Source organism: Halomonas gemina, from assembly GCF_023554995.1.
GTDB classification, from domain to species: domain Bacteria; phylum Pseudomonadota; class Gammaproteobacteria; order Pseudomonadales; family Halomonadaceae; genus Halomonas; species Halomonas gemina.
This window is the reverse complement of record NZ_JAMJPK010000010.1, coordinates 56,515-105,363: the sequence shown is the minus strand read 5'-3', so window position 1 is coordinate 105,363 and position 48,849 is coordinate 56,515. Positions and strand designations below refer to the sequence as shown.

The following is a 48,849-nucleotide window of genomic DNA, read 5'->3' as shown; positions in this document are numbered from 1 at the left end:
GAAGCGCTGCAAGGCGTTGAGCTAACCGGTACTAATGGCCCGTGAGGCTTGACCATATAACACCCAAGCGGTCTGCCGATGGCGACCGACAGCCGGATACGACGAGACGTAGCGTCAGCATGATTCATAAGTTTTTCGCCTGACGACCATAGCGTGCGGGAACCACCTGATCCCATGCCGAACTCAGCAGTGAAACCGCTCAGCGCCGATGGTAGTGTGGGGCCTCCCCATGCGAGAGTAGGTCATCGTCAGGCACTTATTCAGAAACCCCGGCCCTTGGTCGGGGTTTCGTCGTTGTTGGGGGCCTCCCCGTGGAGAGTCCCGGGATGCCGGCCACCGGACACCCGGCGCAATCATCGTCAGGCACCTATTCAGAAAAAACCCCGAGTTCACCAGAGCTCGGGGTTTTTCATGTGCGTCGGCTAAACGGATGCCGAGCCAGGGCCTCCCCATGGAGAGTCGGCGGTGATCAGCGCCACGTGATGGACCCTGGCGAGGGGCAGTCGAGGTTGTTCCCTGACCCTGGGCGGCCCTAGCGGCACAGGCTCTCGAGCGCCTCGACGAGGCTGTCCATCTCGTCATCGGTACCGATGGAGATCCGCAGGTGGTCGCGCAGTACGTCGGTATTGAAATGGCGTACCAGTACGCCGCGCTCGCGCAGGCCAACGAAGAGCTGGGCGGCATCAAGCTCCGGATGGCTGACCAGCACGAAGTTGGACTGCGAGGGTAGCACCTGAAAGCCCAGGGCCTCGAGTCGCCCCCGGGTGCGTTCGCGGGTGGTGATCACCGCCTCGCGACAGGCCTCGAAGTGCTCGCGGTCTGCCAGGGAGGCGATGCCCAGGGCGCTGGCCAGGCTGTCGACGGGGTAGGAGTTGAAGGAGTCCTTGACCCGCTCGAGCCCCTCGATCAGCTCGCGGGAGCCCACCGCATAGCCGAGCCGCAGGCCGGCCAGGCTGCGCGACTTGGAGAAGGTGCCGGTGACCAGCAGGTTGGGGAAGCGCTCGACCAGCGGGACGGCACTCTCGCCGCCGAAGTCCACGTAGGCCTCGTCGACCAGCACCACCGCGGCGGAGACCCGCTCGAGCAGTCCGGCGATGGCCTCGCGCCCGTGGCCATGGCCGGTGGGAGCATTGGGATTGGCGAAGATCACCCCGCCGGCATCCTGGCCGAAGGCATCGAGGTCGACGCGCCACTCGGCGTCCAGGGGGTGGGTGCGGCGCTCGACGCCATAGAGACGGCAGTAGACCGGATAGAAGCTGTAGGAAATGTTCGGCATCTCCAGCGGGCGTGGCTGGCGGAAGAAGGCCTGGAACGCCAGGGCGAGGACCTCGTCGGAGCCGTTGCCGACGAACACCTGCTCTGTCGTCACCCCGAGTTCCTCCGCCAGGGCCTCGCGCAGGGCGCGGGACTGCGGGTCCGGATAGAGTCGCAGGTGATCGGCGGAAAACTCGCGCAGCGCGGCCTCGACGCCGGGTGCCGGCGGGTAGGGGTTCTCGTTGGTGTTCAGCTTGATCAGGCGCTCGCGGGGCTGCTCGCCGGGGATATAGGGGGTCAGCTCGCGAACGGCGGGGCTCCAGAACTTGCTCATGGTCACTCGCTCGGGGGGATTGGACTTTGGTCATGGTGACCCGAGCGGCGTGACCGCGCAAGCCGCGGCCATGCTAGTCTCGGGGCCGCTATCGATCATTCGCTGCCTACGGACCCGTGCAATGACCGCCCAGATCCTCGCCACCCTGCTGCCCGTCTTCCTGATCGCCGGCTGCGGGACCCTCTACGGCCGCTTTCGCACCCCAGACATCCGTGGCCTGAACACCCTCAACATGGAGCTCTTCGTGCCCATGCTGGTGTTCGCCGTGCTCGCCGACCGCCAGGCGCCCCTGGCGGACTACGCGAGCCTGGCCCTGGCGGGGGCCGTGGTGGTGCTGGGCTCGGGGCTCGTGCTCTGGCCGGTGGCGAAGTGGCTGAGGCTCGAGACCAAGACCTTCCTGCCGCCGATGATGTTCAACAACTCCGGCAACATGGGGATCCCCCTGCTGGTGCTGGCCTTCGGCGAGAAGGCCCTGCCGGCGGCGGTGGTGCTGTTCATCATCGAGATGCTGCTGCACTTCTCGGTGGGGCTCTACATGCTCAGCCCGCATACGCCGCTGTGGCGGCTGCTGCGCATGCCCATCGTGCTGGCGAGCCTGGCGGGCCTCGCCGTCAACCTGGGCGGTGTGCCTCTGCCGGGCTGGTTCCTGGAGGCGCTGCACATGCTGGGCGGGGTCTGTATCCCGCTGATGCTCTTCGCCCTGGGCGTTAGGATGCTGGATATCGACTTTGGCGACTGGAAGACGGGGCTGCTCGGGGCGGTACTCTGTCCGCTCTCTGGACTGGTGCTTGCCGTGCCGCTGATCTGGTGGCTCGACCTGTCGGGCCTGCAGGCGGCGGCCCTGTGGGTGTTTGCCGCCCTGCCGCCGGCCGTGTTGAACTACCTGGTGGCCGAGCAGTATCGCCAGGAGCCCCATAAGGTGGCCTCGCTGGTGCTGATCGGTAACCTGGGCAGCCTGGTGGTCATGCCGCTGGTGCTGGCACTGATCTTCACCCATGTCTATCCGCTGGCCTGACGCATGGCGGGGAGGCTGTCCGCTGAGGACACGAGAGGTTATGCTGTCTATCAGGCTGCCGTGCTTAACGGCGTCATGCCCATTGGTTAGGAGGACACAAATGCAAATCAGGACCTTGCTGGCCGGCACAGCCCTGGCCGCCCTGTTGGCCGGCTGCGCCGCCGGACCCACCGACCAGGCCGCTGCCCCGGAGATGGAAGCGACAACGGCGACCTACCAGGGAACGCTGCCATGCCGCAACTGCGACGGTATCGACCTGAACGTGACCCTGAACGGCGAGGAGCAGAGTGCCGTCGAGGAACGCACCTTCGACCTCGAGGCCTCCTACCGGGAGCACCCGCAGAACCCGCCGGACGAGAACTACGCAGGCAACTGGGAGGTCCTCGAGGGGACCGAGCAGGATCCCACCGCCACCGTCTACGAGCTGACCCCCGATGGCGAAGGGCAGACCTACTACTTCCTGCGCGTCGATCAACAGACGCTGGAACTGATCGACCCCAACCTGCGTCGTTTCCAGAACAGCGAGATGCTGCAGCTCAAGCGCCTGTAAACGTCTGAATGCGCGGTAACGGGGCGGCCTCAGGGTCGCCCCTCGTCGTTGCGGGCATGCCATCTGCACGCGGCCCGTGGCGGGTAGAGTGATGGCCCTGACCGTGGGAGAGAGTGCCGCATGGCCAAAGCGAAGAGCGCCTTCGTCTGCACCGAGTGTGGTGCCGAGTACCGCAAGTGGCAGGGGCAGTGCAGCAGCTGCCAGGAGTGGAACACCTTGAGCGAGGTCCGTCTCTCGGCGGCGCGGCCCGTTGCCGCCGCGGGGGCCTCCGCGACCGCGCGCGGCGGCTATGCCGGCGGTCTGTCCCGCGAGGTGGTCGACCTGTCCAGCGTCGACCTCAGCGAGGTACCCAGGCTCTCTTCCACCTTCGCGGAGTTCGACCGGGTGCTGGGCGGTGGCCTGGTGCCGGGCTCGGCGGTGCTGCTCGGGGGGCATCCCGGGGCCGGCAAGTCGACCCTGCTGCTGCAGACCGCCTGCAAGCTGGCCCAGACCCGCCGGGTGGTCTATGTGACCGGTGAGGAGTCGCTCTCCCAGGTGGCGATGCGCGCCCACCGCCTGCAGCTGCCGGTGCAGGGCCTGAAGATGCTGGCCGAGACCAGCATCGAGACCATCCTCGCCGTGGCCGAGCGCGAGCGCCCCGAGATACTCGTCATCGACTCCATCCAGACCATGCACCTGGAGGATATCGCTTCGGCGCCGGGCGGCGTGGCCCAGGTGCGCGAGTCCGCCGCGGCCCTGACTCGCTTCGCCAAGCAGAGCAATACCGTGTTGATGCTGGTGGGTCACGTCACCAAGGACGGCACCCTGGCCGGCCCCAAGGTGCTGGAGCACATGATCGATGCCTCATTGCTGCTCGAGGGCGGGGCGGACTCGCGCTTCCGCACCCTGCGCGGCCAGAAGAACCGCTTCGGCGCGGTCAACGAGCTTGGCGTGTTCGCCATGCTCGAGCATGGCCTCAAGGAGGTGAAGAATCCCAGCGCCATCTTCCTCTCGCGCAACGAGGAGCAGAGTGCCGGCAGCCTGGTGATGGTGGTCTGGGAGGGTACCCGGCCGATCCTCGTCGAGGTCCAGGCACTGCTCGACGAGTCGGCGCTGGGCAACCCGCGCCGCGTCGCCGTGGGCCTCGACCAGAACCGCCTGGCCATGCTGCTGGCGGTGCTGCATCGCCATGGCGGGCTGTTCACCGGGGACCAGGACGTCTTCCTCAACGTGGTCGGCGGGGTCAAGGTGCTGGAAACCAGCGCCGACCTTGCGGTGCTGCTGGCGGTGGTCTCCAGCCTGCAGAACCGGCCGCTTCCCCGCGAGCTGGTGGTGTTCGGCGAGGTGGGGCTCTCCGGCGAGATCCGCCCGGTGCCCAGTGGCCAGGAGCGCATCGTCGAGGCGGCCAAGCACGGCTTCAAGCGTGCCATCGTGCCCCGCGGCAATGCCCCCAAGCGCTCGCCCGAGGGCATGGAGGTGGTCGCCGTGGACAAGCTCGCCGAGGCCCTGGACGCCCTCTAGGCCCCCCACTCTGATGTAGAATGCGGGTAGTGAATGCCAAGGAGAACGAGATGAGCGCCATCCGCCTGACCCAGTACAGCCACGGCGCCGGCTGCGGCTGCAAGATCGCCCCCGACGTGCTCGACAGTATTCTTGCCAAGGCCGGCCCCGGGGCCAGCCACTCGCGGCTGATCGTCGGCAACCAGGGGCGCGAGGATGCCGCCGTCTACGACCTGGACGACGGTCGCGGCATGATCGCCACCACCGACTTCTTCATGCCCATCGTGGATGATCCTTTCGACTTCGGCCGCATCGCGGCGATCAATGCCATCAGCGACGTCTATGCCATGGGCGGCAAGCCGGTGCTGGCACTCGGCATCCTCGGCTGGCCGCTGGAGACGCTCGGCGCCGAGGTCGCCGGCGACGTGGTGGCCGGTGCCCAGGCGGTGTGCCGCGAGCTCGGCGTGGCGCTTGCCGGCGGCCACTCCATCGACGCCCCCGAGCCGATCTTCGGCCTGGCGGTCAACGGCCTTGTCGACCTCGAGCATCTAAAGCTCAACAAGGGCGCCAAGCCCGGTGACCTGCTGTTCCTCACCAAGCCGCTGGGGGTGGGCCTGCTGACCACGGCCGAGAAGCAGGGGTTGATCGAGCCCGGCCACCAGGGCCTGGCGCGGGAGACCATGCTCAAGTCCAATGCCATCGGCATGGAGCTTGCCAAGGTCAAGGGCGTGCATGCCATGACTGACGTCACCGGCTTCGGCCTGGCCGGCCATCTCGCCGAGATCTGCACGGCCAGTGGCGTGGCCGCCCGGGTCAACTTCCGCCGCCTGCCGCGGCTCGCCGAGGCCGAGGCCTACCGCCGCCAGGGCGCGGTGCCCGGCGGCACCAAGCGCAACCGCGAGGCGCTGGGCGAGAGCCTGCCGGCGATGGACGAGGCCCACTGGCAGTGGCTCTGCGACCCGCAGACCTCCGGTGGGCTGCTGCTTTCGGTGCACCCCTCCTGGGAAGACGATGTGGAGCGCATCGGCCGCGACCATGGCATCAAGCTCGTGCCCTTCGGCGAAGTCGTCAAGGCCAGCGGGCCGGCGCTGATCGAGGTGCGTGGATGAGCCTGCCGCTGGTCGAGCCGGATCTCGCGCTGCTGCGGGAAGGGCGTGTGCTGATCGATGTCCGGGCGCCGGTGGAGTTCGCCCAGGGCGCCCTGCCCGGGGCGGTCAACCTGCCGCTGATGGATGACGAGGAGCGCCACCTCGTGGGGATCGCCTACAAGGCGCATGGCCAGGACGCGGCCATCGCCCTGGGTGAGCGGCTGGTCAGCGGCGGCCTCAAGGCGGCGCGGGTCGCCGCCTGGCAGCGGCTCCTTGTGGCGCATCCCGACGCCATCATCTACTGCTTTCGCGGCGGGCTGCGCTCCCAGGTTGCCCAGCAGTGGCTGGCGGATGCCGGCGCCCTGCGCCCGCGTATCCGCGGTGGCTGGAAGGCGATGCGCCAGGCCCTCTGCGCGCGCATCGACGCCGCGGCCGAGCAGCCGCTGATGGTGGTGGGCGGCCTCACCGGCTGTGCCAAGACGCCGTTGATCCTGGCGCTGGACAATGGCCTCGACCTGGAGGGCTGCGCGCGGCACAAGGGCTCGGCCTTCGGGCGCCACCCGTTACCGGCGCCCAGCCAGATCGACTTCGAACACGCCATGGGGCGGCGCCTGCTGGAGCTGCCCGGGCCGCTGGTGGTGGAAGACGAGTCGCGGCGCATCGGGGCGGCCAACATCCCGCTGCGCTTCTGGGAGGGCATGGTGCCGGCGCCGCGCATCCGCATCGAGATGCCGCTGGACTGGCGGCTGGCACAGATCCGCAAGGACTACATCGACGACCTGTGGGAGGTCCATCGTCGTCAGTTCGGCGACTGGCTGGGTTGGGCGCTGATGCGCAAGCAGCTCACCACTGCCCTGGGTCGGCTGAGGAAGCGTCTGGGCAGCGAGCGCCTGGCGCGCCTGCAGCGCCTCCAGGCGCTGGCCTTCCGCGAGCATGAGCGCGGCAACCGCCAGGCCCATGAGGCCTGGTTGGCCCCGCTGCTGACCGAATACTACGACCCGCTCTATCGCCACCAGCTGGAGAAGCACCCCGAGCGCCACTTCCTCCACGTGGGCGACTGGGAGAGCTGCCTGCAGGTCGCCAGGGAGTGGTCCGCCGAGGCGCGTCAGGCCGGCCGTCCGCAGCGTCAGCAGACGGCTTGAGCCGTCACGCCCGAGTGGTGCTGCCCAACCACTGGCTGAGCAGGCGGTCGAGCAGCGGAGCCAGCCGGTCGAAGCGCCTCGGGTCCTCGAGCATTGCCGCCCGGTCCTGGGCATGGGGGCTGGTCTCGCTGCCCTCGGGCGCCGGCTGATGGTCGAGCAGGGCGGTGACGCTTGCGGCGGTGGCCTCCAGATGGCAGAGCATCCCGACTACCCGGCCGCCGTCCCAGGTGAAGCCCTGCAGCGGGCTGGCCTCGCTGCGGCCCAGCGCCAGGGCATAGTCGGGCAGCGCGAATACCTCGCGGTGCCACATGAAGGCCTCGAAACTTTCGGGCAGGTCGACGGTGCTCAGCGGGGCGAGGTCCACGCGATGCCAGCCGGTCTCGGCGACGGTGCCGCGGGCCACCGCCGCCCCCAGCGCCTCGGCGATCAGCCGGGCGCCGAAGCCGACCCCCAGCAGCGGCTTGTTGGCGTCCAGCGCCTGGTGGATCAGCTTGCGCTCGCCCCTGAGCCAGGGACACTGGCCATCCTCGAGGCTGCCCTCGGGGCCGTCGAGCACGATCAGCGCATCGCCATCGGCCAGCCGCGGCGGCAGCTCCCCCGCGTCGAGGTGGAAGACGGTGTGACTGTGCCCCATGCTGGAAAGCCAGTCGGCGATGCGGGCCGGTCCCTGGTGGGGGCTGTGCTGGAGAAGGTGAACGTGCATGCGGGCCTCGCCTTGATGGGAATGCCGAGTGACGGACGGGACGGAGCGCAAGGGTACATGAAGCCGGAGCTGCGGGAACAGATACTGACCATCCTCGCCGAGATCCCGTCCGGCCGGGTGACCACCTACGGTCGCATCGCCGCGATGACCGATGGCGCCACCCCGCGCCTGGTGGCCCGGGCCCTGCGCGAGCTGCCCGCCGGCCACGGCCTGCCCTGGTTCCGGGTCATCACCGCCTCCCGCAAGCTGGCCGACCATTCCGGGGCCGAGGAGCAGCGCCGGCGGCTGGTCGCCGAGGGTGTGCTCTTCGATCCCCGTGGGCGTATAGCGAAAGAGCGCCTCTGGCCCTGAGACAACCCTGAACCCAAGGAGACTCCATGAGCGGCTTCTTCCAGCGCTTGCAGCAGCTCGACCCGCGACGCCAGCGGGCCTTCATGGCGGCGCTGTGCGAGCGCCTGCTGCCCAACTACCGCCTCTATGCCGATACCACCGGCCAGGGTGACCCGCATGGCATGAGGGTGATCCTGGACCTGGTCTGGGAGCAGCTGGCAGTGAAGGAGGCGCGCATCGACTTCGACCGCCAGGCCGAGAAGCTCGCCGAGCTGGAGCCCCCCGCCGAGGACGACAGCTTCGGGGCGCGGCGCGCCCTGGAGGCGGTGGTGGCCCTCTCGGCGCTGCTCGACACCCTGCGCGGCGAGGCCCCCGAGGCGGTGCTGGAGGTCAGCAGGACCTCACGCAGCGGGGTGCGCGCCTATATCGAGCTCACCGAGGGCGAGGAGGACGCTGCACGGCTGGGCGAGCTGGTCCGCGGCCATCCGCTGATGGCGGACGAGAACGACTTCCAGGACGCGGTGCTCGAGGCGGTGGAGGCGGGCCCGCTGGATCGCGAGGCGCTCAAGTCGCTGCGCCGGCTGGGGCGCAACGACGGCATCAGCAATCTGGGTCTCTCCCCGGAGTAGGGGGAGTGGCTCAGAAACGCCATCCCGCCGTGATCATCATGCCGGCAGTGCCGAAGACGATCAGGTCTGTCTCGACCCGCCTCCAGCGTGCCCCCAGCGTGGGCAGGAATGCCGGGGCCACGCCCAGATGATTGAACGGGATCTTGTCGCGATACTCCCCGCGGTAGCCGTGCAGCAGCCCGGCCGTGAGTTTTGCGCGGAAGCTGACATCGCCCGCTTGCCAGAAAGGGAACTCGCGGCCCGCATAAAGATAGTGGGACTCCTGGCTGAAGGAATTCCTGAAGCGGGCTCCTCCGGCGAACCACCGGTCGGGCGTGTGCCACTCCAGGCTAATCAGCCTCTGATCGTTGGTATGATCAGGGTCGTTGCTGAAGTGGGTCGTGTAGAGACCGGCCTGCAGCAGCACATGGTCTAATGTAAGCCGGGGTGGCCAATCAAGATGCTCCCACCAGCCTTCAACTGTCTCCGCCTGGGAGGCAGCCGGCTCCAGCAGTAGCGCCGCCGGTAGGAGGGCGGCGCCTAAGCGCGTTCGCAGTGACATCCAGGTTGCATCGAAGTCTCTCAGAGCCGCATCTCGATCCCCCGCTCGGCCATGTAGCGCTTGGCCTCGGGGATGGTGTACTCGCCGAAGTGGAAGATGCTGGCCGCCAGCACCGCGTCGGCACCGCCCTCGATGACGCCCTCGACCAGATGGTCGAGGGTGCCGACCCCGCCGGAGGCGATCACCGGCACGCTCACCGCGTCCGAGATGGCGCGGGTCATGCCCAGGTCGAAGCCGACCTTGGTGCCGTCGCGGTCCATGCTGGTCAGCAGCAGTTCGCCGGCACCGTAGGCCACCATCTTCTTCGCCCACTCCACGGCATCCAGCCCGGTGGGGCGGCGCCCGCCATGGGTGAAGATCTCCCAGCGGTCCGGCTCGCCTTCCGCGGAGACCTTCTTGGCGTCGATGGCCACCACGATGCACTGGCTGCCGAAGCGCTCGGCGGCCTCGTGCACGAAGTCGGGGTTGGTCACCGCGGCGGTGTTGATCGACACCTTGTCGGCGCCGGCGTTGAGCATGGTGCGGATGTCGTCGCAGGTGCGGATGCCGCCACCCACGGTGAGCGGAATGAACACCTCGCCGGCGATGCGCTCGACCATCTCCACCGTGGTGTCGCGGTTCTCGTGGCTCGCCGTGATGTCGAGGAAGGTGATCTCGTCGGCGCCCTGCTGGTTGTAGCGCTGGGCGATCTCCACCGGGTCACCGGCGTCGCGGATGCCGATGAAGTTGACGCCCTTGACCACGCGGCCGGCGTCGACGTCCAGGCACGGAATGATGCGCTTGGCGAGTCCCATGGATCAGCTCCCCTTCTGGCTGAGTTCGTCGCAGAGCCGCTGCGCCTCGGCCACGTCGAGGCTGCCCTCGTAGATGGCTCGCCCGGTGATGGCGCCCAGGATTCCGGGTTCGCCGGCCGTGACCAGGGCGCGCAGGTCGTCGAGGTCGGTCACCCCGCCGGAGGCGATCACCGGCAGGCCCCCCTCGCGGGCAAGCGCCGCGGTGGCCTCGACGTTGACGCCGGACATCATGCCGTCGCGGGCGATGTCGGTATAGACGATGCTGGAGACGCCGTCGTCGGCGAAGCGCTTGGCGAGCTCGGTGGCCTCCACCGTCGAGACCTCGGCCCAGCCGTCGGTGGCCACGAAGCCATCCCGGGCGTCCAGGCCAACGATCACGTGGCCGGGGAAGGCCCGGCACATCTCGCCGACGAAGGCCGGTTCCTTGACCGCCTTGGTGCCGATGATCACGTAGGAGACCCCGGCCTCGAGGTAATGCTCGATGGTCTCGGCGCTGCGGATGCCGCCGCCGATCTGGATCGGCAGGTCGGGCCAGGCGCGGGCGATGGCGGTGACCGCCTCACCGTTGACCGGCGTGCCCTCGAAGGCGCCGTTGAGGTCGACCAGGTGCAGGCGACGGGCGCCGGCCTCGACCCAGCGGGCGGCCATGGCCACCGGGTCGTCGCCGTAGGTGGTGGCGTCGTCCATGCGGCCCTGCTTGAGGCGGACGCACTTGCCGTCCTTGAGGTCGATGGCGGGAATTACCAGCATGTGGGGATCCTTTCGGCGCCGCTCAGGGCGTCCATTGAACGAAGTTTTCCAGCAGCTTGAGGCCGGCCCGGGAGCTCTTCTCCGGATGGAACTGCACGGCGAAGGTGGCATCGCGGCCGATGGCCACGTGGGCATTCACCCGCCCGTAGTCGGTGGTCCCGAACACCGTGGCGTCGTCGGCGGCGTCGACATAGTAGCTGTGCACGAAGTAGAAGTGCTCGTCCTGGTCGATGCCGGCCCACAGGGGGTGTTCGTGGTGCTGGTGCACCAGGTTCCAGCCCATGTGGGGCACCTTGAGACGGTTGTCCCGGTCATCGCGCATGTCGGTCGGGAACTTCCTCACCTCGCCGCGCAGGAAGCCCAGGCAGCTGATGCCGCCGTTCTCCTCACTGTGGTCGAGCAGCATCTGCTGGCCGACGCAGATGCCCAGCAGCGGCTTGGCCTGGCGGGCGAGCAATTCCTCGACCAGGCCACGCAGCTCGGTCTTCTCGAGCTCACCCATGCAATCGCGGATGGCGCCCTGGCCGGGCAGTACCAGGCGGGTGGCGCCGCGGATGCGACGGGCATCCCGCGTCACGATCACGTTCTCGTGGGTGACGTGTTCCAGTGCCTTGGCGACGGAATGCAGGTTGCCCATCCCGTAGTCGATGACGGCAATGGTCATGAAGCGCTCCTCGTGTGATCGTTCGGCGGCCTCAGAGGCTACCCTTGGTAGACGGCATCTGGCCGGCCATGCGCGGATCCGGCGCCACGGCCATGCGCAGCGCGCGGCCGAAGGCCTTGAAGATGGTCTCCGCCTGGTGGTGGGCGTTGAAGCCCTTCAGGTTGTCGATATGCAGGGTCACCCGGGCATGGTTGACGAAGCCCTGGAAGAACTCCCAGAACAGCTGGGTATCCAGGCGGCCGATGCTGGCGCGGGTGAACTCGACGTCCATGTAAAGCCCCGGGCGGCCGGAGAAGTCCACCACCACCCGCGACAGGGCCTCGTCCAGGGGCACGTAGGCATGGCCGTAGCGGTAGATGCCGCGCTTGTCGCCGATCGCCTGGTGGAAGGCCTGGCCCAGGGTGATGCCGAGGTCCTCGACGGTATGGTGGTCATCGATATGCAGGTCGCCCACCGCCTCGATGTCGAGGTCGATCAGGCCGTGGCGGGCCACCTGGTCGAGCATGTGGTCGAGGAAGGGCACGCCGGTCTCGCAGGCCAGGCGCCCCTCGCCGTCGAGATTGATGGTCACCGTGATCTGGGTTTCCCGGGTGTTCCGGGTGACCGTGGCGATACGCTCGGACATGTCGGGTCTCCAGCGCCGGGGCGCGTGTCGAGAGGGGCCGGTGACGGCCACCGGCCAGCAAGGCGGAAGGGCGCCGGGTGCTGTGTCTGGCGCCGCGAGCCTGCCATTATAGTGAATCGCCTGCCCCATCCGCTACAATGCGGGCCATTACAGTGGTGGCGACCCCGCCGCCCCGGCTCAAGGAGAACCACGCATGCCGGTGACCCTTCAACAGGTCGACCAGGCCACCTGGGAAGCGGATGCCCAGATACGCCTCGACCTCGCGCGCATCTACGCCGACGCTCCCGCCGAGCGCCTGCCGCTGCCCGTCGATGACTTCATACGTGACCACCTCGCGAGTGGCCACCTCTTCAGCTGTGCCCGCTTCAACGACCGGCTGCTGGGCGCCGTGGCGGTGAAAACCGACCAGGATGCCTGGTGGCTGTCGAACCTCTGCGTGCGCAGCACGACCCGGCGTCGCGGCGTCGGCTCACGGCTGCTGGCGCTGGTCAGCGAGACCGCCCATGCCGAGGGTCGCCGCCTCTTTGCCGACTCCTCCCAGCTGCCGGTGGCCGACCAGATGCTGCTTTCCCGGCTGGGCTACCGGCTCACCAAGGACGGCGACTACTTCGAGCTCGACCTGCTACCACGGGGAGGACAGCAATGAAGCGCCTGTTGCGGACCCTGCTCGCCGCCATCGGCGTGCTCGGCCTGGTGATGGTCGGCGCCGTGGTCTATGTCACCACCTTCTTCGACCCCAACGACCTCAAGCCGCGGCTGGTCGAGGTGGTGCGCGAATACAGCGGGCTGGAGCTGAGCCTGGATGGCGCCCTCTCCTGGTCCTTCTATCCCCGCCTGGGGGTGGGTGTGGAGAAGGCCGAGGCCCGCCTGCCCGACCAGGCGGACGACTCGACACCCTTCGCCGCCTTCTCCCACGCCGAGGTCAGCCTCGCCTTCACGCCGCTGCTGCGCGGCGAGATCGCCATCGACGGCCTGACCCTCGACGGCCTCTACCTCGACCTCAAGCGCGACGAGCAGGGAGAAGGCAACTGGGAGGTGCTGCTCGAGCGGTTGGGCGAGAGCAGCGAGGAGGCCGAGGCCGCCCTGGCCCCGGCCAGCGCCGGGCCCGACCCCGACATCGACACCGGCCTTACCGTCGCGCTCAACGTCGCCAGCGTGCAGGTCCGGGACGGTGAGGTGCGCTTCCGCGATGCCCTGGGCGACCGCGAATTGCTCTTCGAGAAGGTCCAGGTCAGCGGCAGTAACGTCAATCCCGGGCAGGCCTTCCCGGTCGCATCCTCCTTCCGGCTGACGGGCTACCAGGGCCTCGATGGGCGACGGCAGGAGCGGGAGGCACGCCTGGTCAGCGAGGTCGCCCTGAAGGGCCGGGTGGCGCTGGGCCTGGCGGAGGGCCGGCACGTGCTGGAGGGGCTGAGCCTGGAGACGGTCAACCGCCTCGCCGGTCTGGAGAGTGAACAGAAGGTCAACCTCAAGGGTGGCCAGCTGGTGGTGAACGCCGGCGAGGGCAGCCTGCAGCTGGAGGAGGGGCAACTCGACGCCAGCCTCAAGCATCCGCACCTGGGCGAGAAGGTGCTGCCGCTGTCGCTGGCCTTCACCCTCGACGCCGACCTCGACGAGCAGAGCGCTCGCCTGCGCGACCTGGCGCTCACCGGCCCCGACGGCCTGGAGCTCAAGGGCAACCTCAACCTCAGCAACCTCGCCGAGACGCCGGCCTACACCGGCCAGCTGCGCCTGGCGCCGCTCTCGCTGCGGCCCTGGCTGGCGCGGCTCGACATGATGCCGGCCATGGCCAACGGCGAGGCGCTCTCCGACGTGGCGTTGACCAGCCCCGTCAGCGGCGATCTCGAACGCTTCGAGTTCGCCGGCCTGACCCTGGTGCTGGATGGCAGCACCTTCACCGGCCGGCTTGCGGGGCAGTACGGTGGCGAGTTGCTCGCCGCCGACCTGCAGGGCGACCGGCTCGACCTGGACGGCTACCTGCCGCCTCCGGGGGTGGAGGACGACGGTGCCTCGCTGTGGCGCCTGCCGGGCATCCGCCGTGCCCATGCCGCCGAGTCGGAGGGGCTGGTGCCGACGCAGTGGCTGTCCGCGCTCACGCTCGATGCCCACCTGGCCCTCGGCGAGCTGCGCCTGGCGGGGCTGGACTTCCAGGACGTCGACCTGACCCTCGAGGGGCGCGACGGGCGCCATCGCCTGGTCGCCTTTGAGTCGCGCTTCCACGATGGCCACCTGGCCGCCGACGGCGTCCTCGACCTGCGCGAGACCCCGGCCCGCTGGCAGCTGGCGCCGAAGGTCGAGCGCGTGCGCCTGGAGTCGCTGCTCGAGGCCCTCGGCAACGAGCCCGCGCCCCTGAGCGGCCGCTTCAGCGGCGAAGGCGAGCTCACTACCCGCGGCAACACCCTGATGGAACTCAGGCGCCACCTGGGCGGCAGCCTCGCCACTCGCATCGAGGAGGGCGCGATCCCCGGCGTCAACATCTCCCGGGAGCTGTGTACCACGGCCGCCGCCCTGCAGGGTGAGCAGCTCGACCGCGAGTGGCGCGACGAGACCCGTTTCGAGCGCATCCGTGCCACCCTGAAGCTGGACGAGGGCAGCGCCAGGAGTGACGACCTGCTGGTCACGCTGCCCGGCATGGAGGTGGGCGGCAAGGGCGAGCTGGACCTGGTCAGCGAGCAGTTCGATCTGCGTGCCGCGGTTCGCCTGGTCAATGCCGAGAACGCCCCCTGCGAGGTCAACCGGCGCCTGGAGCGGGTACCGCTGCCGGTGCGCTGCGAGGGGCAGCTGGGCGGTGACCGTGCCGAATGGTGCCGCCTCGACCGCCAGGCCTTCCAGGGCACCCTGGCCGAGCTGCTGCGCGACGAGGCCTCGCAGCGTGCCGGCGAGGAGGTCGAGAAGCGCCTCGAGGGTGCCGCCGAGAAGATCGACGAGCGCATCGGCGAGGAGGCCGGCAAGGAACTTCGCGATGCCCTGAAGGGTCTATTCGATTGAGCAACACGTACCACCAGTCCCTGCGCCGACTTCCCCAGTCGGCGCTTTTTTGTTCGCAGTGAGAGCCCCATGACGGACATGCCGCCAGCCATCCTGCCGCCGGAGCGCTTCCAGCAGCGCCTGCTCGCCTGGTTCGACGCGCACGGTCGCCACGACCTGCCCTGGCAGCAGGAACGCAACCCCTACCGGGTGTGGGTCTCGGAGATCATGTTGCAGCAGACCCAGGTGGCCACGGTGATCCCCTACTTCGAGCGCTTCATGGCGCGCTTCCCCGACGTGGCGTCGCTGGCGGCGGCCGGCCAGGACGAGGTGCTGCACCTGTGGACCGGGCTGGGCTACTACGCTCGGGGGCGCAACCTCCACAAGGCCGCCCGGGTGGTGGTCGATGAGCATGGCGGGGAGTTTCCCGTCCACAGCCTCGACGAGATGGCGGCGCTGCCCGGCATCGGCCGCTCCACGGCCGGGGCGATCATCGCCCAGAGCACCGGGCGGCGCGCGGTGATCCTCGATGGCAACGTCAAGCGGGTCCTGACGCGCCTGCACGCCGTGGAGGGCTGGCCGGGACGGCCGGCGGTAGAGCGCCGGCTGTGGGCCCTGGCCGAGCACTACACGCCCGACGAGCGGCTGGTCGACTTCACCCAGGCGATGATGGACCTGGGCGCGACCCTCTGCCGGCGCGGCAGCCCCGACTGTGGTCGCTGCCCCTTCGAGGCGGTCTGCGTGGCCCACGCCCGCGGCGAGGAGAAACGCTTCCCCGAGTCCAAGCCGAGGAAGGCCCTGCCCACGCGCACCACCGTCATGCTGCTCCTGCAGGACGGGGAGGGGCGCGTGCTGCTCGAGCAGCGCCCCTCCAGCGGCCTGTGGGGCGGGCTCTGGAGCCTGCCCCAGTTCGACGATGCCGAGGCGCTGCAGGCCTGGCTGGACGCCCGGGCGCCGGGCAGCGAGCTCGAGCCCGCCTGGACGCCCTTCATTCATGTCTTCAGCCACTTCCGCCTCGAGATCACCCCGCAGCCGGCCCGCATCGGCCGGCTGGACGCGGTGGACGAGGCGCGCTGCTGGTACGATCCCTCTGATCCCCCCAGCATCGGCCTGGCGGCACCGGTCAAGGCGTTGCTGGCGTCCCTGGCGCCCTTCGCGCTGACCACCACCGCCGGGCCCTGACACCCGCACGAGGAGAGACCCCGATGAGCCAGACCGTCTTCTGCCGCAAGTACCAGAAGGAAATGGACGCCCTGCCGTTCCCGCCGCTGCCCGGCAAGAAGGGCCAGGAGATCCAGGCCAGCGTCTCCCGCCAGGCCTGGGAGGAGTGGCAGGCGCTGCAGACCCGCCTGATCAACGAGAAGCACCTCAACATGCTCGATGCCGCCTCGCGGGAGTACCTGATGGAGCAGATGGAACGCTTCCTCGACAATCGCGAGACCGACCAGGCCGAGGGCTATGTTCCCCGGGGCGAGTAGCCCTCGCGTGTCGCCGATCCCCGGCCATCTTTCTGAAACGGAAGGGGTTGACGGAAACGGCCCGCTGGGGTTTAATACGCACCGTTGGCAGCGGCCAGATAGCTCAGTCGGTAGAGCAGGGGATTGAAAATCCCCGTGTCGGCGGTTCGATTCCGTCTCTGGCCACCAATCTGCTGGGGTATAGCCAAGTGGTAAGGCACCGGTTTTTGGTATCGGCATTCCCAGGTTCGAATCCTGGTACCCCAGCCACGCCAACCCTGTTTCCGATTCTGTGACTCGAGTCGGTTCCCGAGCCGGCATAGCTCAGTTGGTAGAGCAACTGACTTGTAATCAGTAGGTCGCGGGTTCGACTCCTGCTGCCGGCACCATCAAGAAATCGGGTATATCAACGAGTTGCAGTATATGAAGGCCGCCCACCGAGGCGGTTTTTTCGTTGCCCTTGAAACCCCCGAGGGCGTCACCATATGGCACCGTGCGGCTCCTTCACTGGGGTCGCCCGCGGCTGTCCTGCCGTTGGAACGGTTCGAACTGAGACTGATCACGGAGTCACAGGAGGTGATTGGATGTCAGTGCAGACATCGTCCTATCGCACGCTGGAACAGGCTGACCTCAACGCCGTCGTCGATTCTCCAGACCCCCAGAGCCGCGTGCGTACCGCACCGCGCCCGGGCGAGGATCCATATCCCACGCGCCTCGCCGAGCCATTCGACATGCCTTGGTTCAACCGCCGCGAGCCGGTGGTCAAGGGGCGTGCCGAGGAAGGGCCACTGAGCCAGGCGCAGCTCGATGCGTTCGAGCGCCAGGGGTTCCTCTTCGAGCCCGGCTTCATCACTGGCGACGAGCTCGCCGAGCTGCGCCGGGAACTCGCGGCCTTGCTCGACAACGACGACTTCCGCGACCGCGACTTCAGCATCACCGAGCCCCAGGGCAACGAGATCCGCTCGCTGTTCGCCGTCCATTTACTGTCGCGCGTCTTCTCGCGCCTGGCACATGACGAGCGCCTGATGGGCCGCGCCCGCCAGATCCTCGGCGGGGAGGCCTATGTCCACCAATCGCGCATCAACTACAAGCCGGGCTTCGAGGGCAAGGGCTTCAGCTGGCACTCGGACTTCGAGACCTGGCACGCCGAGGACGGCATGCCGGCCATGCATGCGCTGAGCGCCTCCCTCGTGCTCACCGACAACCACCACTTCAACGGGCCGCTGATGCTGGTGCCGGGCTCCCACCGAGTCTTCGTGCCCTGCCTCGGCGAGACCCCGGACGAGAACCACAGGCAGTCGCTCAAGCAGCAGGAGGTCGGGGTGCCGGGCCGCGAGGCGCTGCGTGCGCTGATCGATCGGCACGGCATCGAGTCGCCAACCGGTGCGGCGGGCGGCCTGTTGCTGTTCGACTGCAACGTGCTGCATGGCTCCAATGCCAACATGTCGCCGGACCCGCGCAGCAACGCCTTCTTCGTCTACAATCGCCTCGACAACCGCTGTCTGGCACCCTTCGGGGCGAGCCGCCGGCGCCCGCGCTTCCTGGCCCACGAGCCGGGCGAGCGCTGGTCGCCCGAGGGACCCATCTGAGCGGCCGGCCACGCCGGTACGCTGGACCCAGGGTGTCGCTGGCGTAGACTGAAGGGCTTGTCGCCTGACCGCGGCGGCGACCACCAGAAGGAGAACAACCGCCATGCGTTTCGTGCCCCATTTCACCGATGGCCAGCCGTTTCCCGAGCCATTGGGCAAGATCGTCTGCGTCGGCCGCAACTATGCCGACCATGCCCGGGAACTGGACAACCCGGTGCCCAGCGAACCCCTGCTCTTCATCAAGCCGGCGACGGCTGCCGTCCCGCTGGAGCAGCCGATCGACGCACCCTTCTCACGGGGTGAGGTGCATTACGAGACGGAGCTGGCGCTGCTGATCGGTGAGGAGCTCTCCAACGTCACGGCCGACGAGGCCGAGCGGGGTATCGTCGGCATCGGGCTGGCCCTGGACCTGACCCTGCGTGACGTCCAGTCGCGCCTCAAGGAGAAGGGCCATCCCTGGGAGATCGCCAAGGCCTTCGACGGCGCCTGCCCGCTGTCGTCCTTCCTGCCGCTCTCCCAGGTGCCCAACTGGAGCGGGGTCTCCTTCACCCTGGAGGTGGACGGCGAGCCGCGCCAGCGCGGCGAGGGGGCGGACATGCTCTTCCCGGTGGCGACCCTGGTGGCGGAGATGAGCCGCCACTTCACCCTGCAGCCGGGCGACGTGGTGCTGACCGGCACCCCGGCCGGTGTGGGGCCGCTGAAGCGTGGCACGACACTGCACTTCACCCTCACCGGGGGGATGGAGGTCACCACCCGCGTAGTGGAGTAGTCGGCACCGCGCCCGCCCCCAACGACGACGCCCTGCAGTTCATGGCTGCGGGGCGTCGTCGCGTTCCGGGCAGAGCGCCCTCACTCCAGGTAGGTATAGCCGTCCAGGCCATCCGAGAGGTCGTCGAGGAAGGCCTGCTGCTCGGCCCGTTCCAGGCCGCTGCGCGCGAGCTGTTCGGCCAGCCGCTCGCGCAGCGCGGCGACGTCGAAGTTGACATAGCCGAGCACGTCGGCGACCCGGTCCCCCTGCTGGATCTGGCTGATCGACCAGCGGCCGTTGCCGTCCAGGGCCGCGTCCGCCGAATCGGTGTCGCCGAACAGGTTGTGCAGGTCGCCGAGGATCTCCTGGTAGGCCCCCACCATGAAGAAGCCCAGCAGCTTCTCGTCGCCTTCCTGCCACTCGGGCAGCGGCAGGGTGGTCTCCACGCCCTGGCCGTCCACGTAGCCGTCGATGCGCCCGTCCGAGTCGCAGGTGATGTCCTGGATGACGCCGCGGCGTACCGGCTCGTGGTCAAGGCCGGTGAGCGGCAGCACCGGGAAGATCTGCTGGATGCCCCAGACGTCGGGCACCGACTGGAACAGCGAGAAGTTGACGAACAGCTTGTCGGCGAGCTTCTCGGCCAGCTCGTCGTCGATCTCGCGGTGGGCGCGGTTGCGGTTATCGAGCCGTGCTCGCAGCCGGGTGCAGGCGGCGAAGTAGACGCCCTCGCCCTCGGCCCGGGCGGTGATGTCAGTGAGGCCCATCACGAAGCGCTCGTGGAGCTCGCCCATGGCCTGCACCAGGTCGTGCCAGGCCTCCACCAGGCCGCGTGGCTCGGCCTGCTCGTGCAGCAGGTCATGGACGCGCCACAGCTCTTCGACCTGGGGGTCGCCCTCGACCCGGCGCGGGGGCGCCTCGTCGCTGATACGCTCCTCGCCGATCACGTTGGTGATCAGCACCGCGTGGTGGGCGGTGAGTGCCCGGCCCGACTCGCTGATCAGGTGGGGTTGGGGCAGGTCGAACTCCTGGCAGGCCAGGCGGAAGGCGTACACCACGTTGCGGGCGTACTCCAGCATCGAGTAGTTGGCGGAACAGAAGCTGCGCGAGCGGGTGCCCTCGTAGTCGACGCCGAGGCCACCGCCCACGTCCACGGTGTCCACCGGCGCGCCCAGTTCCACCAGGCTCTGGTAGAAGCGCGCGCACTCGCGCAGGCCGCGCTGGATGTCGCGGATATTGGCGATCTGCGAGCCCAGGTGGAAGTGCACCAGCTGCAGGCTGGCCAGGGCATCGGCCTCGCGCAGCTGCTCCACCACCGCCAGCACCTGGCTGGCGGTGAGGCCGAACTTGGATTTCTCGCCGCCGGTATTCTGCCAACGGCCGCGCCCCACGGTGGCCAGGCGGGCACGCAGGCCGATGCGTGGCGTGACGCCGATGCGCTCGGCCTCCTCGAGGATCAGCGGCAGCTCCGAGAGCTTCTCCACCACCAGGTAGACCCGGTGGCCGAGCTTCTCGCCCATCAGCGCCAGGCGCACGTACTCGCGGTCCTTGTAGCCGTTGCAGACGATCAGCGAGGAGCCATCGCCGGAGAGTGCCAGCACGGCGAGCAGTTCCGGCTTGCTGCCGGCCTCGAGTCCCACCCGGCCATGGCCGCGCTCCTGGGTGCCGAGGATCTCCTCCACCACCCGGCGCTGCTGGTTGACCTTGATCGGGTAGACGGCGGTGTAGCCGCCGCCGAACTCCTCCTCCTGCATGGCGGTATCGAAGGCGGCGCAGAGCTGCTCGACCCGGTCGTGGAGGATGTCGGTGAAGCGCACCAGCACCGGCAGGCGCAGTCCGGCCTGGCGCAGCTCGGCCACCAGGTCGTCCAGCGGCAGGGCCGGGCCCACGGCCTCGCTGCCCAGCGGGCGCACCAGGGCGTGGCCGCTGTCGTCGACGTCGAAGTAGCCGCTGCCCCACTGGTCGATGTTCCAGGTGCGCCGCGCGCGCTGTGCCGGTCCGGCGGCATGGCTCTTCGACAGGCTCATTCGCTCACCTCGGGCAGTGGCAGGGCGCCGTGTTCCAGGCGCGCCTTGAGGATGGTAAGAAACTGATCGGGGTCGTGGGGCGTGAGGTCGTGGGCCGGCGGGTCCACATAGACCACCAGCAGCCGCGACAGCCAGTAGCGCAGGGCAGTCAGGCGCAACATCATCGGCCAGGCGTCGCGCTCGGCGGGAGTCAGCGGCCGGCGTGCCAGGTAGGCGGCGAGGATGGCATCGTGGCGCTCGGCATCCAGGCGGCCGTCGGAGCCGGTGGCCCAGTCGTTGATGACGATGGCCAGGTCGAACAGCAGGTCACCGGTGCAGCCGTTGTAGAAGTCGATCAGCCCGCCCAGGCGGTCACCGTCGAAGAGGGTGTTGTCGCGGAACAGGTCGCCATGCAGCGCGCCCTGGGGCAGTGCCGGGGCGTCGCCGAAGAAACCCTGGTAGATCTCCACCTCGTCCTTCATCAGCGCCTGGTCCTGCGGCGAGAGGTAGACCAGCACCTTGTGGTGCATGGGCAGCAGCCAGTGCAGGTCCCGCGGGTTGGGACGGTGGCCCGGGAAGTGACGGGAGACCACGTGCATGCGCCCGAGGGTGTCGCCGAGCTCGCGGCACTGGGCCAGGTTCGGGGCGAGCGGGGACTTGCCGGGCAGCTTCGGGAACAGCAGCGCCGGCTTGTCGGCCAGGGTGTGCAGGGCAACACCGTCGCGGTCGTGCAGCGGGCCCGGCACCGGCAGGCGGTGCTCGTCCAGGTAGTCGAGCAACTCGACGAAGAAGGGCAGCTCCTCGTGCTCGCCCTGCTCGAAGAGGGTCAGCACCAGCTCGCGCCGGTCGGTGGTGACGAAGAAGGTGGTGTTCTCGGTGCCGGCGGGCACGCCTTCGAGGGAGACGAGCGAGCCGGCGTCGAAGCGGCTGAGGAACTCGGCGACCTGAGGTTCGGTAAGCGGTGTGAATACAGCCATGTGTCTCTCGCCCGGGAAATGCCAAGCCGCCTATTGTAGCGACTTGGCACACCGATGCACGCGCCCCGGTCGCAGCGCTTGCCCTGCCGGGGCCGGGAGTCGGAAGCGGGGTCTCAGCGGGCTCAGAAGGTCTTCAGTACCCACTGGGGAACGGCGATGCGGTCGCCCTCCCGGCGCTCGAAGTCGCCGTCGCCGTCGTGGTCGACGAGAAAGTAGGAGGGGCCGGAGGAGGGGCGGATCTCGATGGCATAGAGCTCGCCGTTGACGCGGTACTCGCGGATGGTGCGCTCCTCCTCCTGACGGATGGTGATGTCCGGCTCGAGGTCGGCGGAGGACTGCGCCAGGGCGCTGCCAACGCTGAACACGGCCAGGGCGAGCGCCAGCAGCAGGGCAGTGATCGAGCGTCTCGGGAACTTCTTCATGATGACCTCCAGGGCCGCACGGGGCGGGGAAGCAGGGATACCCCCAGTGTAGGGGCTAGTGGCCGCTCGGCCTACCACCCGCGGCAAAAGGCGGCGGCAATGCGTATCATGGATGACCAGGATCACCTCACGCCACGCTTCAATGGATGCCCTACATGGCCGATACACCCATCGTTCTCGTCGACGGTTCCTCCTATCTGTACCGCGCCTTCCACGCCCTGCCGCCCCTGACCACCTCCGACGGCCAGCCCACCGGGGCGATCAAGGGCGTGCTCAACATGCTCAAGCGGCTGATCAAGGACTATCCCGACAGTCCCATGGCAGTGGTCTTCGACGCCCCGGGCAAGACCTTCCGCGACGAGCTGTTCGAGCAGTACAAGTCCCATCGGCCGCCGATGCCCGATGACCTGCGTTCCCAGGTGCAGCCGCTGCACGACTGCGTGAGGGCGCTGGGCCTGCCGCTGCTGTGCATCGAGGGGGTGGAGGCCGACGACGTCATCGGCACCCTGGCCCGCCAGGCCACCGAGGCCGGCCGCGATGCGGTGATCTCCACCGGCGACAAGGACATGGCCCAGCTGGTCAACGACCACATCACGCTGGTCAACACCATGAAGGACGAGACCCTGGACGTCGACGGCGTGAAGGAGAAGTTCGGCCTGCCGCCGGCGCTGATCATCGACTTCCTGGCGCTGATGGGCGACAAGGTCGACAACATCCCCGGCGTGCCGGGGGTCGGCGAGAAGACGGCGCTGGGGCTGCTGCAGGGCATGGACGGCGGGCTCGAGACCCTCTATGCCGACCTGGAGAAGGTCAAGGAGCTCGGCTTCCGCGGCGCCAAGACCCTGCCGAAGAAGCTCGAGGAGCACCGCGACCAGGCCTTCCTCTCCTACCAGCTCGCCACCATCAAGACCGACTGCGAGCTGCCGGTGGGACTCGATGACCTGGACATCGCCCATCCCGATCGCGAGGCGCTGCTCGAGCTCTATCGCCGGCTGGAGTTCCGGGCCTGGCTCTCCGAACTGCTCGAGGGCAAGGACGAGGGGGTCGACGATGCGGCGGGCGGCACGCCGGTGCCGGATGAGCCGGCGTCTGACGCGGAGAGCCGTGCCGCCCGCGAGGACCATGTCATCCTCGCGCAGGCCGACTTCGACGCCTGGCTCGAGCGGCTGACGGCGAGCGACACCTTCTGCTTCGACCTGGAGACCACCAGCCTCAACTACATGGAGGCGCAGGTGGTCGGCGTGGGGCTCGCGCTTGCGCCCGGGGAGGCCGCCTATATCCCGCTGGCCCATGACTATCTCGATGCCCCCGAGCAGCTCGACCGCGAGGCGGTGCTCGAGGCCCTGCGCCCGCTCTGGGAGGGCGACGGCCGGATCAAGGTCGGCCAGAACCTCAAGTATGACATCTCGGTGCTGGCCAACGTCGGCATCGCGGTGGCCGGGCCGCTGGAGGACACCATGCTGGAGTCCTATGTGCTCGACTCCACGGCGACCCGCCACGACATGGACTCCCTGGCGCTCAAGTACCTGGGCGAGAAGACCGTCTCCTTCGAGGAGATCGCCGGCAAGGGCGCCAAGCAGCTCACCTTCAACCAGGTGGCCCTGGAGCAGGCTGCGCCCTACGCCTGCGAGGACGTCGACATCACCCTGCGCCTGCACCAGGAACTGCGGCCCCGCGTCGAGGCCGAGGGTCGGCTCGCCGAGGTGCTCGAGGAGATCGAGCTGCCGCTGATCCCGGTGCTGTCGCGCATGGAGCGCACCGGCGTGGCGCTGGACCCCGAGCGGCTGCACACGCAGAGCCGCGAGCTCGAGGCGCGCATCCGCGAGCTGGAGGCCAGGGCCTTCGAGCTCGCCGGTCGCGAGTTCAACCTCGGCTCCCCCAAGCAGCTCGGCCAGATCCTGTTCGAGGAGCAGAAGATCCCGGTGATCAAGAAGACCCCCAAGGGGGCGCCCTCCACCGCGGAGGCGGTGCTCGAGGAGCTGGCGCTGGACTACCCGCTGCCCAAGGTGATCATGGAGCACCGCGGACTCGCCAAGCTCAAGTCCACCTACACCGACAAGCTGCCGCGGCTGGTCAACAAGGCCACCGGGCGGCTGCATACCAGCTACCACCAGGCGGTGACCGCCACCGGGCGGCTGTCGTCGTCGGACCCCAACCTGCAGAACATCCCGATTCGTACCGAAGAGGGCAGGAAGATTCGGCAGGCCTTTATCGCCCGGCCCGGTTACCGCATCGTCGCCGCCGACTACTCGCAGATCGAACTGCGCATCATGGCCCATCTCTCCGGCGACAAGGGGTTGCTCGAGGCCTTCGCCGAGGGGCGCGACATCCACGCCGCCACCGCCGCCGAGGTGTTCGGGGTGGCGCTCTCCAGGGTCTCGCCCGACCAGCGCCGCAGTGCCAAGGCGATCAACTTCGGGCTGATCTACGGCATGAGCGCCTGGGGCCTGGGACGGCAGCTGCATATCGAGCGCGGCCAGGCGCAGACCTACATCGACCGCTACTTCGACCGCTACCCCGGCGTGGCCCGCTACATGGAGCGCATCCGTGCCCAGGCGGCCGAGGATGGCTACGTGGAGACGGTCTTCGGCCGGCGCCTCCACCTGCCGGAGATCCGCTCCCAGAACCGCGCCCGCCGCCAGGGCGCCGAGCGCACCGCCATCAATGCCCCCATGCAGGGCACCGCGGCGGACATCATCAAGCGCGCCATGATCGACGTCGATGCCTGGCTCGCGGGTAAGGACTTCGATGCGGTGATGGTGATGCAGGTCCACGACGAGCTGGTCTTCGAGGTGGCCGAGGACCAGGTCGAGGCCTTCATCGAGGAGGTGAAGGGGCGCATGGAGAGGGCCGCGAAGCTCGATGTGGCGCTGACCGTCGAGGCCGAGAGTGGGGCGAACTGGGACGAGGCGCACTGACGCGAGTCCTGTCCCACAACGCCAAGGCCCGCGGCGGATGCCGCGGGCCTGTTGTGAGCTTAGTAAGAAGGTTCTTATTTGCGTTGCGAGCGAAGAGAGGTCGGTCGCCGCCGGAACGCAGGAGCCGCAGTTTACACGCCAGTAAATGAGGACTCCGACCGGGCTGGCGCGCCAGTACCGCCGGCGGCCGAGATCTCGAGCGCAGCAGCAAATCAGGCCTTCTTAACGCCAGCCGGCGCGATCGAAGATCCTCACGGCCTCGGGGTTGTTCTCGCCCAGCACGCTGACGTTCAGGTCGTCCTTCTTGAAGTCGCCCCAGGAGGCGATGACGCCATCGGTCTCCACGGATTCCACGGCGGGGAACTCGTAGTTGCCGGTGGCGAAGAGGGCCTGGGCCTCGTCGGAGGCGAGAAACTCGAGGAAGCGCACGGCGTTCTCCTCGTTCGGCGCGCCCTTCACCACGCCGGCACCGCCGACGTTGACGTGCGCGCCGCGACCGTCCTGGTTGGGGAAGACGATCTCGACCTTCTCGGCCACCTCGCGGTCGGCCTCGTTGTCCGAGTTGACCAGGCGCACGTAGTAGTAGTGGTTGGCCAGGGCGATGTTGCACTCGCCGCTGGCGACGCCGCGGATCTGGTCGGTGTCGCCGCCCTCGGGATCACGTGCGAAGTTGTCGACCACCCCCTTGGCCCAGGCTTCCGCCTCTTCCTCGCCGTGGTGGGCGATCAGCGAGGCCAGCAGGGACTGGTTGTAGATGTTGTTCGAGGAGCGGATGCAGACCTGGCCCTCGAACTTCGGGTCCGCCAGATCCTCATAGCTTGTGATCTCGCCGGCATCGACCTCGGTGGGGTCGATGAAGATCGCCCGGACGCGCTGGCTGAAGCCGAACCACTTGCCTTCCGGATGGCGCATGTAGTCGGGCAGCCGCTCGTCGAGCACCTCCGACTCCACGCTGGCGAAGATGTCCTCCTGCTCGCCGCGCCACAGGCGGCCGGCATCCACGGTGATCATCACGTCGGCGGGACTGGCCTCGCCCTCCAGCTTGAGGCGCTGGATCAGCTGGTCGGAATCGCCCTCCAGGACGTTGACCTCGATGCCTGTCTGCTCGGTGAAGGCGGCATAGAGCGCCTCGTCGGAGTCGTAGTGGCGCGCCGAGTAGACATTGAGTTCCTCGGCAGCGACCTGGGAGGCCATGGCGGAGCCGGCCACCAGGGCGGCCAGGGGCATGGCGAGACGACGGTTCAGCGACATGGAGACACCTCGAGTTGTGGGATTGCGGTTTCGAATGATAATGCTTTGCATTACATTTACGTCATTGAAGCGCCTCCCGCCGGTCGCGTCAAGCCCCGCCGCCGCCGGGCTACCTGATCCAGGTCAGGGATCGCCCTCTCTTGACAGTCGCTGGAGCGAAATGCGAGCGATAGTACAACGCATTCAGGAGGCTTTCGCGTTACCATGCAGGCTATACCCTTCATCCGAATGGCCGCTCAGAACCCATGACTAGCCAACCGACGCTCCCGATCGACGAGAATGCTGCCGTGGCACCCGTTCTCGCCATGCACCAGATCCGCCATGCCTACCAGCAGCACCTGGCGGTAGAGGACGTCTCCCTCGAGGTCAAGCCCGGGGAGATCGTCTGCCTGCTGGGCCCCTCCGGCTGCGGCAAGTCCACCCTGCTGCGGATCGCCGCAGGTCTCGAGGGGGTGCAGCAGGGGCGCGTGGAACTGGGCGGCGAGTCGATGGGGCGCGTCGGGCGCTCCCACGTGCCGCCCGAGAAGCGCAATGTCGGCCTGGCCTTTCAGGATTCGGCGCTGTTCCCTCACCTGTCGGTGCTCGACAATGTGGCCTTCGGGCTCGAGTCCCAGCCTGCCCAGCAGCGGCGTCGCCGGGCCTACGAGCTGCTCGAGCTGCTGGGCATGGAGCGCTATGCCCGGGTCTTCCCGCATATGCTCTCGGGTGGGCAGCAGCAGCGCATCGCCCTGGCCCGGGCGCTGGCGCCGGCGCCGCAGCTGATGCTGCTCGACGAACCCTTCTCCAGCCTCGACGCGCGCCTGCGCGACCGCATACGCGACGATACCCTGCACGTGCTCAAGAAGGTGGGGGCGGGCGTGCTGCTGGTGACCCACGACCCGGAGGAGGCCATGTTCATGGCCGATCGCATCGTGCTGATGCGCGAGGGGCGAGTGGTCCAGGCCGGAACGCCGCTGGACCTCTATTGCGCCCCCACCGACCCCTTCGTGGTCACCTTCTTCGGCGAGGTGAACGAGCTGGAGGGGCGCGTGGTGGACGGCAGGGTGGCGACCCCGGTGGGCGACGTCTCGGGCAGGGGTCTGCCGGAAGGCAGTCGGGTGCAGGTGATGATCCGTCCCGAGGCCCTGCGGGTGGTTCCGCTGGACGACCCGCCGGAGCATCACCACAGTCATGTCATCATGGCCAAGCTGCTGGGGCGCAGCAGCCTGGTGCATATCTGCGCCCACGCCCCCGACGGCCGGGAGTCACACCTGCATGCCCGGTCCCCGGGCGTCTTCCTGCCCCGGGAAGGTCAGCCGATCATGATCGGCCTGGACGCCTCCCAGGTCTTCGTCTTCCCCCTGGAGGCCTCAGCGGCTGCCGGGTCGGGAGCGGCGCATGGCGATGCTGAGCAGGATCACCGGCAGGATGCCTACTGCCACGATAGCCAGTGACGAGGTCGAGGCCTCGGCCAGGCGCTCGTCCGCGGCCAGGCTATGCGCCCGGATCGCCAGGGTGTCGAAGTTGAAGGGACGCAGGATCACCGTGGCCGGCAGCTCCTTCATCACGTCCACGAAGACCAGGATGCCGGCGGCGATCAGGCTGCCGCGCATGATCGGGGTGTGCACCTTGCGCAGGGTGCCGCCCGCCGTCTGACCCAGGGTCCGGGAGGCGGCATCCATGCTCGGCGTCACCTTGCCCAGGCTCGCCTCGATGGCATTGAAGGAGACGGCGAGGAAGCGCACCAGGTAGGCATACACCAGGATGAAGGCCGACCCGCTGAGCAGCAGCCCCACCACGACCCCGAACTGCCCCTTCATGAAGTCGTTGATCTGGTGGTCCATCCACACGAAGGGGATCAGGATGCCCACCGCCACCACCGAGCCCGGGACCGCATAGCCCATGGCGGCCACGCGCGTCGCCACCCGTGTCACCTTGCCGGGGTGCAGGCGGGCGCCGTAGCTGAGCAGCAGCGCCAGGCTCACGGCGACCACTGATGCGAGCGCCGCCAGCAGCAGGCTGTTGCCGGCAAAGCCCAGGAAGGCCGAGCCTAAGAGCGCATCCCCGCCCTGGACCGAGAGGTAGCCCAGCAGGCCGCTGGGGATCAGGAAGCCGAGCAGCACGGGCGCCAGGCAGGCCAGGGTGGCGGCCCAGGCCCGCCAGCCGTGGAGCGCGAATTCCGGCAGGTGCTGGTAGCGACCGGTGGTGTGGAAGTAGCGGCGCTTGCCGCGTGAGGCGCGCTCGAGCAGCACCAGGGCGATGACGAAGGCCAGCAGGCAGGCGGCGAGCTGGGCCGCGGCCACCTGCTCGCCCATCCCGAACCAGGTGCGATAGATGCCGGTGGTAAAGGTGTCGACCCCAAAGTACTGCACGGCCCCGAACTCGTTGAGGGTCTCCATCAGCGCCAGCGATACGCCACCGACGATGGCCGGCCGCGCCAGCGGCAGGGCCACGCTGGTGAACAGCCGCCAGGGACCCCGTCCCAGGGTCCGCCCCACGTCCAGCACGCAGACCGACTGCTCCAGGAAGGCCGCCCGCGACAGCATGTAGACATAGGGGTAGAGCACCAGGGTGATCAGGGTGGCTGCTCCCCACAGCGAGCGGATGTCGGGGAAGACGTAGTCGCCGGCCGACCAGCCGAAGCTCTCCCGCAGCCAGGTCTGGACGGGCCCGGCGAACTGCAGGAAATCCGTGTAGGCATAGGCGATCACGTAGGTCGGTACCGCCAGTGGCAGCAGCAGACCCCACTCGAACAGCCGGCGTCCCGGGAAGCGGCACATCACCACCAGCCAGGCGGTTCCGGTGCCGATCACGAAGGTGCCGAGGCCCACGGTCACCACCAGGAAGAGGGTGTTGCCGAGATACCTGGGCAGCACGGTGCTGGCCAGGTGCCCCCAGATGCCTTCGGTGGGCATGAACAGGTGCGCCAGTACCACGATGACCGGCAGTGCCACGATCAGGGCGATGCCGATGGTCAGGGTGTTCCAGACATTGAAAGGCAGCGACAGGCGGGAGGGGACGGGGGCACGGGAACTGGCCGGTCTGGTCAACGAGGTCTCCTTCCAGAGAGGGCTGGAGGCGGTGTGGATGCGAGGCATTTGCGCGTGAGAATTGTATCAGGTGCCCCCGGAGGCTGCAGCCATTGCGGCTGACCGGGATCAAGGTAGACGCCCGCCGCTCATCGAGCGGCGGGCGTCATGGGGCCGTCATGGGGTTACCGGAGGGGAAGGCTCAGTAGCCGATCAGCACAGAGGGCAGGCCGGTGACCAGTGCAGGGAAGAAGGCCATCAGCACGCAGGCCAGCACGATCAGCGCGCAGAAGGGGATCACCGCCTTGTAGAGGTCGACGATCTCGACCCCCTTGGGCGCTACCCCCTTGAGGTAGAAGAGCGCATAGCCGAAGGGCGGGGTGAGGAAGGAGGTCTGCAGCACCACGGCGACCATCACCACGAACCACAGCACGTCGATGCCCATGCTCTCGACGATCGGCAGCATGATCGGGAAGCTCAGCAGCACGATGCCGGTCCAGTCCAGGAACATGCCCAGGATGAACACCAGGAATAGCATCAGGATCAGCGCCCCGGTGGTGCCGCCCGGCATCGCCATGACCAGCTCGTGGATCACCTGCATGCCGCCGCCGCGGGAGAACACCCCGGTGAAGGCGGTGGCACCCACCAGCACCAGCATCACCATGGTGGTGGTCTTGCTGGCATCGATCAGCGTGCGATAGCAGGTCGAGACCTTGCGGTCGCCGAAGATCAGGAACAGCAGGAAGGCGATGGTCACGCCGATCGCCGAGGCCTCGGTGGCGGTGGCGATGCCGGTGAACAGTGCGCCGAGCACGCCGAGGATCAGCGACATGGGCGGTAGCACGTACTTGGCCAGCATCACCAGCAGCTCGCGGGTGCTGGTCTCGGCGCGCTCCGCCGCCGGCACCAGCGGGCCGTAGGAGGGCTTGATGTGGCAGATGATCAGCACATAGAGGGCATACATCACGCCGAGCAGCAGGCCCGGCACCAGGGCGCCGGCGAACAGCGCGCCCACCGAGACCGGCGAGTAGCTGGCCATCAGGATCAGCATGATGCTCGGCGGGATCAGGATGCCCAGGCAGCCGCTGGCCATGATCACCCCGGTGCTGAGCTCCTTGTTGTAGCCGTACTTGAGCATCGGCACCAGGGCGATCATGCCCATCACCGCGATGGAGGCGCCGACGATGCCGGTAGTGGCGGCGAGCAGCACCGAGACGATGACCACGGTGAGCGCCAGGCCGCCGCGCAGGTTGGCCAGCAGCAGACGCATCGACTCGAACATCTTCTCGGTGACCCCCGAGTCGTTGAGAAAGCGCGCCATCAGGATGAACAGCGGGATGGCCACCAGGACATAGTTGTCCATGGCGTTGCCGTAGATGTTGTTGATCAGGGTGCCGAGGATCTTGGCGCCGGGGCCGAGCCAGGCGCCGAGCACGGCGATGCCGCCTAGCACGAAGGCCAGCGGGTGGCCCATGAACAGGCCGACCAGCAGGCCGCCGAACATGAACAGGGTGAGCATCTCGGGGCTCATGCGGGCTCCTCCTCACGCAGTTGCTGGATGGCGCGGATCACGATGGCGACGGATTGCAGCAGGATCAGGAAGGCGGCGATGACGATCACCGCCTTCACCGGATAGACGGGGATGGCGACCATGCCGTAGGTGGTCTCGCCGCGGCTGAAGGAGCGCATGAAGAAGTCCCAGCCCAGGGTCAGCAGCATCCAGATGAAGGGCACGAAGAAGACCAGGTAGCCCAGGATCTCGAGGGCGGCCTGCTTGCGGCGCGACAGCAGCCGCTTCAGGACGTCGACCTCCACATGGGCATGGTGGCGCAGCCCGTAGGCGGCCATCAGCATGAAGTGGACGCCGAACAGCATCTTGGTGATATCGAAGGCCCAGTCACTGGGGCGACCGATGAAGAAGCGCATGGCGATGTCGTAGATCACGATCAGCGTGATCACGGCGATCAACGGGGCGATCAGGCGACCGAAGGCCTCGTTGAGGGCATCGATGGCCTTGGCAATGGCGTTCATGAGCGGGGATCTCGTGAATCAGTGGGAGCACGACGTCTGGCCGGCCGGCGACGATCAGCCACCGGCTAGCCGGCGGGCCCTCCCGGAAGAGGGCCCTGGCGAGGCCTTACATGCAGGCCTCGATCTCCTCCAGAGAGGGCAGGTCGTCGGTGACGCGGCTCATGTTGTAGGGCACCGAGACGTCACGCCAGTTGGCGTAGTGCTCCAGGTAGCTGATCATGGAGTGGTAGACCTTGGCGTGCATCGGGTCCTCGCAGGCCCCCTGGACGATCACCTCGTTGGTGATGCGCTGGATCTCGGCGAGGTCCTCCTCGGAGAGCTGGTTTATCTCGGTGCCGTCCTCGAGGAACTTCACCGTGCCCTCGGTGGACTCGCGCTCGGACCAGGCCAGCGACCAGGCCATGGTAGCCTCGGCGGCGATCTTCAGCTTGTCCTGGGTCTCCTCGGAGAGGGCGTCCCAGGCATCCTGGTTGATCATCACGCCGAACACGCTGGCGGACTGGTGCCAGCCCGGCACGGACCAGTAGTCGGCCACCTCGGAGAAGCCGGCCTTGTAGTCCACGCCCGGGGTGGAGAACTCGGCACCGTCGACCACGCCACGCTCGATGGCCTGGTAGATCTCGCCGCCGGCCAGGGTGACCTGGGAGCCGCCGAGCTGCTCGAGCACGCGGCCCTGGTCGCGACCGGAGAGGCGCAGGCGCTTGCCCTCCAGGTCGGCGAGGCTCTCGATGGGCGTGCCGCCGCGGAAGCCGGACTCGTTGTTGGTGATGCCGTAGGGCAGGTAGACCATGTTGTACTGGCCGTAGACCTCCTGGTAGAGCTCCCAGCCGCCCCACTCCATGATCCAGTTCAGATAGTCGACGCCGTTGAACAGGCTGGTGGTGGTGGCCAGCGGCGAGAAGGCCGGGCTGTAGCCGGCCCAGTAGCCGGGCCAGTCGCCGGCGGCCTCGATGCTGCCGGTCTGGGTGGCATCGAAGACCTCGGTGCCGGGCATCAGGGTGCCACCGGCGCGGAACTCGATCTGCACCTCGTCACCGGCGAGCTTGTTGACCAGCTCGGCCCAGTGGCGGTCGATCTGGATCAGGTCCAGGTTGTCCGGCCAGGTGGTGGTCATGGTCCACTGTTCCTGGGCCTGGGCGGTGGAGCTCATGGCGGCGAGGGCGACGCCCGCTGCCAGCCCGGTGAGGGCGAACTTGCTCATCTTCTTCATTGAGGTGCTCCCTTGTGGGTTGTTCTGCTTGTCGAGAAGTCGATGGAACGGCCGTCGGTGCCGGGACGCGGCCGCCTGCGGTGCCAGCGGGCCTGACCGTCTGGGCAACTCGGCAACAGGAAACAAGCTAGCATGGGTCGACGGACATGTTCGACCGGGGTCGTGGTCGCCTCGGTGCCTCACAAAAGCCCCGCAAGGCTCTCGCTGTGAGAGGGTAATATCATTTTAATCAATAAGTTGAAACGTTCGTATGACAATGGTGCTGCAGTGCCGAAATGCTCGGCAACGTTGAAAGGTCGCGCACCCTTAGACCAAAGTTGAGCCGCTGATGGAGCCCCGGATGATCCGCGACCGCCTCGCCCCCCTGCAGGAGACTCGACGCCGCCTGATCCAGCATCGCTGGCGCGGCCTGGTCTGGCTGACCGGAGCGGCCGAGGCGTGTCGCCAAGAAGCGCTGGCCCTGTGGCAGGAGGGAGGCTGGCAGTCGCCGCTGTGGGTCGCCGCCGAGCCTGTGGACGGTATCGAGGCATTGCGCTGGCTGCCGGCGTCGAAGGCTCGCACGCGACTGGGAGGCGAGCAGGACCTGGTGGTCTTCGACGCCGTCTCGGACGCGTGCGGCTTCGACCCCGAGGCCTTCGGCGCGCTGGCCGGCACCCTGCGCGCCGGTGGGCTGCTGGTGCTGATGACCCCGTCCGACTGGGGCGCGCGCCCCGATGCCGACTACCGCCGCCTGACGGAGTACCCCTGGCGGGCCGAGCAGCTCAGCGCCCGCTACCTGGCCCGGCTTGCCCGGCTGCTGCGCGCCGACGCGCGCGTGATCCAGTGGACGGCGGGGGAGGCGCCGCCGCGTCCACGACTGCCCGAAGTACCGCCGGCAGTCGCGTCGTCGACCAGCGGGGAGCTTGACTGCCTGACCCGCGACCAGGCCGAGGCGGTGGCACGGCTCACCCGGCTGCGCCGGCGTCGACCGCTGGTGCTGACCGCCGACCGCGGCCGCGGCAAGACGGCGGCCTTGGGCATCGCCTGTGCGCGGCTGCTGGCGGCGGGGGAGACGGAGATCCTGGTTACGGCACCGCGCCCGTCGGCCGTGGCCGGGCTCTTCGAGCGCCTGGCGGCCCTCTGCCCCGTGGGGCAGCGGCACGGCAACGCCTTCGAGACGGGCCGCGGGCGGGTCGCCTTCCTGCCCCCCGATGCGCTGGACAAACTGGCCGAGCAGGGCGAGGTCGGTGGCCCCGGCCGGCTGCTGCTGGTCGACGAGGCGGCGGCGATTCCGGCGCCGCTGCTGGGGCGCTGGCTTGCCGCCTTCCCGCGCATCGCCTTCGCCACCACGGTGCACGGCTACGAGGGATCGGGGCGTGGCTTCGCGCTGCGCTTCCGTGATCGGCTCCTGCGCCAGACGCCCGACTGGCGGGAGTACCACCTGGTCGAGCCGATCCGCTGGGCCGAGGGTGATCCGCTGGAGGCGCTGACCTCGCGCTTGTTGCTGCTGGATGCCGAGCCGACGACGTGCCCGGACGCCGGTGAGCCCCCGGCCCTGCGGCGACTGGACCGCGACGCCCTGGCCCGCGACGAGCCGCGGCTGCGCGCGCTGTTCGGCCTGCTGGTTCAGGCCCACTACCGCACCACGCCCGCCGACCTGCGTCGCCTGCTGGATGGCCCGACGGTCGCCCTCTCCGTCCTCGAGGCCGGTGAGGGCCTGCAGGGCGTGGTGGTAAGCGGCGACGAGGGGGGCTTTCCGGCCGGGCTCGCCGAGCGGGTGGCGCGGGGCGAGCGGCGACCACGAGGCCACCTGCTGGCCCAGTCGCTGGCCGCCCATGCCGGCGAGCGTGAGGCGCTGACGGCCCGCCTGAGGCGGGTGTTGCGCATCGCCGTCCCTGCCGAGCGGCGCCGTACCGGGGCGGGACGGCGATTGCTCGAGGCCGAGATGGCCCGGGCGCGTCGCGACGGCATCGAGCTGCTGGGGGCCAGCTTCGGCGCCGAGCCGGGGCTGCAGGCCTTCTGGCAGGCGGCGGGCTTCCGGGCGGTGCGCCTGGGCCTGACCCGGGAGACGGCCACCGGCGAACACGCGTTGATGGTGGTGCGGCCCACCGGCCCGAGGGGAGAGCGACTCGTCGAGCGCCTCCAGGCACGCTTCCACCGCCAGCTGCCGGGGCTGCTGGCCTTCGAGCTGGCCGAGCTGGAGCCGGCGGTGGTGATGGCCCTGCTCGCCGAGGGGCCCGCGGCCCCCCTGGGCGATGAGGATCGCCGCGACCTCGATGACATGGCCTTCGGCCATCGCGAGCCCGCCCTGGTCCGCCCGGCGATCCAGGCGCTGGTGAGGTGTCGGGCAACGAGACTGGCGGGCGACCAGGACGAGGCGCTGGCACTGCTTGCCGCCTGGGCCTTCCAGGGGCGGAAAATGGCCTGGCTGGCAGCGCGCCTGGGGGTGTCGGGGAAGCGTGGCGTTCAGTCACGGCTGCGCGAGGCCGTGGCACGGTTCCACGACGGCGAGTGCGGGCTTTCCCCCGGCGAGGCCGGCCGGTAGAGTTCCCGGGTCAATCGCGAGACAGAACCGCCATGAACGCACATCTCGAACAGCTCTCCCCCCGGCCCCTGTGGCGCCACTTTCGCACCCTGTGCAACACGCCGCGCCCCTCCGGCCACGAAGCCGCCCTGGTGGCGATCCTCGAGCGCTGGGCCGACGGCCTGGGGCTGGCCCACGACCGCGACGCCTTCGGCAACCTGCGCATCCGCAAGCCCGCCACGCCCGGCTGCGAGTCGGCGCCGGGAATCATCCTGCAGGGCCACCTGGACATGGTGGCCCAGGCCAACGCCGACCATCCCCACGATTTCACCCGGGATGCCATCGAGACCCGGGTGGGCGATGATGGCTGGCTGCACGCCCGCCATACCACCCTGGGGGCCGACAACGGCCTGGGGGTGGCGGCGGCGCTGGCGATCCTCGAGGACGAGAGCCTGGAGCACGGCCCGCTGGAGGCGCTCTTCACCCTGGAGGAGGAGTCTTCCATGGGCGGGGCCCTCCACCTGGCCGAGGGCTGGCTCGAGGGACGCCTGCTGCTCAACCTGGATTCCGAGGACCGCGGCCAGGTCTATATCGGCTGCGCCGGCGGGGCCGACGTCATCGTCGAGGCGCAGCTGCCCAGCGCATCGCTGGTCGACGACGAGGTGGCGCTGCGGCTGTCGCTGACGGGGCTCTCGGGGGGCCACTCCGGCATCGACATCCATAAGGGGCTTGGCAACGCCAACCGGCTGCTGGTTCGGGTGCTGCGTGCCCTCGAGCCCTTCGGTGCGCGGCTGGTCGACTACCATGGCGGTACCCTGCGCAATGCCCTGCCGCGGGAGGCCTTCGCCACCCTGGTACTGCCCGACGACGAGCAGGCGCCCGCCCGGGAGCGGGTGGCCGCGCTGCAGGAAGAGCTTCGCGCCGAGCTGGCCGGGGTCGACGAGGGCCTCACCCTGACGCTGGCGCCACGGGACGCGCGGCCGGGCGAGGCGCTGACCGAGCAGGCCAGCCAGCTGCTGGTCCGCGCCCTGCACGTGGCCCCCTGCGGCGTCGAGCGCATGAGCGTCGCGGTCCCCGGGGTGGTGGAGACTTCCAACAATCTGGGCGTGGTCAGCCTGGAAGGCGGGCGCTTCCACCTCTGCGCCCTGGTGCGGTCGCTGCGCGACAGTGCCACCCAGGACATCGCCGACCGCTTCCGGGCGCTGTTCGAGCTGATCGGGGCGCGCACCCGGGTAGAGAATGCCTACCCGGGCTGGACGCCGAATCCGGACAGCCCGCTGCTGGCGCGCTTCTGTCGCCTGCATCGTGAGCGGCTGGGTAGCGATCCCGAGGTCAAGGTGATCCACGCCGGTCTCGAGTGCGGCATCCTCGGCGGCAAGTACCCGCAGCTGGACATGATCTCTTTCGGCCCGCTGATCCGCGGCGCCCACTCCCCCGACGAGCGGGTGGAGCTGGCGTCCGTGGAGGAGTTCTGGGCACTGCTGCGTGCCCTGGTCGAGGACCTGGCCAGGGTCGAGACGCCTTGATCTCTTCACAGTCGAGACCGTGATGAACGAACTGCTGCAAGGGCCCGCGCCGGCCTGGCTGGCCTGGGGGCTGGCCGGGCTGCTGCTGGCGATGACCTGGGCGGGGCTGTCCTGGCGAAGGCGCCTGGTCGCGGCCGAGGCACGCCTCCGCGTCCGGGAGCAGGAGCGCGCCGAGGGCGAGGCCAGCGTGCGGCGCCTGGAGCAGGAGCTGGCCCAGAGCGATGCGCAGCTGGATGGCAGCCGCGAGCGGCTGGCCGCCCTGGAGGCCGAGCTTTCCGGGACCCGCGACCGACTGGCCGAACGGCGCGAGCAGGCCGCCCGGCTGGAGACCGAGCAGGAGCAGATGGCGCTGCGTCACCGCGAGCAGCTGGCCCTTCTCGAGGAGGCCCGGGAGCGGCTCAAGGAGGAGTTCCGCCAGCTTGCCGGTCGCATCTTCGAGGAGCGCCAGCAGGCCTTCTCGGTACAGAGTCGCGACAGCCTGGAGGCCCTGCTGCGCCCCTTCCGCGAGCAGGTCGACCAGTTTCGACGCCGGGTCGAGGAGCTGCATGGTCAGCAGAGCCGCGACAGCGGCTCCCTCAAGGCGCAGCTCGAACAGCTCGCCGGGCTCAACGCCCGTCTCGGCGAGGAGGCCGCGGGCCTCGCCCGAGCCCTCAAGGGCGACCAGAAGGCGCAGGGCCACTGGGGCGAGCTGATGCTCGAGACCGTGCTCGAGCGCAGCGGCCTGCGCCGCGATATCGAGTATCGTCGCGAGGTCTCGCTGCAGGGGGAGCAGGGGCGCCAGCGCCCCGATGCGGTGATCTACCTGCCCGACGACCGCCACCTGATCGTCGACGCCAAGGTGTCGCTGGTGGCCTGGACCCGGGTGGTCAACGCTGAGGACGAGGCCGAGCGCGAGGCGGCCATGAAGGCCCACCTGCAGTCGCTGCGCGGCCATGTCGCCGGCCTCTCGGGCAAGGACTACCCGGCGCTGCCGGGGCTCAATTCGCCGGACTTCGTGTTCCTCTTCGTGCCGGTGGAGCCGGCCTTCGCCGCCGCCTTCGAGCGCGACCCCTCGCTCTTCCAGGAGGCCTTCGACCGCCAGGTCGTGGTGGTCACCCCGACCACCCTGCTGGCCAGCCTGCGCACCGTGGCCGGCCTGTGGAGCCTGGAGCGCCAGAACGAGAACGCGCGCCTGATCGGCGACCGGGCCGAGAAGCTGCTGGCCAAGTTCTCCGGCTTCGTCGAGAGCCTCGAGGAGGTCGGGCGTCACCTGGAACGGGCGGGCGAGAGCCATCGCCGGGCCATGGGGCGGCTCTCCAGCGGGCAGGGCAGCCTGGTGGCCCAGGCCACCGAGCTGCAGCGCCTGGGGGTGCGCATGAAGAAGCCGTTGCCGACGGAGCTGGTGCGTGCCGCCGGGGGAGAGGACGACACGGACGACGAGGCCATGGGGCCTTACTGAGTCCCGGGTCGGCCGACTGTTCCTGCAACGACGACGCCGCCCCGAGGGGCGGCGTCGTCATGTTGCGGTGTCTACGGTAGCGGGGATCAGCCGAGGTAGGCGCCCAGCATCCACACGGTCTTCTCTTGCTCGCGGATATAGTCGCCGGCCTGGGCAGCGGTGCCCTCGTCGTCGGCATCCGAGGCCAGCGAGAGCAGCTCGCGCTGCAGCTCGATCAGGGTCTGGTAGCCCTGGAGCACGCCGCGCACGCAGGTCTCGCCATCGTGGACGTTCTTGTCCTCCTGGATCCTGGCGATCTTCACGTAGTCGCTGTAGGCGTGCACCGGCTGGTGGCCCAGGGTAAGGATGCGCTCGGCGACTTCATCGACCTTGGTCAGCAGGTCGGTGTAGAACTCCTCGAACTTCTCGTGGAGCTGGAAGAACTGGCGGCCCTTCACGTTCCAGTGGTAGCCGCGCACGTTCATGTAGAAGATCTGGTAGTTGGCCAGCAGCTCGTTGAGCTTCTCGGCCAGCTGGCTGGCGCTGGCCTCGTGCAGGCCGATGGTATTGGTGTCGCTCATGCAATGCCTCCTTGATCGCGATGCAGGTAGGGTAATTCGTCCGCCGGCGGTGGATAAGTCAATTGTCGCCATGGCCACCATAGCCGATGTCCATGACATGCGGGTGTCGGACGCACTCTTCAAGGCCGACGGCCGGCCAGTGCGACCCAGAGCCGCACCAGGCCCTCGGTGCGGTCGGCCAGCAGCTCGGCGCAGCGCGCGAGGGCCTCGTCGAGCGCCATGGGGCCATCGGCCAGGGCGAAGGCCGCGGTGACGCCCTCGTCGAAGGCGGCCTGCCAGCCCGGTGCCAGCCGCCCGGCCAGCACCACCACCGGCACGTCGTGCCGGTGGGCCAGCCGGGCCACGCCCACCGGGGTCTTGCCGGCCAGGCTCTGGCCATCGAGCTGGCCCTCGCCGGTGATCACCAGGTCGGCGCCCGCCAGCAGGGCCTCGACGCCGGCCTGGGCCATCACCAGCTCGATACCGGGGCGCAGCTCTGCGGCGAGGAAGGCCCGGGCGGCAAAGCCCATGCCCCCGGCGGCGCCGGCCCCGGGCAGGTCGCGATGATCCTGGCCCAGGGTCGCAGCGGTGACGTCGGCGAAACGGGCCAGGGCGGCATCGAGTCGCGCCACCTCGTCCGGCGAGGCGCCCTTCTGGGGGCCGAAGACCGCACTGGCGCCGCGCTCGCCCAGCAGCGGGTTGTCTACGTCCACCGCCGTCTCGACCCTCAGGCCGGCCAGGCGCGGGTCGAGGCGCTGCAGGTCGAGCTCGGTCAGGTCGGCGAGGGCGGCACCGCCCGGGGCCAGGTCGCGGCCCTCGCCGTCACGCAGTCGTGCCCCCAGGGCGGTCAGCATCCCCGCCCCGCCGTCATTGGTGGCGCTGCCGCCGAGGGTGAGCAGCAGGCGCTCGGCACCGGCATCCAGGGCCTCGCGGATCAGTTCGCCGACGCCGAAGGTGGTGCTGTGCAGGGCGGTGCGCTCGTCGGGTGCCAGCGCCTGCAGGCCGCTGGCCTCGGCCAGCTCCACGTAGGCGGTGCGACTCGCGGCGTGCCAGCCCCAGTCGGCCCTGGCCGGCCGACCCAGGGCGTCGTGGACGTCAGCCGAGCGCCGCTCGGCCCCGGTGGCGGCCAGGAGCGCATCGAGGCTGCCCTCGCCGCCATCGGCCAGCGGGCACTCCAGGGCCTCGATGTCGGCCTCGGCGCGCCGCGCCCCGCAGGCGATGGCCCGCGCGGCATCGGCGGCGGGCAGGGCATCCTTGAAGCTGTCCGGGCAGATCAGGATCTTCATGGCCGCTCTCGTCATATGGAAGGGGTTTCCAGCTTAGCGCCCGCCGGCACGGGACAGAACCCCGGGGCGCTTCATCCCCGCCGGCTTCCGGCGTAGACTGCTCCTGACCCCTTGCGGAGAGCCTCCGATGCGTAGATGGCTGCTGTTGCTGCTGCCGGCGGCGCTGGCCGGCTGCCAGGTGACGCCGACGACCCTGCCGGTGGCCGAGCCTGCCCCGGCCGCCGAGTGCCGCTGGCTCGCCGGCCCCGGCGACAGCCTGGCCAGGGCCGTCACGGCCCTGGAGGCGGAGGGCTTCCTGGTGCGCCACACCGATGCGCCGCTGGGGCTGGTCAGTGCCGAACGCGCCCGCAACACCATCTATCACGACCATGGCGTCGAACGCCTGCCCCGCTTCGGCGGCTTCGTGCTGGGCGGCAGCGGCGGCCATGTCGCTTCCGGCGTGATGCTCGGCATCGGCGGCGGCATCGGGCCGGTGACCGACGAGGCAACCCGCATCGAGCGGGTCTCGGTGGTGGTGGGGAGGCAGCGGGTGCAGGTGTCCCGGGATATCCGCATCTTCGACTGGCGAGGCGAGCTGCGCGAGTCACGCAGTGCCAGCGATGCCGACTTCTGCCGAGAGCTGCGCGATGCCATCGAGGCCGTATCGGCCCAGGAGGCCCCGTGATGAGAGCCCCCATCGTCATCCTGCTGGTCGCCTGGCTGGCCGGCTGTGCCACCCCGGCCCCGCCTGAGCCCCGCGAGATTCACCTGGCGGCGACGCCGGAGACCACCCTGCGCGAGGCCATGGACCTGCTGATGGAGCGCGGCTACGTGATCCGCCACGCCGACGGCGACCTGGGACGCCTGGAGGCGGTGCTGGGCCGGATGCCGGGTTACGGCGTGTCGCTGCGTGTGGCCGGCCAGGGAGACGGCAGTCGCATCAGCTTCATCGCCACCCGCGGTGGGCGGCCTCTGCCACCCACCGTGCTGGACCCCCTGCTGACCGATCTGCAATCGCGGCTGGGGCTGTTACCCTGACCGCCCCCAGATGACGACAAGGCCTCCGATGCTTCCGTCCGTATTGCCCCCTCGCCTGATCGGTGTGCTCTGCCTCGCCGCCGGCCTTCTGCTGCCGCTTGCGGCTGCGGCGCACCCTCACGGCTGGATCGACCTGCGCATGCGCCTGGTGCTCGATGGCGAGGGGCGGCTGGAAGCCCTCCAGCAATCCTGGCGCCTGGATCCCTTCTACAGCCTGGTGCTGCTCGAGGAGCTCGAGCGGGAACAGGGGGGCGGTGGGCTGGAGGCTGCCCTCGATCAGCTGGGCAGCGAGATGCGCGATACCCTCTCCCCCCAGGGCTATTTCACCGAACTGCAGAGGGGTGACGAGAGAGTCGGGCTCGGCGAGGTCGACGACTATACCGTGTTCGAGCGCGACGGACGGATCGAGTTCGTCTTCCTGCTGCCGCTGGCCGAGCCGCTGGAAATGGCGGGAGAGACCCTGCGCTACCGGGTATTCGATCCTACCTACTATATCGAGGTCGTCCACGAGGCGGAGGGTGACACGCCACTCGCGGATGCCCTGGCGGTGGGTGGCGAACTCGATTGCGAGACGCGTATCCTGTCCGCCGACCCGGACCCCGAAAAGGTCATGGCGGCCGCCATGCTCGACGTCGATGACGAGGGCGAGCCCGGCCTGGGGCGCCACTTCGCCGAGACGGGGGAGGTCACGTGCCGCTAGCCCTCAAGCGTCTGGCGTGGCTGGCCGGTGGGCTGCTGCTCGCCCTGCTGGCCTGGCAGCTGGTGTTTCAGGGGGCCCTTCAGGCGCTCAGCCTGCAGCTGGTTGGCTGGCAGCGCGACTTCCATCGTGCACTGACCCTGGCCATCACGGGGCTCTCCGGGGCGCCCTCGCCGGCCACCTGGGCGACCCTGCTCGGCATCAGCTTCGGCTACGGCGTCTTCCATGCCGCCGGTCCCGGCCACGGCAAGGCGGTGCTGACCACCTACCTGCTCTCCCAGGGCGGTGCCCGCCGTCGGGCCCTGGCCCTCTCCTTCGCTGCCTCATTGCTGCAGGGACTGGTGGCCATCGGCCTGGTGGTGGGGCTGGTGCATGGCCTGGGCTGGCTGACCCGTCAGGCCATGGGCAGCGTGGCCTGGGTGGAGCAGGCGAGCTTCCTCATGGTGACCCTGGTGGGTGCCTGGCTCTGCCTGCGGGCCATCCGCCAGCTGCGCGCCAGCGCGGCCGTGCCGGAAACCGCTCCCGGCGAGGCGCATACCCATCACCACGTTTATGCCCACGATCAGGCTAACGATTGCTGCGGGGGGCACCATCATGTGGATCCGCAGCGCGCCGGGGACTGGCGCACGGCGCTGGCCACGGTGGTGGCCATCGGTATCCGCCCCTGCAGCGGTGGTGTCCTGCTGCTGGGCGCGGCCACCCTGCTGGGCAACTTCCTGGTCGGGGTGGCGGCGGTGCTGGTGATGTCGCTGGGCACCGCATTGACCGTCTCGGCCCTGGCGCTGGCCAGCGTGGTCGCCCGGGGCTGGGCGGAGCGGCGCCTGGCCAGCCAGCGACAGGCGCGACACGCTCGACGCCTTCTCGGCTGGGCCGCCCTGGCAGGCGGGCTGGCCATCATGGTCCTGGGGGTGTCGCTGACCGTGACCGGTGTCGGCCAGCCGGCCAGCGCGCCGCTGCTGGGCGAGCCGCCGCCGCGCAGCGCGACGGCAGCGCCGGATGCGGCGCCTCACCCCTTCGGCGGTTAACCTTCGGGCGGCGTCAGGTCCAGCCCCTCCACCTCGGCCAGGATGCGGGCACGCAGGTCGGCCAGGCGGTCCAGGTCGTAGGCCTCGGCCTGGCCATGGCCCCACACCGGCGCCGGCCAGGCGGCGTCCTCGCGACGCCGAACGATGACGTGCACATGCAGCTGGGCAACGACATTGCCGAGGCTGGCGATGTTGAGCTTGTCGCCGCCCAGGGCATCCAGCATGGCCCTGCCGACCGCGGTGGCCTCCCGCCACAGCTGCTGCTGGGCCGGGGCATCGAGCTGGAACACCTCGCTGACCTCGAGGCGGCGCGGTATCAGCACCAGCCAGGGGAAGCGGGCATCGTCCATCAGGCGCAGCTGGCACAGCGGCAGTTCGGTGACCGGGTAGCTGTCAGCTACCAGACGGGCATCGGGTTCGAAATCCGACATCACGGGCCTCCTTTCGTGTCGGCTGTCCCTGTATCCGTCATCATGGCACACCCGGCCCGATATCGGGCAGATTCCCCCGGCAGGACTGCCCCGGTATGCTGGGCGGCCTACTCGACCCGCCAACAACGGACGCTGTCATGACGCTGCTCGAGGCACTTGCCCTGCTGGCCATCGGGACCCTGGCCGGCTTCATCAATGTGCTCTCCGCCGGGGGCTCGATGCTGACCCTGCCACTGCTGATGTTCCTGGGGCTGCCACCCCAGGCGGCCAACGGCACCAACCGGGTCTCGATCGCGCTGCAGAGCATCTCCGCGGTGACCAGCTTCTTCCGTGCCGGTGCCCGCTACCTGGGTCTCTCGCTGCGGCTCTCGGTACCGGCGGTGGTCGGCTCGCTGCTCGGCGCCTGGCTGGCCCTGCAGACCGGAGATGCGCTCTTCGAGGCGATCCTGATCACGGTGATGGCCTGCTCGGCACTGCTGATGCTGCTGCCCCAGCCGCGCCTGGAGACCCGCACGCTGACGCCGGAGCGCCTCACGCCGGCGGTCTACCTCGCCATGTTCGCCATCGGCCTCTATGGCGGCTTCATCCAGGTCGGGGTGGGCATCCTGTTTATCGTGGTGCTCTACCGCATGCTGAAGATCGACTTGGCCCAGGTGAACGTCTTCAAGGTGCTGATCATACTGGTCTACACCCTGCCGGCCCTGGCCATCTTCGTGGCCAATGACCAGGTGCGCTGGGGCTACGGCCTGGTGCTGGCGGCCGGCAGCATGCTGGGAGCCTGGCTGGCGGTGAAGGTCAACATGAGCCCGCGCGGGGCCTTCGTCGTCAAGTGGCTGACCATCGCGGTGATCCTCGCGATCATCCTGCGGCTGCTGCTGGGGTGACTCCACTGGGCACGCTCGCCGAACCTGCTAGATTGAGGGAGACACCCCTTGTGTTCCACATCGGGAACGGCAACGAGGTAGCCATCATGAAACGGATAATATCGCTGATCCTGGTCTCACTCTTCACCCTGTCGCTGCTGAGTGGCTGCAACACCATCCGCGGGGCCGGCCAGGACATCGAGGAGGGCGGCGAGGCGATCCAGCGCTCCAGTTCCTGACGTTGTGGCCCCTGGGCATGTCAGCGCCATGGCTGCTAGGCTGGAGATGCCATTGCTTCACGGCAAGGAATGGATCCCCTGACCCCGTTAAGGAGAACACGCCATGAAGAAAGTGATCGCCATGAGCTTCATGCTGCTGATGACCGCGGGCCTGCTGGCTGGGTGCAATACCCTGGAAGGCGCCGGCCAGGACGTCGAACAGGGCGGTGAAGCCGTGCAGGATGCCGCCAGCTGAGTTCCCGGTCATCCGGCTCGATAACCTGCCTAGCCTGACACGGGCATGCCCTTGGGCATGCCCGTCTTGATTCATGTCTCGACGAGAGCCCTTCACTCTCCTGGAATTGCCCTATGCCGTTCGCCTGGAAACCCTGGCTGGCCGTCGCCGGCCTGTCGCTGATGAGCGCCTGCAGCGCCATGAACGAGTCCGCGGTTCGCCACGAGCCGGCACCAAAGCCCCCTCGTGTCACCGATGGCGAGGATGGCTGTGGTGCCGGTCGTGTCCAGAATTTTGTGGGGCGCCACTTCGACGCGGCGCTGGGGGCGTCCCTGCGTGAGGCGAGCGGTGCCGATTCCCTGCGCGTGATGCGCCCCGGTGAGGCCCATACCCTCGATTACCGGGCCGAGCGCCTCAACGTCCGCCTGGACGAGCGAGATCGGATCACCGCCCTGGAGTGCGGCTGACGCTCCCCCTTCTCAGGGATCGCCGTGCTCGGCCTGGGTGCGGCGTTCCTCTTCCTCGGCCTGCTTGCGCAGCTTCTTGCGCAGGGCCGCCTTCTCGAAGCGCAGCTTCTGGAGTCGGGTCTCCAGCTTCAGCGGCGGCACCCGCGCCGGCGTGCCGCTGTCGTCCACGGCCACCATGGTCAGGTAGCAGCTGTTGGTGTGGCGGATCACCTTTCTGCGGATGTCCTCGGCCACGACCTTGATGCCGATCTCCATGGAGGAACTGCCGACATGGTTGACGCAGGCCAGAAAGGTGACCAGCTCGCCGACATGGATCGGCTGCTTGAACAGTACCTGGTCGACGGACAGCGTCACCACGTAGTGGCCGGCGTAGCGGCTGGCGCAGGCATAGGCCACCTCGTCGAGCTTCTTGAGGATGGCGCCACCATGCACCTTGCCACTGAAGTTGGCCATGTCCGGGGTCATCAGCACGGTCATGGAGAGTTCGTGCTGGCCGGTCAGGTCGGGTGAGTCCATAGGGAGTTCCTCGCGGGAAGTGGTTGGCCGGATCAGGGATCGTCCGAAAGGTGATTCTGTCGCCGCTGGGGTGGATGAGGTGGTTTCCAGGGCCAGTGCCCCTCGACCTCTACGTGCAGGGTGAAGCCCAGGAAGGTGCGAATCAGCACCACGGCAGCGAGGGTGGCAACCTGTTCGCTGCTGTTCATGACAATCACTGTCTTGATCAGGTCGCCGGCGATCAGGAAGTCCAACCCCAGCAGTATCGACCGACCGACGCCATGACGATACTCCAGGTAGGCGTGCCGATTGTCATAGAAGTGATGGTGCTTGAGGAAGCGCCAGGTTGCGATGCCGAAGCCTGACACGATGATCAAGACGCCCAGGAATTCTATGATCAGGCTTATGGTCGTGATCAGGGAGAGAAAGTACGACATCTCGAGGTCGCCTTCTGCCGGTCATCGTCCAGAGGAGGCAAACCCCGACATCGGGCCGGGGTTTGCGAGAGGGGGCGGGTCAGAACCAGGTGAGGCCCACCGCGATGATGATGCCGGTGATGAACAGCTGGATCAGGCAGAAGCCCATGATGTCCTTGGCCTTGAGGCCGGCGATGCCGAGCACTGGCAGGGCCCAGAAGGGCTGCAGCAGGTTGGTCCAGGCATCGCCCCAGGCCACGGCCATGGCCACCCGGGGAATGTCCACACCCAGGGCCTGGGCGGCGGGCAGCATCACGGGTGCCTGCACGGCCCACTGGCCGCCACCGGAGGGCACGAAGATGTTGACGATGCCGGCACTGATGAAGGACCAGAACGGCAGGGTGGTCTCGGTGGCGAAGGAGATGAGGGTCTCCGACATGCTCTCGGCCAGGCCCGATTGCACCATGATCGCCATGATCCCGGCATAGAAGGGGAACTGGATGACGATGCCGGCACCGCCCTTGATCGCCTCCTGGAGGCTCTCGAGCAGGCTGCGCGGCGTGCGGTGCAGCACGATGGCCAGCGACAGGAACAGGAAGTTGACCACGTTGAGGTTCAGGCCACCGTCGCGGAAGATGAAATGGTCGAGCAGGAAGAGCAACCCGGGGATGCCCACCAGCCAGGCCAGGGTCGTGCTGTTCTCCAGGCGCTCGGCGGGACGGGTGATGCGCACGCGCCTCTCCTCGTCGTCACCCAGCAGCTTGGGGTCGATGTAGACGCTCTCGTTCTCGTCGGGGAGCATCAGCCGGTTGACCAGCGGCACGGCGATGAACAGGCAGGCCACGATGGCCAGGTTGAACAGCGAGAAGATGGTGTCACCGGTGCCGATCACGCCGATCTGCTCGGCGGTGAAATGGCCGTCGGTGGCGATGGTCAGCGGGATCGAGCCGGCCAGGCCGCCATGCCAGACGATGAAGCCGGAGTAGGCGCTGGCGACCAGCAGGCGGTAGTCGACGCGCACCAGGCGGGCCAGCTCCTTGGCGAACAGGGCCCCCACCACCAGGCCGAAGCCCCAGTTGATCCAACTGGCGACCAGCGACACCAGGGTGACCAGGATGATGGCGCTGCCGGCGTTCTTCGCCAGGCCGGCGAGCCTCTGCAGCAGGCGCTTGACGGGGGGGGAGCTGGCCAGCATGAAGCCGGTGACCAGTACCAGCAGCATCTGCATCGAGAAGGTCAGCAGGCCCCAGAAGCCGTCGCCCCAGAAGCGCATCACCGCCAGCGGGGTCTGGCGCTCCACGGCGATCGCCGCGGCGGCGGCGATGATCGTCAGCAGCAGCACGAAGATGTAGGGGTCGGGCAGGTAGCGTTCGACCAGCTTGACGGCCGGTCTCGATAGGGCCTTGAGCATGAGGGTTCCCTTCTTCGGTTGTCGATTGTGGCGTGTCTGACAGAAAGTAGCGCAACCTCAGAGGGTTGCGCTACCCGGCGCGGGGGACTCCATCAACGCCGCCGGCGTCGTGATGGCGCCAGCGGCTGCGGCGATGGTGCCGGTAGTAGGCCGCCAGCACGCCCGAGCGCACCACGGCGAAGGCCAGGAAAGCCAGCCACAGGCCGTGGTTGCCCAGTGGCGTGGTCAGCCACCAGAGCGGCAGGTAGACGGCGAGTCCCGCATAGATGCTGTTGCGCATCTCGCGAATCGCCGTGGCCCCGATGAAGACCCCGTCCAGCAGGTAGCTCCACACCGCGACCAGCGGCATGACGACCATCCAGGGTAGGTAGTCGCCGGCGGTGGCCCGCACCTCCGGCAGGCCGGTGAGCAGCGCGATCAGCCACTCGCCCCCCAAGGCGAAGGCCAGCGCGGCGAGCCCCGCGGTGACCAGCGAGAAGCGGGCGGCACCGCGCACGACCCGGCCGAACTCGTCGAAGCGCCGGCGACCCACGGCGCGGCCAGCCAGCGCCTCGGCGGCATGGGCGAAGCCGTCCAGGGCGTAGCTGGTCAGCATGATGAACTGCAGCAGCACGGCGTTGGCCGCCAGCACGGTATCGCCCTGGGCGGCACCGCGGGAGGTGAAGAAGGCCATGGCGAACAGTAGACCCAGGGTGCGCACGAAGAGGTTGGCATTGACCCGGAAGAGCTCGCCATAGGCGGCCAGGCGCAGCAGCCGTTCACGCAGGAAGCGCCCCGACAGCCACCTGAGCTGGCGCGAGACCAGCCAGAGGCCGAAGGCGAGTGCCGTGTAATCGGCGAGCACCGTGGCCCAGGCCACGCCGTCGCTGGTCATTCCCAGCCCCACCACGAACAGCAGGTCGAGGGCGATGTTGACGCCGTTGGTCAGCACCAGGATGGCCAGCGTCACCCGCGAGTTCTGCTGGCCGAGGAACCAGCCGAGGATGGCGTAGTTGGCCAGCACCGCCGGGGCGGAGAGCAGCCGGATGCGGGCGTACTCCGCGGCCAGCTCCGTGGCCACCTCGCTGCCGTCGAGCAGCCACAGCCCCAGCGTCACCAGCGGGCCCCCGGCGAGGATCAGCCCCAGGCCGATCACCATGGCGAGCAGCAGCGACTGGCCGAGCAGGTTACGCACCTCGCCGTCTGCCTCGCGGCCCACCGCCTGGGAGGTGAGGCCGGTGGTGCCCATGCGCAGGAAGCCGAAGCCCCAGTAGAGGAAGCTGAACAGCGTCGCCCCCAGGGTCACGCCGGCGAGATAGCGCGAGTCGGGCAAGTGGCCGACCACGGCGGTATCCACCAGCCCGAGCAGCGGCACGGTGATGTTGGAGAGGATGATCGGCCAGGCAAGCGCCAGGATGCGCTGTCGCGTACCGGCGGTGGTCGTGGGCGACGTCACGGCGGGTCCCTTGGCGGTGAAACGGGGCAGGGTGGCGTGTACCGCCCCGGAACGCAACGGCCCCGCCGATTGGCGGGGCCGTCGAGGAGCGTGGGTCAGGCGCTAGAAGCGGTAGCCCAGGCTGGCGGAGACGAGGTCGATCTCGAAGTCCTCGCCGCTCTCGCTGATATCGTAGCGCTCGTACTCGGCGCGCATCATGATCCGGTCGATCTCGTATTCGGCGCCAATACCGTAGTAGGGATCGGTGCCGTCTTCGCCAGTGGACTCGCGATAGTAGGTGCCATTCACCGTCGCATTGCCATCGATGTCGGCATCCCAGGCCACCATGCCCAACTTGCCATGAACACTGAAACCGTTCTGGATCGGCA

The 48,849-nt window shown here is 68.7% G+C and carries 49 protein-coding genes, 3 tRNA genes and 1 rRNA gene (1 of these 53 only partly in view); 30 read left to right on the top strand and 23 right to left on the bottom strand.

Features of this window, described 5'->3' with window-relative positions; genetic code table 11:
• Positions 1 to 138 precede the first annotated feature (138 nt).
• Positions 139 to 254, top strand: a 5S ribosomal RNA gene (gene rrf, locus M8009_RS17960).
• A gap of 278 nt (positions 255 to 532) precedes the next feature.
• Here the strand turns inward: rrf and hisC are convergent.
• Positions 533 to 1,588 (bottom strand): histidinol-phosphate transaminase, encoded by a 1,056-nt coding sequence (gene hisC / locus M8009_RS17955; protein WP_250063697.1) that lies wholly within the window; start codon positions 1,586 to 1,588, stop codon positions 533 to 535.
• A 121-nt stretch (positions 1,589 to 1,709) separates the two neighbouring features.
• Between hisC and M8009_RS17950 the strand changes: the two genes are divergently transcribed.
• The 5 genes from M8009_RS17950 (at position 1,710) to mnmH (ending at position 6,862) form a co-directional block, all read left to right on the top strand.
• On the top strand, positions 1,710 to 2,603 hold the full coding sequence (locus M8009_RS17950; protein WP_250063695.1) for an AEC family transporter: 894 nt from the start codon (positions 1,710 to 1,712) through the stop codon (positions 2,601 to 2,603).
• A 100-nt stretch (positions 2,604 to 2,703) separates the two neighbouring features.
• Complete coding sequence (locus M8009_RS17945; RefSeq protein WP_250063693.1) at positions 2,704 to 3,153, top strand: copper resistance protein NlpE N-terminal domain-containing protein; 450 nt, start codon at positions 2,704 to 2,706, stop codon at positions 3,151 to 3,153.
• A 120-nt stretch (positions 3,154 to 3,273) separates the two neighbouring features.
• Positions 3,274 to 4,653 carry a DNA repair protein RadA gene (radA, locus tag M8009_RS17940; protein ID WP_250063691.1) on the top strand — a complete coding sequence of 460 codons (1,380 nt, stop codon included), beginning with the start codon at positions 3,274 to 3,276 and terminating at the stop codon, positions 4,651 to 4,653.
• A gap of 50 nt (positions 4,654 to 4,703) precedes the next feature.
• Entirely contained in the window at positions 4,704 to 5,741 is a 1,038-nt protein-coding gene (gene selD / locus M8009_RS17935) for a selenide, water dikinase SelD (protein WP_250063689.1), read from the top strand.
• On the top strand, positions 5,738 to 6,862 hold the full coding sequence (gene mnmH / locus M8009_RS17930; protein ID WP_250063687.1) for a tRNA 2-selenouridine(34) synthase MnmH: 1,125 nt from the start codon (positions 5,738 to 5,740) through the stop codon (positions 6,860 to 6,862). Before selD ends, mnmH begins: the two co-directional genes overlap by 4 nt.
• 4 nt (positions 6,863 to 6,866) lie before the next feature.
• On the opposite strand, the gene M8009_RS17925 is transcribed toward mnmH, so the two are convergent.
• Positions 6,867 to 7,565 carry a type 1 glutamine amidotransferase gene (locus tag M8009_RS17925; RefSeq protein WP_250063685.1) on the bottom strand — a complete coding sequence of 233 codons (699 nt, stop codon included), beginning with the start codon at positions 7,563 to 7,565 and terminating at the stop codon, positions 6,867 to 6,869.
• Between the two features lie 57 nt (positions 7,566 to 7,622).
• On the opposite strand from M8009_RS17925, the gene M8009_RS17920 reads away from it, so the two are divergent.
• Both M8009_RS17920 and M8009_RS17915 read left to right on the top strand, forming a co-directional pair.
• Positions 7,623 to 7,916, top strand: a complete 294-nt coding sequence (locus tag M8009_RS17920; RefSeq protein WP_250063683.1) for an MGMT family protein — start codon at positions 7,623 to 7,625, stop codon at positions 7,914 to 7,916.
• 26 nt (positions 7,917 to 7,942) lie between these two features.
• Positions 7,943 to 8,524: a YjaG family protein gene (locus tag M8009_RS17915; RefSeq protein WP_250063681.1), complete on the top strand. Its 582-nt coding sequence runs from the start codon at positions 7,943 to 7,945 to the stop codon at positions 8,522 to 8,524.
• Positions 8,525 to 8,534: 10 nt separating this feature from the next.
• Here M8009_RS17915 and M8009_RS17910 read toward each other — a convergent pair whose 3' ends face one another.
• The 5 genes from M8009_RS17910 to hisB are packed head-to-tail and all read right to left on the bottom strand — an operon-like array spanning position 8,535 to position 11,898.
• Positions 8,535 to 9,065 (bottom strand): hypothetical protein, encoded by a 531-nt coding sequence (locus M8009_RS17910; RefSeq protein WP_250063679.1) that lies wholly within the window; start codon positions 9,063 to 9,065, stop codon positions 8,535 to 8,537.
• 20 nt (positions 9,066 to 9,085) lie between these two features.
• On the bottom strand, positions 9,086 to 9,859 hold the full coding sequence (gene hisF / locus M8009_RS17905; protein WP_250063677.1) for an imidazole glycerol phosphate synthase subunit HisF: 774 nt from the start codon (positions 9,857 to 9,859) through the stop codon (positions 9,086 to 9,088).
• A 3-nt stretch (positions 9,860 to 9,862) separates the two neighbouring features.
• On the bottom strand, positions 9,863 to 10,609 hold the full coding sequence (gene hisA / locus M8009_RS17900; RefSeq protein ID WP_250063676.1) for a 1-(5-phosphoribosyl)-5-[(5-phosphoribosylamino)methylideneamino]imidazole-4-carboxamide isomerase: 747 nt from the start codon (positions 10,607 to 10,609) through the stop codon (positions 9,863 to 9,865).
• A gap of 22 nt (positions 10,610 to 10,631) precedes the next feature.
• Positions 10,632 to 11,273, bottom strand: a complete 642-nt coding sequence (gene hisH / locus M8009_RS17895) for an imidazole glycerol phosphate synthase subunit HisH (RefSeq protein ID WP_250063674.1) — start codon at positions 11,271 to 11,273, stop codon at positions 10,632 to 10,634.
• A gap of 31 nt (positions 11,274 to 11,304) precedes the next feature.
• Entirely contained in the window at positions 11,305 to 11,898 is a 594-nt protein-coding gene (hisB, locus tag M8009_RS17890; RefSeq protein ID WP_250063672.1) for an imidazoleglycerol-phosphate dehydratase HisB, read from the bottom strand.
• A gap of 193 nt (positions 11,899 to 12,091) precedes the next feature.
• Between hisB and M8009_RS17885 the strand changes: the two genes are divergently transcribed.
• The 9 genes from M8009_RS17885 (at position 12,092) to M8009_RS17845 (ending at position 18,680) form a co-directional block, all read left to right on the top strand.
• Positions 12,092 to 12,544 carry an acetyl-CoA sensor PanZ family protein gene (locus tag M8009_RS17885; protein WP_250063670.1) on the top strand — a complete coding sequence of 151 codons (453 nt, stop codon included), beginning with the start codon at positions 12,092 to 12,094 and terminating at the stop codon, positions 12,542 to 12,544.
• Complete coding sequence (locus M8009_RS17880) at positions 12,541 to 14,886, top strand: AsmA family protein (protein ID WP_250063668.1); 2,346 nt, start codon at positions 12,541 to 12,543, stop codon at positions 14,884 to 14,886. The genes M8009_RS17885 and M8009_RS17880 overlap by 4 nt, the downstream gene beginning before the upstream one ends.
• 69 nt (positions 14,887 to 14,955) lie before the next feature.
• Positions 14,956 to 16,047 (top strand): A/G-specific adenine glycosylase, encoded by a 1,092-nt coding sequence (gene mutY / locus M8009_RS17875; RefSeq protein WP_250063666.1) that lies wholly within the window; start codon positions 14,956 to 14,958, stop codon positions 16,045 to 16,047.
• Positions 16,048 to 16,070: 23 nt separating this feature from the next.
• Positions 16,071 to 16,343, top strand: coding sequence for an oxidative damage protection protein (locus tag M8009_RS17870; protein ID WP_250063664.1), 273 nt, complete (start codon positions 16,071 to 16,073; stop codon positions 16,341 to 16,343).
• Between the two features lie 92 nt (positions 16,344 to 16,435).
• Positions 16,436 to 16,511: transfer RNA gene (locus tag M8009_RS17865), tRNA-Phe, on the top strand.
• Positions 16,512 to 16,517: 6 nt separating this feature from the next.
• Positions 16,518 to 16,592, top strand: a tRNA-Gln gene (locus M8009_RS17860).
• 43 nt (positions 16,593 to 16,635) lie between these two features.
• Positions 16,636 to 16,711: transfer RNA gene (locus M8009_RS17855), tRNA-Thr, on the top strand.
• Between the two features lie 195 nt (positions 16,712 to 16,906).
• A complete protein-coding gene (thpD, locus tag M8009_RS17850) occupies positions 16,907 to 17,911 on the top strand; it encodes an ectoine hydroxylase (protein ID WP_250063662.1) in 1,005 nt (334 codons plus the stop codon).
• A gap of 103 nt (positions 17,912 to 18,014) precedes the next feature.
• A complete protein-coding gene (locus M8009_RS17845) occupies positions 18,015 to 18,680 on the top strand; it encodes a fumarylacetoacetate hydrolase family protein (RefSeq protein WP_250063660.1) in 666 nt (221 codons plus the stop codon).
• Between the two features lie 80 nt (positions 18,681 to 18,760).
• Here the strand turns inward: M8009_RS17845 and speA are convergent, their stop codons facing one another.
• The 3 genes from speA to M8009_RS17830 all read right to left on the bottom strand — a co-directional run bounded on the left by speA (position 18,761) and on the right by M8009_RS17830 (position 22,061).
• A complete protein-coding gene (gene speA / locus M8009_RS17840) occupies positions 18,761 to 20,683 on the bottom strand; it encodes a biosynthetic arginine decarboxylase (protein WP_250063658.1) in 1,923 nt (640 codons plus the stop codon).
• Entirely contained in the window at positions 20,680 to 21,639 is a 960-nt protein-coding gene (locus M8009_RS17835) for a homoserine kinase (RefSeq protein WP_250063652.1), read from the bottom strand. The genes speA and M8009_RS17835 overlap by 4 nt, the downstream gene beginning before the upstream one ends.
• Positions 21,640 to 21,761: 122 nt before the next feature.
• Positions 21,762 to 22,061: a DUF2782 domain-containing protein gene (locus tag M8009_RS17830; RefSeq protein ID WP_250063650.1), complete on the bottom strand. Its 300-nt coding sequence runs from the start codon at positions 22,059 to 22,061 to the stop codon at positions 21,762 to 21,764.
• A gap of 155 nt (positions 22,062 to 22,216) precedes the next feature.
• On the opposite strand from M8009_RS17830, the gene polA reads away from it, so the two are divergent.
• Positions 22,217 to 24,979 (top strand): DNA polymerase I, encoded by a 2,763-nt coding sequence (polA, locus tag M8009_RS17825; protein WP_250063649.1) that lies wholly within the window; start codon positions 22,217 to 22,219, stop codon positions 24,977 to 24,979.
• A gap of 222 nt (positions 24,980 to 25,201) precedes the next feature.
• Here the strand turns inward: polA and M8009_RS17820 are convergent, their stop codons facing one another.
• Complete coding sequence (locus M8009_RS17820) at positions 25,202 to 26,230, bottom strand: Fe(3+) ABC transporter substrate-binding protein (protein ID WP_250063647.1); 1,029 nt, start codon at positions 26,228 to 26,230, stop codon at positions 25,202 to 25,204.
• Positions 26,231 to 26,535: 305 nt separating this feature from the next.
• On the opposite strand from M8009_RS17820, the gene M8009_RS17815 reads away from it, so the two are divergent.
• Entirely contained in the window at positions 26,536 to 27,663 is a 1,128-nt protein-coding gene (locus M8009_RS17815) for an ABC transporter ATP-binding protein (protein ID WP_430886929.1), read from the top strand.
• Here M8009_RS17815 and M8009_RS17810 read toward each other — a convergent pair.
• The 4 genes from M8009_RS17810 to dctP form a co-directional block, all read right to left on the bottom strand.
• Complete coding sequence (locus M8009_RS17810; RefSeq protein WP_430886928.1) at positions 27,580 to 29,187, bottom strand: ABC transporter permease; 1,608 nt, start codon at positions 29,185 to 29,187, stop codon at positions 27,580 to 27,582. The genes M8009_RS17815 and M8009_RS17810 overlap by 84 nt on opposite strands.
• Before the next feature lie 253 nt (positions 29,188 to 29,440).
• Positions 29,441 to 30,769, bottom strand: a complete 1,329-nt coding sequence (locus M8009_RS17805; protein ID WP_250063643.1) for a TRAP transporter large permease — start codon at positions 30,767 to 30,769, stop codon at positions 29,441 to 29,443.
• On the bottom strand, positions 30,766 to 31,269 hold the full coding sequence (locus M8009_RS17800; RefSeq protein WP_250063641.1) for a TRAP transporter small permease subunit: 504 nt from the start codon (positions 31,267 to 31,269) through the stop codon (positions 30,766 to 30,768). The genes M8009_RS17805 and M8009_RS17800 overlap by 4 nt, the downstream gene beginning before the upstream one ends.
• Before the next feature lie 106 nt (positions 31,270 to 31,375).
• The gene (dctP, locus tag M8009_RS17795) at positions 31,376 to 32,479 is read right to left on the bottom strand and encodes a TRAP transporter substrate-binding protein DctP (protein WP_250063639.1); all 1,104 of its coding nucleotides are present in this window, start codon (positions 32,477 to 32,479) and stop codon (positions 31,376 to 31,378) included.
• A 340-nt stretch (positions 32,480 to 32,819) separates the two neighbouring features.
• Between dctP and M8009_RS17790 the strand changes: the two genes are divergently transcribed.
• The 3 genes from M8009_RS17790 to M8009_RS17780 are packed head-to-tail and all read left to right on the top strand — an operon-like array spanning position 32,820 to position 37,946.
• On the top strand, positions 32,820 to 35,003 hold the full coding sequence (locus M8009_RS17790; RefSeq protein ID WP_250063637.1) for a tRNA(Met) cytidine acetyltransferase TmcA: 2,184 nt from the start codon (positions 32,820 to 32,822) through the stop codon (positions 35,001 to 35,003).
• A gap of 32 nt (positions 35,004 to 35,035) precedes the next feature.
• A complete protein-coding gene (locus M8009_RS17785; RefSeq protein WP_250063635.1) occupies positions 35,036 to 36,508 on the top strand; it encodes an aminoacyl-histidine dipeptidase in 1,473 nt (490 codons plus the stop codon).
• 22 nt (positions 36,509 to 36,530) lie between these two features.
• The gene (locus tag M8009_RS17780) at positions 36,531 to 37,946 is read left to right on the top strand and encodes a DNA recombination protein RmuC (protein ID WP_250063633.1); all 1,416 of its coding nucleotides are present in this window, start codon (positions 36,531 to 36,533) and stop codon (positions 37,944 to 37,946) included.
• Positions 37,947 to 38,032: 86 nt separating this feature from the next.
• Here M8009_RS17780 and M8009_RS17775 read toward each other — a convergent pair whose 3' ends face one another.
• Together M8009_RS17775 and M8009_RS17770 are read right to left on the bottom strand one after the other, a co-directional pair.
• Positions 38,033 to 38,506 carry a Dps family protein gene (locus M8009_RS17775; protein ID WP_250063631.1) on the bottom strand — a complete coding sequence of 158 codons (474 nt, stop codon included), beginning with the start codon at positions 38,504 to 38,506 and terminating at the stop codon, positions 38,033 to 38,035.
• A 119-nt stretch (positions 38,507 to 38,625) separates the two neighbouring features.
• Positions 38,626 to 39,771, bottom strand: a complete 1,146-nt coding sequence (locus tag M8009_RS17770) for a glycerate kinase (RefSeq protein ID WP_250063629.1) — start codon at positions 39,769 to 39,771, stop codon at positions 38,626 to 38,628.
• A gap of 127 nt (positions 39,772 to 39,898) precedes the next feature.
• Between M8009_RS17770 and M8009_RS17765 the strand changes: the two genes are divergently transcribed.
• The 4 genes from M8009_RS17765 to M8009_RS17750 are packed head-to-tail and all read left to right on the top strand — an operon-like array spanning position 39,899 to position 42,510.
• Positions 39,899 to 40,435 carry a hypothetical protein gene (locus tag M8009_RS17765; RefSeq protein ID WP_250063627.1) on the top strand — a complete coding sequence of 179 codons (537 nt, stop codon included), beginning with the start codon at positions 39,899 to 39,901 and terminating at the stop codon, positions 40,433 to 40,435.
• Positions 40,435 to 40,788, top strand: coding sequence for a hypothetical protein (locus M8009_RS17760; protein ID WP_250063626.1), 354 nt, complete (start codon positions 40,435 to 40,437; stop codon positions 40,786 to 40,788). The genes M8009_RS17765 and M8009_RS17760 overlap by 1 nt, the downstream gene beginning before the upstream one ends.
• Positions 40,789 to 40,816: 28 nt before the next feature.
• Positions 40,817 to 41,488 carry a DUF1007 family protein gene (locus tag M8009_RS17755; protein ID WP_250063624.1) on the top strand — a complete coding sequence of 224 codons (672 nt, stop codon included), beginning with the start codon at positions 40,817 to 40,819 and terminating at the stop codon, positions 41,486 to 41,488.
• The gene (locus M8009_RS17750; RefSeq protein WP_250063622.1) at positions 41,479 to 42,510 is read left to right on the top strand and encodes a nickel/cobalt transporter; all 1,032 of its coding nucleotides are present in this window, start codon (positions 41,479 to 41,481) and stop codon (positions 42,508 to 42,510) included. The genes M8009_RS17755 and M8009_RS17750 overlap by 10 nt, the downstream gene beginning before the upstream one ends.
• On the opposite strand, the gene M8009_RS17745 is transcribed toward M8009_RS17750, so the two are convergent.
• Positions 42,507 to 42,941, bottom strand: coding sequence for an HIT domain-containing protein (locus M8009_RS17745; protein ID WP_250063620.1), 435 nt, complete (start codon positions 42,939 to 42,941; stop codon positions 42,507 to 42,509). The genes M8009_RS17750 and M8009_RS17745 overlap by 4 nt on opposite strands.
• Positions 42,942 to 43,078: 137 nt before the next feature.
• Between M8009_RS17745 and M8009_RS17740 the strand changes: the two genes are divergently transcribed.
• The 4 genes from M8009_RS17740 to M8009_RS17725 all read left to right on the top strand — a co-directional run bounded on the left by M8009_RS17740 (position 43,079) and on the right by M8009_RS17725 (position 44,724).
• Positions 43,079 to 43,825 carry a sulfite exporter TauE/SafE family protein gene (locus M8009_RS17740; protein ID WP_250063618.1) on the top strand — a complete coding sequence of 249 codons (747 nt, stop codon included), beginning with the start codon at positions 43,079 to 43,081 and terminating at the stop codon, positions 43,823 to 43,825.
• A gap of 86 nt (positions 43,826 to 43,911) precedes the next feature.
• Entirely contained in the window at positions 43,912 to 44,043 is a 132-nt protein-coding gene (locus M8009_RS17735) for an entericidin A/B family lipoprotein (RefSeq protein ID WP_250063616.1), read from the top strand.
• Between the two features lie 103 nt (positions 44,044 to 44,146).
• Complete coding sequence (locus tag M8009_RS17730) at positions 44,147 to 44,278, top strand: entericidin A/B family lipoprotein (RefSeq protein ID WP_250063614.1); 132 nt, start codon at positions 44,147 to 44,149, stop codon at positions 44,276 to 44,278.
• 113 nt (positions 44,279 to 44,391) lie between these two features.
• On the top strand, positions 44,392 to 44,724 hold the full coding sequence (locus M8009_RS17725) for an I78 family peptidase inhibitor (protein WP_250063612.1): 333 nt from the start codon (positions 44,392 to 44,394) through the stop codon (positions 44,722 to 44,724).
• A gap of 12 nt (positions 44,725 to 44,736) precedes the next feature.
• Here M8009_RS17725 and M8009_RS17720 read toward each other — a convergent pair whose 3' ends face one another.
• The 5 genes from M8009_RS17720 to M8009_RS17700 form a co-directional block, all read right to left on the bottom strand.
• Complete coding sequence (locus M8009_RS17720) at positions 44,737 to 45,240, bottom strand: acyl-CoA thioesterase (RefSeq protein WP_250063610.1); 504 nt, start codon at positions 45,238 to 45,240, stop codon at positions 44,737 to 44,739.
• 32 nt (positions 45,241 to 45,272) lie between these two features.
• Entirely contained in the window at positions 45,273 to 45,656 is a 384-nt protein-coding gene (locus M8009_RS17715) for a DUF1622 domain-containing protein (protein WP_250063608.1), read from the bottom strand.
• 79 nt (positions 45,657 to 45,735) lie between these two features.
• Positions 45,736 to 47,046 (bottom strand): short-chain fatty acid transporter, encoded by a 1,311-nt coding sequence (locus tag M8009_RS17710; RefSeq protein WP_250063606.1) that lies wholly within the window; start codon positions 47,044 to 47,046, stop codon positions 45,736 to 45,738.
• 70 nt (positions 47,047 to 47,116) lie between these two features.
• Positions 47,117 to 48,481 (bottom strand): MATE family efflux transporter, encoded by a 1,365-nt coding sequence (locus M8009_RS17705; RefSeq protein ID WP_250063604.1) that lies wholly within the window; start codon positions 48,479 to 48,481, stop codon positions 47,117 to 47,119.
• A 102-nt stretch (positions 48,482 to 48,583) separates the two neighbouring features.
• Positions 48,584 to 48,849: the final stretch of a porin family protein gene (locus M8009_RS17700; RefSeq protein WP_250063602.1), read on the bottom strand. 346 nt of this gene lie beyond the right edge of the window; only the last 266 of its 612 coding nucleotides appear in the window; its start codon lies off the right edge, out of view; the stop codon is at positions 48,584 to 48,586.

What these genes read in the sequence shown, in the direction of transcription:
- hisC (WP_250063697.1), bottom strand. Translation starts at nt 1,588, where the DNA reads ATGAGCAAGTTCTGGAGCCCCGCCGTTCGCGAGCTGACCCCCTATATC.
- M8009_RS17950 (WP_250063695.1), top strand. Translation starts at nt 1,710, where the DNA reads ATGACCGCCCAGATCCTCGCCACCCTGCTGCCCGTCTTCCTGATCGCC.
- M8009_RS17945 (WP_250063693.1), top strand. Translation starts at nt 2,704, where the DNA reads ATGCAAATCAGGACCTTGCTGGCCGGCACAGCCCTGGCCGCCCTGTTG.
- radA (WP_250063691.1), top strand. Translation starts at nt 3,274, where the DNA reads ATGGCCAAAGCGAAGAGCGCCTTCGTCTGCACCGAGTGTGGTGCCGAG.
- selD (WP_250063689.1), top strand. Translation starts at nt 4,704, where the DNA reads ATGAGCGCCATCCGCCTGACCCAGTACAGCCACGGCGCCGGCTGCGGC.
- mnmH (WP_250063687.1), top strand. Translation starts at nt 5,738, where the DNA reads ATGAGCCTGCCGCTGGTCGAGCCGGATCTCGCGCTGCTGCGGGAAGGG.
- M8009_RS17925 (WP_250063685.1), bottom strand. Translation starts at nt 7,565, where the DNA reads ATGCACGTTCACCTTCTCCAGCACAGCCCCCACCAGGGACCGGCCCGC.
- M8009_RS17920 (WP_250063683.1), top strand. Translation starts at nt 7,623, where the DNA reads ATGAAGCCGGAGCTGCGGGAACAGATACTGACCATCCTCGCCGAGATC.
- M8009_RS17915 (WP_250063681.1), top strand. Translation starts at nt 7,943, where the DNA reads ATGAGCGGCTTCTTCCAGCGCTTGCAGCAGCTCGACCCGCGACGCCAG.
- M8009_RS17910 (WP_250063679.1), bottom strand. Translation starts at nt 9,065, where the DNA reads ATGTCACTGCGAACGCGCTTAGGCGCCGCCCTCCTACCGGCGGCGCTA.
- hisF (WP_250063677.1), bottom strand. Translation starts at nt 9,859, where the DNA reads ATGGGACTCGCCAAGCGCATCATTCCGTGCCTGGACGTCGACGCCGGC.
- hisA (WP_250063676.1), bottom strand. Translation starts at nt 10,609, where the DNA reads ATGCTGGTAATTCCCGCCATCGACCTCAAGGACGGCAAGTGCGTCCGC.
- hisH (WP_250063674.1), bottom strand. Translation starts at nt 11,273, where the DNA reads ATGACCATTGCCGTCATCGACTACGGGATGGGCAACCTGCATTCCGTC.
- hisB (WP_250063672.1), bottom strand. Translation starts at nt 11,898, where the DNA reads ATGTCCGAGCGTATCGCCACGGTCACCCGGAACACCCGGGAAACCCAG.
- M8009_RS17885 (WP_250063670.1), top strand. Translation starts at nt 12,092, where the DNA reads ATGCCGGTGACCCTTCAACAGGTCGACCAGGCCACCTGGGAAGCGGAT.
- M8009_RS17880 (WP_250063668.1), top strand. Translation starts at nt 12,541, where the DNA reads ATGAAGCGCCTGTTGCGGACCCTGCTCGCCGCCATCGGCGTGCTCGGC.
- mutY (WP_250063666.1), top strand. Translation starts at nt 14,956, where the DNA reads ATGACGGACATGCCGCCAGCCATCCTGCCGCCGGAGCGCTTCCAGCAG.
- M8009_RS17870 (WP_250063664.1), top strand. Translation starts at nt 16,071, where the DNA reads ATGAGCCAGACCGTCTTCTGCCGCAAGTACCAGAAGGAAATGGACGCC.
- thpD (WP_250063662.1), top strand. Translation starts at nt 16,907, where the DNA reads ATGTCAGTGCAGACATCGTCCTATCGCACGCTGGAACAGGCTGACCTC.
- M8009_RS17845 (WP_250063660.1), top strand. Translation starts at nt 18,015, where the DNA reads ATGCGTTTCGTGCCCCATTTCACCGATGGCCAGCCGTTTCCCGAGCCA.
- speA (WP_250063658.1), bottom strand. Translation starts at nt 20,683, where the DNA reads ATGAGCCTGTCGAAGAGCCATGCCGCCGGACCGGCACAGCGCGCGCGG.
- M8009_RS17835 (WP_250063652.1), bottom strand. Translation starts at nt 21,639, where the DNA reads ATGGCTGTATTCACACCGCTTACCGAACCTCAGGTCGCCGAGTTCCTC.
- M8009_RS17830 (WP_250063650.1), bottom strand. Translation starts at nt 22,061, where the DNA reads ATGAAGAAGTTCCCGAGACGCTCGATCACTGCCCTGCTGCTGGCGCTC.
- polA (WP_250063649.1), top strand. Translation starts at nt 22,217, where the DNA reads ATGGCCGATACACCCATCGTTCTCGTCGACGGTTCCTCCTATCTGTAC.
- M8009_RS17820 (WP_250063647.1), bottom strand. Translation starts at nt 26,230, where the DNA reads ATGTCGCTGAACCGTCGTCTCGCCATGCCCCTGGCCGCCCTGGTGGCC.
- M8009_RS17815 (WP_430886929.1), top strand. Translation starts at nt 26,536, where the DNA reads ATGCACCAGATCCGCCATGCCTACCAGCAGCACCTGGCGGTAGAGGAC.
- M8009_RS17805 (WP_250063643.1), bottom strand. Translation starts at nt 30,769, where the DNA reads ATGAGCCCCGAGATGCTCACCCTGTTCATGTTCGGCGGCCTGCTGGTC.
- M8009_RS17800 (WP_250063641.1), bottom strand. Translation starts at nt 31,269, where the DNA reads ATGAACGCCATTGCCAAGGCCATCGATGCCCTCAACGAGGCCTTCGGT.
- dctP (WP_250063639.1), bottom strand. Translation starts at nt 32,479, where the DNA reads ATGAAGAAGATGAGCAAGTTCGCCCTCACCGGGCTGGCAGCGGGCGTC.
- M8009_RS17790 (WP_250063637.1), top strand. Translation starts at nt 32,820, where the DNA reads ATGATCCGCGACCGCCTCGCCCCCCTGCAGGAGACTCGACGCCGCCTG.
- M8009_RS17785 (WP_250063635.1), top strand. Translation starts at nt 35,036, where the DNA reads ATGAACGCACATCTCGAACAGCTCTCCCCCCGGCCCCTGTGGCGCCAC.
- M8009_RS17780 (WP_250063633.1), top strand. Translation starts at nt 36,531, where the DNA reads ATGAACGAACTGCTGCAAGGGCCCGCGCCGGCCTGGCTGGCCTGGGGG.
- M8009_RS17775 (WP_250063631.1), bottom strand. Translation starts at nt 38,506, where the DNA reads ATGAGCGACACCAATACCATCGGCCTGCACGAGGCCAGCGCCAGCCAG.
- M8009_RS17770 (WP_250063629.1), bottom strand. Translation starts at nt 39,771, where the DNA reads ATGAAGATCCTGATCTGCCCGGACAGCTTCAAGGATGCCCTGCCCGCC.
- M8009_RS17765 (WP_250063627.1), top strand. Translation starts at nt 39,899, where the DNA reads ATGCGTAGATGGCTGCTGTTGCTGCTGCCGGCGGCGCTGGCCGGCTGC.
- M8009_RS17760 (WP_250063626.1), top strand. Translation starts at nt 40,435, where the DNA reads ATGAGAGCCCCCATCGTCATCCTGCTGGTCGCCTGGCTGGCCGGCTGT.
- M8009_RS17755 (WP_250063624.1), top strand. Translation starts at nt 40,817, where the DNA reads ATGCTTCCGTCCGTATTGCCCCCTCGCCTGATCGGTGTGCTCTGCCTC.
- M8009_RS17745 (WP_250063620.1), bottom strand. Translation starts at nt 42,941, where the DNA reads ATGTCGGATTTCGAACCCGATGCCCGTCTGGTAGCTGACAGCTACCCG.
- M8009_RS17740 (WP_250063618.1), top strand. Translation starts at nt 43,079, where the DNA reads ATGACGCTGCTCGAGGCACTTGCCCTGCTGGCCATCGGGACCCTGGCC.
- M8009_RS17735 (WP_250063616.1), top strand. Translation starts at nt 43,912, where the DNA reads ATGAAACGGATAATATCGCTGATCCTGGTCTCACTCTTCACCCTGTCG.
- M8009_RS17730 (WP_250063614.1), top strand. Translation starts at nt 44,147, where the DNA reads ATGAAGAAAGTGATCGCCATGAGCTTCATGCTGCTGATGACCGCGGGC.
- M8009_RS17725 (WP_250063612.1), top strand. Translation starts at nt 44,392, where the DNA reads ATGCCGTTCGCCTGGAAACCCTGGCTGGCCGTCGCCGGCCTGTCGCTG.
- M8009_RS17720 (WP_250063610.1), bottom strand. Translation starts at nt 45,240, where the DNA reads ATGGACTCACCCGACCTGACCGGCCAGCACGAACTCTCCATGACCGTG.
- M8009_RS17715 (WP_250063608.1), bottom strand. Translation starts at nt 45,656, where the DNA reads ATGTCGTACTTTCTCTCCCTGATCACGACCATAAGCCTGATCATAGAA.
- M8009_RS17710 (WP_250063606.1), bottom strand. Translation starts at nt 47,046, where the DNA reads ATGCTCAAGGCCCTATCGAGACCGGCCGTCAAGCTGGTCGAACGCTAC.